This window comes from Kluyvera intermedia (genome assembly GCF_034424175.1).
Taxonomy (GTDB): Bacteria; Pseudomonadota; Gammaproteobacteria; order Enterobacterales; family Enterobacteriaceae; genus Kluyvera; species Kluyvera intermedia.
The window spans coordinates 1957914-2015584 of the sequence record NZ_CP139986.1; the positions used below are offsets into that span (position 1 = coordinate 1957914).

The 57671-nt window shown below is 51.7% G+C and carries 53 protein-coding genes and 3 tRNA genes (2 of these 56 cut by a window edge); 42 read left to right on the forward strand and 14 right to left on the reverse strand.

Annotated features, from left to right (window positions below):
• Nucleotides 1–157, forward strand: partial view of a transcriptional regulator SdiA gene (gene sdiA / locus U0026_RS09405; RefSeq protein ID WP_062778557.1) — the final stretch only. The gene continues 566 nt to the left of window position 1, outside the view; 157 of the gene's 723 nt are visible here — the last part of the coding sequence; its start codon lies off the left edge, out of view; it ends in the stop codon at nucleotides 155–157.
• Between the two features lie 70 nt (nucleotides 158–227).
• Here the strand turns inward: sdiA and U0026_RS09410 are convergent, their stop codons facing one another.
• A complete protein-coding gene (locus tag U0026_RS09410; protein ID WP_052283513.1) occupies nucleotides 228–452 on the reverse strand; it encodes a DUF2594 family protein in 225 nt (74 codons plus the stop codon).
• A gap of 456 nt (nucleotides 453–908) precedes the next feature.
• Here U0026_RS09410 and uvrY point away from each other — a divergent pair, with 456 nt between their 5' ends.
• The 6 genes from uvrY to U0026_RS09440 all read left to right on the forward strand — a co-directional run bounded on the left by uvrY (nucleotide 909) and on the right by U0026_RS09440 (nucleotide 4435).
• Nucleotides 909–1565 carry a UvrY/SirA/GacA family response regulator transcription factor gene (gene uvrY / locus U0026_RS09415; protein WP_062778555.1) on the forward strand — a complete coding sequence of 219 codons (657 nt, stop codon included), beginning with the start codon at nucleotides 909–911 and terminating at the stop codon, nucleotides 1563–1565.
• Complete coding sequence (gene uvrC, locus U0026_RS09420; RefSeq protein ID WP_062778553.1) at nucleotides 1562–3394, forward strand: excinuclease ABC subunit UvrC; 1833 nt, start codon at nucleotides 1562–1564, stop codon at nucleotides 3392–3394. Before uvrY ends, uvrC begins: the two co-directional genes overlap by 4 nt.
• 55 nt (nucleotides 3395–3449) lie before the next feature.
• On the forward strand, nucleotides 3450–3998 hold the full coding sequence (gene pgsA / locus U0026_RS09425) for a CDP-diacylglycerol--glycerol-3-phosphate 3-phosphatidyltransferase (protein ID WP_062778551.1): 549 nt from the start codon (nucleotides 3450–3452) through the stop codon (nucleotides 3996–3998).
• Nucleotides 3999–4149: 151 nt separating this feature from the next.
• Nucleotides 4150–4225, forward strand: a tRNA-Gly gene (locus tag U0026_RS09430).
• A gap of 39 nt (nucleotides 4226–4264) precedes the next feature.
• A tRNA-Cys gene (locus U0026_RS09435) sits at nucleotides 4265–4338 on the forward strand.
• A gap of 11 nt (nucleotides 4339–4349) precedes the next feature.
• A tRNA-Leu gene (locus U0026_RS09440) sits at nucleotides 4350–4435 on the forward strand.
• Between the two features lie 161 nt (nucleotides 4436–4596).
• Here U0026_RS09440 and U0026_RS09445 read toward each other — a convergent pair.
• Nucleotides 4597–5274 (reverse strand): HAD family hydrolase, encoded by a 678-nt coding sequence (locus U0026_RS09445; protein WP_062778549.1) that lies wholly within the window; start codon nucleotides 5272–5274, stop codon nucleotides 4597–4599.
• A gap of 579 nt (nucleotides 5275–5853) precedes the next feature.
• Here U0026_RS09445 and U0026_RS09450 point away from each other — a divergent pair.
• From U0026_RS09450 to U0026_RS09475, 6 genes are all read left to right on the forward strand, one after another.
• The gene (locus U0026_RS09450) at nucleotides 5854–6975 is read left to right on the forward strand and encodes a branched-chain amino acid ABC transporter substrate-binding protein (protein WP_062778547.1); all 1122 of its coding nucleotides are present in this window, start codon (nucleotides 5854–5856) and stop codon (nucleotides 6973–6975) included.
• 66 nt (nucleotides 6976–7041) lie between these two features.
• Nucleotides 7042–7956 (forward strand): ABC transporter permease subunit, encoded by a 915-nt coding sequence (locus tag U0026_RS09455; RefSeq protein WP_062778570.1) that lies wholly within the window; start codon nucleotides 7042–7044, stop codon nucleotides 7954–7956.
• A gap of 9 nt (nucleotides 7957–7965) precedes the next feature.
• A complete protein-coding gene (gene livM / locus U0026_RS09460) occupies nucleotides 7966–9255 on the forward strand; it encodes a high-affinity branched-chain amino acid ABC transporter permease LivM (RefSeq protein ID WP_062778545.1) in 1290 nt (429 codons plus the stop codon).
• The gene (locus tag U0026_RS09465) at nucleotides 9252–10130 is read left to right on the forward strand and encodes an ABC transporter ATP-binding protein (RefSeq protein WP_062778543.1); all 879 of its coding nucleotides are present in this window, start codon (nucleotides 9252–9254) and stop codon (nucleotides 10128–10130) included. The genes livM and U0026_RS09465 overlap by 4 nt, the downstream gene beginning before the upstream one ends.
• Nucleotides 10127–10843, forward strand: coding sequence for an ABC transporter ATP-binding protein (locus U0026_RS09470; protein ID WP_062778541.1), 717 nt, complete (start codon nucleotides 10127–10129; stop codon nucleotides 10841–10843). Before U0026_RS09465 ends, U0026_RS09470 begins: the two co-directional genes overlap by 4 nt.
• Nucleotides 10844–10937: 94 nt before the next feature.
• Entirely contained in the window at nucleotides 10938–11603 is a 666-nt protein-coding gene (locus tag U0026_RS09475) for a YecA/YgfB family protein (protein ID WP_062778568.1), read from the forward strand.
• Nucleotides 11604–11766: 163 nt separating this feature from the next.
• Here U0026_RS09475 and tyrP read toward each other — a convergent pair whose 3' ends face one another.
• Entirely contained in the window at nucleotides 11767–12978 is a 1212-nt protein-coding gene (gene tyrP / locus U0026_RS09480; RefSeq protein ID WP_062778540.1) for a tyrosine transporter TyrP, read from the reverse strand.
• Nucleotides 12979–13172: 194 nt separating this feature from the next.
• On the opposite strand from tyrP, the gene U0026_RS09485 reads away from it, so the two are divergent.
• Nucleotides 13173–13412, forward strand: coding sequence for a YecH family metal-binding protein (locus tag U0026_RS09485; RefSeq protein WP_062778538.1), 240 nt, complete (start codon nucleotides 13173–13175; stop codon nucleotides 13410–13412).
• Between the two features lie 34 nt (nucleotides 13413–13446).
• Here the strand turns inward: U0026_RS09485 and ftnA are convergent, their stop codons facing one another.
• The 3 genes from ftnA to U0026_RS09500 form a co-directional block, all read right to left on the reverse strand.
• Nucleotides 13447–13944, reverse strand: coding sequence for a non-heme ferritin (gene ftnA, locus U0026_RS09490; RefSeq protein ID WP_062778536.1), 498 nt, complete (start codon nucleotides 13942–13944; stop codon nucleotides 13447–13449).
• A 188-nt stretch (nucleotides 13945–14132) separates the two neighbouring features.
• Nucleotides 14133–14468, reverse strand: coding sequence for a YecR family lipoprotein (gene yecR / locus U0026_RS09495; RefSeq protein WP_062778566.1), 336 nt, complete (start codon nucleotides 14466–14468; stop codon nucleotides 14133–14135).
• Between the two features lie 85 nt (nucleotides 14469–14553).
• Nucleotides 14554–16611 carry an HD domain-containing phosphohydrolase gene (locus U0026_RS09500; RefSeq protein WP_255265584.1) on the reverse strand — a complete coding sequence of 686 codons (2058 nt, stop codon included), beginning with the start codon at nucleotides 16609–16611 and terminating at the stop codon, nucleotides 14554–14556.
• A 418-nt stretch (nucleotides 16612–17029) separates the two neighbouring features.
• Between U0026_RS09500 and U0026_RS09505 the strand changes: the two genes are divergently transcribed.
• Complete coding sequence (locus U0026_RS09505) at nucleotides 17030–17668, forward strand: RpiB/LacA/LacB family sugar-phosphate isomerase (RefSeq protein WP_062778532.1); 639 nt, start codon at nucleotides 17030–17032, stop codon at nucleotides 17666–17668.
• Between the two features lie 62 nt (nucleotides 17669–17730).
• On the opposite strand, the gene U0026_RS09510 is transcribed toward U0026_RS09505, so the two are convergent.
• Entirely contained in the window at nucleotides 17731–19155 is a 1425-nt protein-coding gene (locus tag U0026_RS09510; protein ID WP_062778530.1) for an MFS transporter, read from the reverse strand.
• A gap of 208 nt (nucleotides 19156–19363) precedes the next feature.
• Here U0026_RS09510 and azuC point away from each other — a divergent pair, with 208 nt between their 5' ends.
• Together azuC and U0026_RS09520 are read left to right on the forward strand one after the other, a co-directional pair.
• Nucleotides 19364–19453, forward strand: coding sequence for a stress response protein AzuC (gene azuC / locus U0026_RS09515; RefSeq protein ID WP_126440703.1), 90 nt, complete (start codon nucleotides 19364–19366; stop codon nucleotides 19451–19453).
• A gap of 81 nt (nucleotides 19454–19534) precedes the next feature.
• Complete coding sequence (locus U0026_RS09520) at nucleotides 19535–19786, forward strand: DUF2766 family protein (protein WP_062778528.1); 252 nt, start codon at nucleotides 19535–19537, stop codon at nucleotides 19784–19786.
• A gap of 72 nt (nucleotides 19787–19858) precedes the next feature.
• Here the strand turns inward: U0026_RS09520 and U0026_RS09525 are convergent, their stop codons facing one another.
• Nucleotides 19859–20362: a non-heme ferritin-like protein gene (locus U0026_RS09525; protein ID WP_062778526.1), complete on the reverse strand. Its 504-nt coding sequence runs from the start codon at nucleotides 20360–20362 to the stop codon at nucleotides 19859–19861.
• A 628-nt stretch (nucleotides 20363–20990) separates the two neighbouring features.
• Here U0026_RS09525 and U0026_RS09530 point away from each other — a divergent pair.
• The 4 genes from U0026_RS09530 (at nucleotide 20991) to araH (ending at nucleotide 25351) form a co-directional block, all read left to right on the forward strand.
• On the forward strand, nucleotides 20991–21548 hold the full coding sequence (locus U0026_RS09530; protein ID WP_062778524.1) for a DJ-1/PfpI family protein: 558 nt from the start codon (nucleotides 20991–20993) through the stop codon (nucleotides 21546–21548).
• A gap of 250 nt (nucleotides 21549–21798) precedes the next feature.
• Nucleotides 21799–22779 carry an arabinose ABC transporter substrate-binding protein gene (locus tag U0026_RS09535; protein ID WP_062778522.1) on the forward strand — a complete coding sequence of 327 codons (981 nt, stop codon included), beginning with the start codon at nucleotides 21799–21801 and terminating at the stop codon, nucleotides 22777–22779.
• 62 nt (nucleotides 22780–22841) lie between these two features.
• Entirely contained in the window at nucleotides 22842–24356 is a 1515-nt protein-coding gene (araG, locus tag U0026_RS09540) for an L-arabinose ABC transporter ATP-binding protein AraG (RefSeq protein ID WP_062778520.1), read from the forward strand.
• Nucleotides 24357–24370: 14 nt separating this feature from the next.
• Nucleotides 24371–25351, forward strand: coding sequence for an arabinose ABC transporter permease AraH (araH, locus tag U0026_RS09545; protein WP_062778519.1), 981 nt, complete (start codon nucleotides 24371–24373; stop codon nucleotides 25349–25351).
• Between the two features lie 106 nt (nucleotides 25352–25457).
• On the opposite strand, the gene uspC is transcribed toward araH, so the two are convergent.
• A complete protein-coding gene (gene uspC, locus U0026_RS09550; RefSeq protein WP_062778517.1) occupies nucleotides 25458–25877 on the reverse strand; it encodes a universal stress protein UspC in 420 nt (139 codons plus the stop codon).
• A gap of 791 nt (nucleotides 25878–26668) precedes the next feature.
• Between uspC and flhD the strand changes: the two genes are divergently transcribed.
• The 7 genes from flhD to U0026_RS09585 all read left to right on the forward strand — a co-directional run bounded on the left by flhD (nucleotide 26669) and on the right by U0026_RS09585 (nucleotide 34025).
• Complete coding sequence (gene flhD, locus U0026_RS09555) at nucleotides 26669–27019, forward strand: flagellar transcriptional regulator FlhD (RefSeq protein WP_062778515.1); 351 nt, start codon at nucleotides 26669–26671, stop codon at nucleotides 27017–27019.
• A gap of 2 nt (nucleotides 27020–27021) precedes the next feature.
• Nucleotides 27022–27600 carry a flagellar transcriptional regulator FlhC gene (gene flhC / locus U0026_RS09560; RefSeq protein WP_062778514.1) on the forward strand — a complete coding sequence of 193 codons (579 nt, stop codon included), beginning with the start codon at nucleotides 27022–27024 and terminating at the stop codon, nucleotides 27598–27600.
• Between the two features lie 124 nt (nucleotides 27601–27724).
• Nucleotides 27725–28615, forward strand: coding sequence for a flagellar motor stator protein MotA (gene motA, locus U0026_RS09565; RefSeq protein ID WP_062778512.1), 891 nt, complete (start codon nucleotides 27725–27727; stop codon nucleotides 28613–28615).
• Nucleotides 28612–29535: a flagellar motor protein MotB gene (motB, locus tag U0026_RS09570; RefSeq protein WP_062778510.1), complete on the forward strand. Its 924-nt coding sequence runs from the start codon at nucleotides 28612–28614 to the stop codon at nucleotides 29533–29535. Before motA ends, motB begins: the two co-directional genes overlap by 4 nt.
• 4 nt (nucleotides 29536–29539) lie before the next feature.
• Nucleotides 29540–31555, forward strand: coding sequence for a chemotaxis protein CheA (gene cheA, locus U0026_RS09575; RefSeq protein ID WP_062778508.1), 2016 nt, complete (start codon nucleotides 29540–29542; stop codon nucleotides 31553–31555).
• Between the two features lie 23 nt (nucleotides 31556–31578).
• The gene (cheW, locus tag U0026_RS09580; RefSeq protein WP_052283483.1) at nucleotides 31579–32082 is read left to right on the forward strand and encodes a chemotaxis protein CheW; all 504 of its coding nucleotides are present in this window, start codon (nucleotides 31579–31581) and stop codon (nucleotides 32080–32082) included.
• A gap of 668 nt (nucleotides 32083–32750) precedes the next feature.
• Nucleotides 32751–34025, forward strand: a complete 1275-nt coding sequence (locus tag U0026_RS09585) for a porin (RefSeq protein ID WP_062778507.1) — start codon at nucleotides 32751–32753, stop codon at nucleotides 34023–34025.
• A gap of 177 nt (nucleotides 34026–34202) precedes the next feature.
• Here U0026_RS09585 and U0026_RS09590 read toward each other — a convergent pair whose 3' ends face one another.
• Complete coding sequence (locus tag U0026_RS09590) at nucleotides 34203–35465, reverse strand: dicarboxylate/amino acid:cation symporter (RefSeq protein WP_062778505.1); 1263 nt, start codon at nucleotides 35463–35465, stop codon at nucleotides 34203–34205.
• Between the two features lie 272 nt (nucleotides 35466–35737).
• On the opposite strand from U0026_RS09590, the gene tar reads away from it, so the two are divergent.
• The 12 genes from tar to U0026_RS09650 all read left to right on the forward strand — a co-directional run bounded on the left by tar (nucleotide 35738) and on the right by U0026_RS09650 (nucleotide 50664).
• Nucleotides 35738–37384: a methyl-accepting chemotaxis protein II gene (gene tar / locus U0026_RS09595; RefSeq protein WP_062778503.1), complete on the forward strand. Its 1647-nt coding sequence runs from the start codon at nucleotides 35738–35740 to the stop codon at nucleotides 37382–37384.
• 39 nt (nucleotides 37385–37423) lie between these two features.
• Complete coding sequence (locus tag U0026_RS09600) at nucleotides 37424–39031, forward strand: methyl-accepting chemotaxis protein (protein ID WP_062778501.1); 1608 nt, start codon at nucleotides 37424–37426, stop codon at nucleotides 39029–39031.
• A gap of 24 nt (nucleotides 39032–39055) precedes the next feature.
• On the forward strand, nucleotides 39056–39922 hold the full coding sequence (gene cheR / locus U0026_RS09605; protein WP_062778498.1) for a protein-glutamate O-methyltransferase CheR: 867 nt from the start codon (nucleotides 39056–39058) through the stop codon (nucleotides 39920–39922).
• Nucleotides 39919–40968, forward strand: coding sequence for a protein-glutamate methylesterase/protein-glutamine glutaminase (locus tag U0026_RS09610; protein ID WP_062778496.1), 1050 nt, complete (start codon nucleotides 39919–39921; stop codon nucleotides 40966–40968). Before cheR ends, U0026_RS09610 begins: the two co-directional genes overlap by 4 nt.
• Nucleotides 40969–40985: 17 nt before the next feature.
• The gene (cheY, locus tag U0026_RS09615; protein WP_062778495.1) at nucleotides 40986–41375 is read left to right on the forward strand and encodes a chemotaxis response regulator CheY; all 390 of its coding nucleotides are present in this window, start codon (nucleotides 40986–40988) and stop codon (nucleotides 41373–41375) included.
• A 10-nt stretch (nucleotides 41376–41385) separates the two neighbouring features.
• Entirely contained in the window at nucleotides 41386–42030 is a 645-nt protein-coding gene (cheZ, locus tag U0026_RS09620) for a protein phosphatase CheZ (protein ID WP_062778493.1), read from the forward strand.
• Nucleotides 42031–42246: 216 nt separating this feature from the next.
• Nucleotides 42247–43398 (forward strand): flagellar biosynthesis protein FlhB, encoded by a 1152-nt coding sequence (flhB, locus tag U0026_RS09625; RefSeq protein WP_062778491.1) that lies wholly within the window; start codon nucleotides 42247–42249, stop codon nucleotides 43396–43398.
• Nucleotides 43391–45472 (forward strand): flagellar biosynthesis protein FlhA, encoded by a 2082-nt coding sequence (gene flhA / locus U0026_RS09630; protein ID WP_062778490.1) that lies wholly within the window; start codon nucleotides 43391–43393, stop codon nucleotides 45470–45472. The genes flhB and flhA overlap by 8 nt, the downstream gene beginning before the upstream one ends.
• Nucleotides 45472–45864 carry a flagellar protein FlhE gene (gene flhE / locus U0026_RS09635; protein WP_062778488.1) on the forward strand — a complete coding sequence of 131 codons (393 nt, stop codon included), beginning with the start codon at nucleotides 45472–45474 and terminating at the stop codon, nucleotides 45862–45864. Before flhA ends, flhE begins: the two co-directional genes overlap by 1 nt.
• Nucleotides 45865–46134: 270 nt before the next feature.
• Nucleotides 46135–47721, forward strand: coding sequence for an MFS transporter (locus U0026_RS09640; protein WP_062778486.1), 1587 nt, complete (start codon nucleotides 46135–46137; stop codon nucleotides 47719–47721).
• Between the two features lie 4 nt (nucleotides 47722–47725).
• Nucleotides 47726–48865: a beta-galactosidase BglB gene (gene bglB / locus U0026_RS09645; protein WP_062778484.1), complete on the forward strand. Its 1140-nt coding sequence runs from the start codon at nucleotides 47726–47728 to the stop codon at nucleotides 48863–48865.
• Between the two features lie 230 nt (nucleotides 48866–49095).
• The gene (locus U0026_RS09650; RefSeq protein WP_062778482.1) at nucleotides 49096–50664 is read left to right on the forward strand and encodes an MFS transporter; all 1569 of its coding nucleotides are present in this window, start codon (nucleotides 49096–49098) and stop codon (nucleotides 50662–50664) included.
• A 19-nt stretch (nucleotides 50665–50683) separates the two neighbouring features.
• On the opposite strand, the gene mrdA is transcribed toward U0026_RS09650, so the two are convergent.
• On the reverse strand, nucleotides 50684–52555 hold the full coding sequence (mrdA, locus tag U0026_RS09655) for a penicillin-binding protein 2 (RefSeq protein WP_062778480.1): 1872 nt from the start codon (nucleotides 52553–52555) through the stop codon (nucleotides 50684–50686).
• Nucleotides 52556–52884: 329 nt separating this feature from the next.
• On the reverse strand, nucleotides 52885–54618 hold the full coding sequence (gene argS, locus U0026_RS09660; protein WP_062778478.1) for an arginine--tRNA ligase: 1734 nt from the start codon (nucleotides 54616–54618) through the stop codon (nucleotides 52885–52887).
• Between the two features lie 229 nt (nucleotides 54619–54847).
• Between argS and U0026_RS09665 the strand changes: the two genes are divergently transcribed.
• Both U0026_RS09665 and cutC read left to right on the forward strand, forming a co-directional pair.
• Complete coding sequence (locus U0026_RS09665) at nucleotides 54848–55414, forward strand: VOC family protein (RefSeq protein ID WP_062778476.1); 567 nt, start codon at nucleotides 54848–54850, stop codon at nucleotides 55412–55414.
• A gap of 74 nt (nucleotides 55415–55488) precedes the next feature.
• Nucleotides 55489–56229 (forward strand): copper homeostasis protein CutC, encoded by a 741-nt coding sequence (gene cutC / locus U0026_RS09670; protein WP_062778565.1) that lies wholly within the window; start codon nucleotides 55489–55491, stop codon nucleotides 56227–56229.
• 252 nt (nucleotides 56230–56481) lie between these two features.
• On the opposite strand, the gene cmoB is transcribed toward cutC, so the two are convergent.
• Entirely contained in the window at nucleotides 56482–57450 is a 969-nt protein-coding gene (gene cmoB, locus U0026_RS09675; protein ID WP_062778474.1) for a tRNA 5-methoxyuridine(34)/uridine 5-oxyacetic acid(34) synthase CmoB, read from the reverse strand.
• Nucleotides 57447–57671: the 3' end of a carboxy-S-adenosyl-L-methionine synthase CmoA gene (cmoA, locus tag U0026_RS09680; RefSeq protein ID WP_062778472.1), read on the reverse strand. Its footprint extends 519 nt past the window's final position; 225 of the gene's 744 nt are visible here — the last part of the coding sequence; its start codon lies off the right edge, out of view — the gene reads right to left on this strand; the stop codon is at nucleotides 57447–57449. Before cmoA ends, cmoB begins: the two co-directional genes overlap by 4 nt.

The following is a 57671-nucleotide window of genomic DNA, read 5'->3' on the forward strand; positions in this document are numbered from 1 at the left end:
ATGGACTGCGGAAGGAAAAACATCAGCAGAAATTTCAATAATTCTGTCTATTTCCGAAAATACGGTGAATTTCCATCAGAAAAACATGCAGAAGAAATTCGATGCGCCCAATAAAACGCAGATAGCCTGCTATGCGGCGGCGATTGGTGTGATCTGATCTGTATTGATGTTCTGCGTGCCAGACCGCAAATCGGCTGTCAGCAACGATGCTGACAGCCGATTTATTATTACTGGCGGTAAGCTTGTTTAATTTGCTTAACGGTGCTGGAAAATACGGCAGCCTGAGCGTCATCTTCTAACTGCGCAATTTGCTTTTCCATCTTAATAATCACACGACCTGCGTCTGCCTGGCCCATGGCTTGCAGCATCAGGGTCAGCAGTGACTTCAGGCAGGAGACTTCCTGTGCCAGGTTTTGATTATTTTCAGCGGTGGAAAAATCAGGTGTGCTCATTTATAGCCTCGTACGATTTCTGCGCAATATGCGCAATGCGGATTGTGAAAGCGGCGCAGTATACCACAAGGTGGGGGAAAAAAAGGAGTGCCTGTTTTTTGCGCGCTACCCGCCTTGCTATTCGTTATTATTTAACGATGCAAACACAGAGAGTTAGCCGCGAAATGTTTAATTACGGTTCTTACTGCGTTAATTATTGTTACATATTCTAAGTCCTATTTATCAAATATACGACATAGGGCGTGTATAACCAGATTATGTCCGTATACGGACTAATCCTTATCTTATGCATCCTACTGTTTTTTAGTGATTTCCAGTAGTTGTACACCTTTATTTCCAAAAACGAGATCGAAATCGAGGCTCTGGCATTTTTAGACTTTCACAGTTGATATAAAACCCGGTAGTATGGGGAAATTAAGATGTAGTAGCGTTATCCCTATTCTGGAGATTATTCCTTTGATCAACGTTCTTCTTGTTGATGACCATGAACTGGTGCGCGCAGGGATACGACGCATTCTCGAAGATATAAAAGGTATTAGAGTCACAGGCGAAGCTAACTGTGGAGAAGATGCGGTAAAATGGTGCCGTGCTAACCCGGTTGATGTTGTGCTCATGGATATGAACATGCCTGGAATCGGTGGTCTCGAAGCAACACGTAAAATTGCGCGTTCAGCGGTTGATACCAAAGTCATCATGTTAACCGTGCATACGGAAAACCCACTTCCAGCAAAAGTGATGCAAGCTGGCGCTGCGGGTTATCTGAGCAAAGGCGCTGCGCCACAAGAGGTTGTAAACGCCATTCGCTCAGTATTCTCCGGTCAGCGCTATATTGCTTCAGATATTGCTCAACAGATGGCGCTGAGCCAGATTGAACCGGAAAAGACAGAATCCCCATTCTCCAGTTTGTCTGAACGTGAATTGCAGATTATGCTGATGATCACTAAAGGTCAGAAGGTGAATGAGATTTCAGAACAGTTGAGTCTGAGTCCTAAGACGGTGAACAGTTACCGCTATCGTATGTTCAGCAAACTGAATATACACGGTGATGTTGAACTGACTCACCTGGCAATTCGCCATGGCCTGTGCAATGCGGAGTCGTTAGCAAGTCAGTGAGTGATGTTTTTGATTCGAAAGCCTTTCTGAACACTGTAACCAGCCAGCCCGGCGTTTATCGTATGTATGACGCCGGCGGTACGGTTATTTATGTTGGCAAAGCTAAAGACCTGAAGAAACGCCTTTCCAGCTATTTTCGCGCTAATGTTGCTTCCCGCAAAACGGAAGCGCTTGTCGCGCAAATCGCGCAGATTGATGTCACCGTTACCCATACCGAAACCGAAGCGCTGCTGCTTGAGCACAATTATATCAAGCTGTATCAGCCGCGTTACAACGTGCTGTTGCGTGATGATAAATCGTATCCGTTTATTTTCCTGAGCTCCGATACCCATCCTCGTTTGGCCACCCATCGCGGGGCCAAGCATGCAAAGGGGGAGTATTTCGGGCCCTTCCCAAACGGTTATGCGGTGCGGGAAACGTTGGCACTACTGCAAAAGATTTTCCCCATTCGCCAGTGCGAGAATAGCGTTTATCGCAACCGTTCTCGGCCTTGCCTGCAATATCAAATAGGTCGCTGCCTGGGGCCGTGCGTCTCCGGGCTGGTTAGTGACGACGAATATGCCCAGCAGGTTGAGTACGTACGATTGTTCTTGTCTGGAAAAGACGACCAGGTGTTGACGCAGCTTATCGCCCGGATGGAAAAAGCCAGCCAGTCGTTAGCCTTTGAGGAGGCAGCGCGTATTCGCGATCAGATCCAGGCCGTACGCCGTGTGACTGAAAAGCAGTTCGTTTCCAATAACGGCGACGATCTTGATGTTATCGGCGTGGCGTTTGAAGCGGGTATGGCCTGTGTTCACGTCTTGTTTATCCGACAAGGTAAGGTGCTGGGTAGCCGTAGCTACTTCCCTAAGGTGCCGATCGATACGGAACTGGGTGAGGTTGTTGAGACATTTGTGGGGCAGTTCTATTTTCAGGGCAGCCAGATGCGCACGTTGCCAGGGGAGATCCTGCTCGACTTTACGTTAAGTGATAAAACGCTGCTCGCCGACTCTTTATCAGAGATGGCGGGCCGACGTGTTCAGGTTCAGACCCGGCCGCGTGGCGATCGTGCGCGTTATCTGAAACTGGCGCGAACCAATGCGGTGACGGCGTTATCGACCAAACTTTCGCAGCAATCCACCGTTCACCAGCGTTTACGAGCATTGGCCGATGAATTGAAATTACCGGCCATCAAAAGGATGGAGTGCTTCGATATAAGCCATACAATGGGCGAGCAGACCGTCGCATCATGCGTGGTGTTTGATGCCAATGGCCCATTACGTGCCGAATATCGCCGCTACAATATTACTGGCATCACACCCGGTGATGATTACGCTGCGATGAACCAGGTTTTACGCCGACGCTATGGTAAGGCTATCGACGAAAGTAAAATCCCGGATGTGATTTTAATCGATGGCGGAAAAGGGCAGTTAGGACAGGCGAAGACCGTGTTTGCTGAACTTAACGTGCCCTGGGATAAACATCATCCGCTGTTATTGGGTGTCGCAAAAGGCACCGATCGTAAAGCGGGGCTTGAAACGTTGTTCTTTGAGCCGGAAGGTGAGGGCTTTAGCCTGCCGCCAGATTCGCCAGCGCTGCACGTTATTCAGCATATTCGCGACGAATCGCACGATCATGCCATCTCCGGGCATCGTAAGAAACGGGCGAAAGTGAAAAGTACCAGTACGCTTGAGACAATCGAAGGGGTTGGGCCAAAGCGGCGTCAGATGCTGCTTAAGTACATGGGTGGACTGCAAGGATTGCAGCAGGCGACCATCGATGATATCGCTAAAGTACCCGGAATATCGCAGGGTTTAGCAGAAAAGATCTTCTACTCGTTGAAACATTAGGGGCTCTGTAGCAACATAGGGCTAATATTTACTAACAACAGATAGTTACCACGCCATGCAATATAATATCCCTACATTGCTTACGCTTTTCCGCGTCATCCTGATTCCGTTTTTCGTGCTGGCGTTCTACCTTCCCGTTGTCTGGGCGTCGTTTGCCTGCGCGCTGATTTTCTTTATTGCCGCCATAACCGACTGGTTTGACGGTTATCTGGCCCGTCGCTGGAACCAAAGTACCCGTTTTGGGGCGTTCCTTGATCCGGTTGCCGATAAAGTCATGGTGGCCATTGCGATGGTACTGGTGGCTGAACACTATCATACCTGGTGGGTCACGTTGCCCGCCGCCACGATGATCGCACGTGAGATCATCATCTCCGCACTGCGTGAGTGGATGGCTGAACTGGGTAAGCGCAGCAGCGTTGCCGTGTCGTGGATTGGCAAAGTGAAAACGACCGCGCAGATGACCGCGCTGGTGTGGATGCTGTGGCGCCCTAATATGTGGGTGGAGTGGGCCGGTATTGCTCTGTTCCTCGTCGCAGCGGTGCTGACGCTGTGGTCAATGCTGCAATATTTGAATGCGGCACGTGGCGATTTGCTTCAAGAGTGATCGTTTCGGCGTTATTTTCAGCAAACGATACCAAGTTGCGAAAAATACCGTTGACTCACCGCGTCAGATAAGTAGAATGCAACGCATCGAACGGCAGCACTGGTTGCCAGACGATAGCAAAATCAAGTGGTTATCAAATCAACTTGATAATGCGGGAATAGCTCAGTTGGTAGAGCACGACCTTGCCAAGGTCGGGGTCGCGAGTTCGAGTCTCGTTTCCCGCTCCAAATTAAAACATCGGCAGTTGCGGGTGTTAAAGATTTAAAGGCGCGTTAGCAAAGCGGTTATGTAGCGGATTGCAAATCCGTCTAGTCCGGTTCGACTCCGGAACGCGCCTCCAATTTTCCCTGAGCCCGGATGGTGGAATCGGTAGACACAAGGGATTTAAAATCCCTCGGCCATAGGCTGTACGAGTTCAAGTCTCGTTCCGGGTACCATGGGAAATAAACAGAATAATCAAAGCAATAAGCAGTGTCGTGAGACCACCTACGGGTGGTTTTTTTGTGTCTGAAAATCACGTTCCGAAGATGGTTTTCTCAGAACGCATAAAATTCACGTATCCTGACTTTCTATAAAGAACGCCCCTAAGGGCGTGCCCTCAGGTCAAATCCTTCATAAACTCATTACGAAACTGCGTAATAGGATTCTTTTTACGTGCCCATTCCGGATGGAAATGGCGCCAGTGCGCATCGCTCGCGGTAGCCAGCATCTCATAATCTCCCCGCGTGTCGCCCCAGGCGCGAATATGATACTGCCCGAGTGGGCCATAAACCTCTTCCAGTCGCTTAATTTTCTGAATACAGCGGCAGTTATGACCAATAATACGTCCGGTTAGCACGCCATCTTTGCTTTCAAGCTGGGTGCCAATCAATTTCACTCCCAGTCTTTGAGCAAAAGGGGCAAGTACCAGCATCGGAGAAGCAGAACATAAGGTGACCTCAGCTGCGGAGGATAATTCTGCCGCAACCGCCAGCAGACCGGCGGGGCGCATCAACTTGTTCCAGTACTTTTGACAATAAGCTTCTGCACGCGCTTGTAGCCATTTTTCTTCGGTCCCAGCAAGGAAGGTAGTGATTAAAACTTCCTTTAATTCGTCGCGGGTTAACTTACGACGAAAGCACTGCAGGGAGGGAATGGCGAGTCGCAGCATTTTCTGACTGAACCGGCGGCGGCCAAACGCAAATCTTAAAAAGGGAATGAAACTATCGTGGCGGGTTAATGTACCGTCAAAGTCAAAAACAGAAAGGATCTTTTTATCCTGGTCACTACCCGTCATAACATGTCTCTCGCCAGCGTCATTAAAACCGTACTTTAACATTAGTGAGGGGGCTGGGGTATCTTTGAAAGCCTTTCGTCCGGTCTCGTTGCACGCAATTAATCCTGCAATGCACCATCAGCTACCATAACCGCCACAATTTACTGCAAAAATGCGCAAAGCGTGACTATTGCATTATTTATGTACTTTATTGTTAACCAGATGTGATCCCCTCCGTAATTTCACTTCATGGTGCCGGAAGCCTGAAAACGGCGCTCTATACTCAAAATTGTCGAAATCTGAGCAAGGTTGCGCAAAGTTGGCAACCATTTTGCTTAATGATTTGGCCTGAAAAGCGTAAGGAAACCTCGCCGTTATCAGCAGGATATTGTCAGGGTGTCGTTTGTTTGGTGAACGTGGCAGTCGTTCGGCTTCACACCGCTTTACACTTCGCCCTTCAAGTTGCCTCGGCGTTGGCTGCGCTCACTCACCCCAGTCACGTACTTATATACGCTCCTGGGGGGTCGCTCCCTTGCCGCCTTGATCCAACTCGAATGACTTTGTGTATATGCATAAACCTCTTTGCTAAGGTAGATAATAATGTCGCTGAAATTGATTAGAAGTCCGCTTTCTCTTGTGTTGGCAGGTTGTCTGGTGACGGCGTTCTCCGCCCAGGCGGATATCGTTATTGGTGTTGCCGGACCTTTTACCGGGCCTAATGCAACCTATGGCGATCAGTACTGGCATGGGGCGACTCAGGCTGCTGAAGATATTAATGCCGCTGGGGGGATAAACGGCGAAAAAATTAAATTAGTGCAGGGCGACGATGCCTGTGAACCGAAACAGGCCGTGTCGGTGGCTAACCGCTTGGTCGACCAGGATAAAGTCCAGGCCGTTGTCGGTCACTTCTGCTCCTCCTCAACGATGCCAGCGTCAGAAGTTTATAACGACGCCGGGATCCTCGCGATTACCCCAGGCTCAACGAACCCGCTGATTACCGAACGTGGTATGAACGATATGTTCCGCATGTGCGGGCGTGATGACCAGCAGGGCGGTGTTGCCAGTGATTTCATCATCGATAAGCTAAAAGCTAAGCGGGTGGTGATCATTCACGATAAAGATACTTACGGCCAGGGATTAGCAGATGCTACCCGCGCGGCGCTAGCCAAGCGTGGGGTCAAAGATGTGATGTATGAAGGGCTGTCGCGTGGTGAGAAAGACTTTAACGCACTGGTGACCAAAATTGGTGCACAGAAACCGGATGTGGTGTTCTTCGGTGGCTGCCACCCGGAAGCCGGCCCACTGGTGCGTCAAATGCGTGAACAGGGCGTACAGGCCAAATTCTTCTCTGGCGACTGTATCGTTAATGAAGAAATGGTGACGGCAGCCGGTGGCCCGCAGTATACCAACGGTATCTACATGACATTTGGTAAGGACCCGCGTTTGATTGCCGATGGTAAGTCTGTTATCGACAAGTTCCGTACCAACAAGTTTGAGCCGGAAGGCTACACCCTCTACTCCTACGCCTCTATTCAGGCCATAGCGGCAGCGTTTAAAGCCACGGGCGGCACAGACTCGGCCAAAGCCAGCGCCTGGCTGAAAGCCAATCCGGTTGAAACGGTGATGGGCAAAAAAGCCTGGGACAGCAAAGGCGATTTGAAAGTGTCGGACTACGTTGTTTATCAGTGGGATGACAAAGGCAAATACAAAGAAGTCGAGTAATGCTCAGCGCCGGTGTGGTGACGCACCGGCGCTAAATAAAATAGCTTGTAACAAGAGCGCGCGATGATGGAAACATTCTTTCTGCAACAGTTAGTCAACGGCTTGACGCTGGGTTCTGTCTACGGATTGATAGCCATTGGTTACACCATGGTGTACGGCATTATTGGTATGATTAACTTCGCTCATGGCGAAGTGTATATGATCTCCGCTTACCTCTGCGCCATCGGCCTGGCGCTCCTTTCCTTCTTTGGCCTGCACTCATTTCCCCTGCTGATCCTTGGCACCCTCGTCTTCACCATTGTGGTCACCGGCGTTTATGGCTGGACGATTGAACGCATCGCCTATAAGCCGCTGCGCAACTCAACGCGCCTGGCTCCGCTTATCTCCGCCATCGGCATGTCATTGATCTTGCAGAACTACGCGCAAATCAGTCAGGGGCCTCGCCAGCAGGGGGTTCCGACGATGCTTGATGGCGTACTGCGCCTGCATATTGGCGAGGGGTTTGTGCAGATTACGTATACCAAAATCTTTATCCTGCTGGCCTCGTTTGCTGGGATGCTACTGCTGACCTGGATAATTGGTCACACGCGCCTGGGGCGGATGTGTCGTGCGGTGCAACAGGATCGAAAAATGGCGTCAATTCTGGGGATCAATACTGACCGGGTTATCTCGCTGGTGTTTATGATCGGTGCGGCGATGGCCGGTTTAGCAGGCGTTTTGATTACCATGAATTACGGGACTTTTGATTTCTACGCCGGGTTTATTATCGGGATTAAAGCCTTTACCGCGGCGGTACTCGGCGGGATCGGCTCGCTGCCGGGGGCCATGCTTGGTGGCCTGCTTTTGGGTATTGCGGAAGCACAGTTTTCCGGAATGGTGAATTCCGACTATAAAGATGTGTTCTCTTTTGGGCTGCTGGTGGTGATCCTGATTTTCCGTCCACAAGGGCTGCTGGGCCGCCCGATAGTCGCCAAAGTGTAGGAGCTGAACATGACACACATAACGGCTTCACACGACGGTTTTTCGCTCAAACGCTGTATTCTTGACACCATCTTCTCAGGACTCGTGGCACTCATTCTCTTTGGTCCAATTGTAGGCGTGGTGTTGGATGGTTACAGCTTCAACTTCGAAGGCCAGCGCCTGGTATGGATTATTGCTGCAGTGATGGTGGGGCGATTTATCCTGAGCGCCTTCCTGATGACCTCTGCCGGTCGGCGCATTGCCGCACGTTTTGAGGGCGATAGTGCCGGGGTCTACGTGCGCCCCGTGGGCTATAAAAGCCGGATGCGCTGGATAATTCCGCTGGCGCTGGCCTTGGCAATCTGCTTCCCCTTTGTGGCAACCAAATATGTGCTCACGGTGGCTATTCTCGGGCTTATCTATGTGCTACTGGGGCTTGGGCTCAATATCGTGGTTGGCCTTGCTGGATTACTGGATCTTGGCTACGTTGCGTTCTATGCCATTGGTGCCTATGGTCTGGCGCTGGGGTATCAATATCTGGGGCTAGGCTTCTGGTCAATGCTGCCGCTGGCGGCACTGATGGCCGCCGCCGCAGGGGCGTTGCTCGGTTTTCCGGTGTTGCGGATGCATGGCGATTATCTGGCTATCGTCACGCTCGGGTTCGGTGAAATCATCCGTCTGGTTCTCAATAACTGGCTGAGCTTCACCGGCGGCCCGAACGGTATTTCTGCACCGCCACCGACCTTCTTTGGCCTTGAGTTCGGCAGGCGTGCCAAAGACGGGGGAGTACCGTTCCACGAATTTTTCCACCTGACCTATAACCCCAACTTGAAATTTATCTTTATTTACGCGGTGCTGGTCTTAGTCGTGCTGTTGGTGTTGTACATCAAACATCGGCTGACGCGAATGCCGATTGGACGCGCGTGGGAGGCGCTGCGTGAAGATGAGATTGCCTGTCGCTCGATGGGGCTTAACCATGTACTGGTCAAGTTGTCGGCCTTTACGCTGGGGGCTTCGACGGCGGGGATTGCCGGGGTCTTCTTCGCGACCTATCAGGGATTTGTTAACCCGACATCATTCACTTTCTTTGAATCGGCGTTGATCCTCGCCATCGTGGTGTTGGGCGGCATGGGCTCAACCGTCGGGGTGGTGCTGGCGGCGTTTGTACTCACCGTGACACCTGAACTGCTCAGAAGCTTTGCGGAGTATCGCGTATTGCTGTTTGGTGTACTGATGGTGGTGATGATGATTTGGCGGCCGCGCGGTTTGATTCGGATCAACCGCAGCGCGTTCGCCGAGCGTAAAGGGGTTGCGCCATGAGCCGGGATGTCATTTTAAGCGTTGAGCATCTGATGATGCATTTTGGTGGCATTAAAGCGTTAAACGACGTCAATCTGGAGGTTGAACGTGGTTCCATTACCGCACTCATTGGGCCTAATGGCGCCGGGAAAACGACGGTATTCAACTGTCTGACCGGTTTCTATAAAGCCTCCGGTGGACATATCTTTTTTAATGCGCGCGGCAAATCTACCAATGTCATTCAGATCCTTGGGCAAAAATTTCAGCCCGGTGATTGGTTGAATCCGGCGCAGTTGGGCTCACGTATTTTCTACAAAATGTTTGGTGGTACTCATTTAGTCAACCGGGCGGGGCTTGCCCGAACCTTTCAGAATATCCGCTTATTCCGGGAAATGTCGGTGGTGGAAAATCTGCTGGTTGCCCAACATATGCAGGTTAACCGCAATCTGATTGCAGGTGTGTTGAATACTCCTGCCTATCGACGGGCAGAAAGTGACGCATTGGATCGCGCATTTTATTGGCTGGAAGTGGTGGGGCTGGTGGAGTGCGCTAACCGATTGGCAGGGGAAATGTCCTACGGTCAGCAGCGTCGGCTGGAGATTGCACGTGCCATGTGTACCGGGCCTGAGATCCTCTGTCTCGACGAACCCGCCGCTGGGCTTAATCCGGTGGAGACTCAGGCATTGAGCAAAATTATCCGTTTTCTACGTGAACATCATGCGATAACCGTTTTGCTCATTGAGCATGACATGGGAATGGTGATGGAGATTTCCGACGATATTATCGTGCTCGATCACGGTGACGTTATCGCGCAGGGTAAAGCGGAACAGATTCAGCACGATGAAAAGGTGATTGCCGCCTATTTGGGGACTAGCGAAGATGAGGTCAGCCTATGAGTGAACCGATACTGGAATTCCGGGAGGTTGACGTTTATTACGGCGTGATTCAGGGGCTAAAACAGGTCTCTTTACAGGTGAATACAGGAGAAACCGTGTCGCTAATCGGTGCTAACGGCGCCGGAAAATCGACCCTGTTAATGTCGATTTTCGGACAGCCGCGGGTGCGAAGCGGTCAGATCCTGTTTGCTGGCGGGGATATCAGCCATACATCAACGCATTTTGTCGCCTCCGCCGGTATCGCCCAGGCACCGGAGGGAAGGCGCATCTTCCCCGACATGACCGTTGAAGAAAACCTGCTGATGGGCACGATTCCCATTGGTAATCGATACGCTGTGGAGGATCTACAAAGTATGTTTGATCTCTTCCCGCGTTTGAAAGAACGTCGCAAACAGCGGGCGATGACGATGTCTGGCGGTGAACAACAGATGCTGGCGATAGCGCGTGCATTGATGAGTCGACCTAAACTCCTGTTGCTTGATGAACCCAGTCTGGGGCTGGCACCCATAGTGGTAAAGCAGATCTTCCAGACTTTGCGTGAGCTAGCACGTAACGGCATGACTATCTTCCTGGTTGAACAAAATGCCCATCATGCGCTTAAACTCTCGGACAGGGGATACGTCATGGTAAACGGACAGATACGTCTTAGCGGCAGCGGCGAGGAGCTGTTGGGCAATGAAGATGTACGTAAGGCTTATCTGGGGGGCGTTTAGCACGATAGGGCAATGATGCTGGAGTTCAGTGGCAAACTCCTGCATCATTGCCGCCTTGATTCTGATAGACCCACCAACAACGGTAGAGAAAAGTATGAAAACGGGACCATTAACCGAAAGCGAACTGGAATGGCTGGACGAGATTATTGCTAAGTATGCCACCGATGCGTCAATTATCGACGTTTCTGAGCTTGACGGTATGCTGACAGCAATCCTTTCATCACCGCTGGAAATTGAACCCGCCGAGTGGATGTACGCCGTTTGGGGTGGGGCCGATAATGTGCCGCGTTGGGCGAGCGATCGCGAACGCGACCGTTTTGTGAACCTGACCTTACAGCACATGAGCGATGTGTCTGACCGCCTCAATGATTACCCTGATCAGTTCGAACCGCTATTTGGTACCCGCGAAGAAGAAGATCAGGAGCTGACCATCGTTGAGGAGTGGTGCTACGGCTACCTGCGCGGTGTTGCAATGAGCGACTGGAGCGGGCTACCAGCGGAATTGCAGGCTGAGCTTGATAACATTGCCCTGCACGGCGACGAAGAGAAAACCACCGAGCTGGGTAAATTCACCGCTGAAGAGTATGTCGCGAGTATCGACAGCATCCGCCCTGCGGCGCTGGCTTTATATGACTACTGGATGGATAACCCAAAAGAAGCACCGGTAAAACAGCCGATTGTTAATGCCCCTAAAATTGGCCGTAACGATCCATGCCCATGCGGCAGCGGCAAAAAATATAAGCAGTGCTGCGGTAAATAATCACCCATCCACGTAGCCCGGGCAAGCAACATGCGACCCCGGGATTTGCTCGATACAGGATTTTGCGATACTCCCGGCGGCGCTGCGCTTGGCCGGGCTACAGATCTGTGCAAGTTAGCAGGAAATAATCATCTCTCCAACGTAGCCGGGGCGAGCAGAATGCTTATCCAACCGACGGCAATAATCCCGTAGCAATCCCCGCCTGAATCAGTATCACCGCAATTCCGCAAGCAAAGACCAGCCACAGCATCGGCGTTCCGCCAGCCACCCGATAACCACCTTCAGGGTGATGTTTACGGCTTTGCAGCGTCAGCATTGAGGGAATAATCAGTGCCAGAACCGCCAGCGCGACACCAGCATAGCCCAGCGCCATCACAAATCCGCGCGGATAGAAGAGCGCAAAAGCCAGCGGCGGCAGGAAGGTAATCGCGCCGGTTTGTAGACGACCCCGGACGCTGTTTTGGCGTTGGAACAGATCGGCCAGGTAATCAAACAACCCTAATGCCACGCCGAGGAATGAGGTGGCAAGCGCCAGGTCAGCAAACAGATGCACCGCGAGCTCAACGTGTGGAGAGGCCACGACTTCGCGGATAGCCATCAGCAGGCCGTTCAATCCGCTGTGTTCTGCCATCAGTGCGCTAAATACCGGAGAGTCGATGCTACCCAGAGTGGCGAGCTGCCAGAACAGATAAGCCACCAATGGAATGGCGCTGCCGATAATAAATATCTGGCGAAGCTTGCGGATATCGCCGCTCATATAGCTGACAATACTCGGTACGCTGCCGTGGAAACCAAATGAGGTAAAGATGACCGGGATTGCGGAAAGCGCCAGGCCTTGTTCCAGCGGTAGCGTTAGCAAATTAATTTTATGAATATGCGGCAATAACAGGATCAGCATCACCACGAGGAAAATAATTTTAGCGCTGAACAAGAAGCGGTTAAAGAGATCGACCAGTGAAGTGCCGATGCAAATAACCAGGCCGCCAATTGCGGTAAACAGCAGTACGCCAAGAGAAGGGGGCATATCGATACTGAACCATTGGCTCAGGCTTGAGGCCAGCAATTCGCCTGCGCCACTGATGTAGGCCGCCGTTAGCGCGTACATCAGGAACATCATGCTAAATCCGGTGATCCATTGCCCGTAACGGCCGAGGTAGCGCAGCGCCAGTGACCCCAACCCGGTATCGGCGGGCACGTGCTGATACACTTCCAGCAGCAGCAAGGCGGTATAGCACATCAGCGCCCACAGGCTGACCAGTAGCACTACCGTCACGCCAAAGCCCACGCCCGCAGAGGCTAGCGGCATCGCCAACATTCCTGCGCCGATGGTGGTGCCAGCCACGATTAAAATACTCCCCAGGGTACGGTTTCTCACGCTTTCCTCTACTTCTGAATGCAATCACAACGAAAGATGTCGCGCAGAGTATGTGAAACCGACGATTTCGTCAAATCTGAATTACAGTGGGTGTACTGTTTTATTTACACAATGTTGGGTGAGAGAAAACTGCGTTAGCGCAAAACATGCAATACAAATACCGTTTATCGTAGCGCTTTATTTGAGGAGGATTAATGGACTCTATTCACGGTCATGAAGTTTTAAATATGATGCTGGAATCAGGCGAACAATACAGCATTGAAAGTCTGGAAAAGGCTATTCAGACACGTTTTGGCGAGCAGGCTCGTTTTCATACTTGTTCAGCTGAAAATATGAGTGCGGCAGAGTTAGTGGCGTTCTTGCATAAAAAAGGAAAGTTTATTCCTACGGAGTCAGGTTTTAATACGGCTGAAAGTAAAATTTGCCGTCATTAATCGGCAGCGGCGTGGATACGCCGCTGCTCGAAAATTAATTTTGGGTATCGAGTGTTGCCAGCTCTTTATCAATAAAGTACAACCCTTCACCGCTTTTACCTGCCAGCGTCAGCTTATCAATCACTGATTTAAACAGTTTCTCTTCTTCATGCTGCTCAGAAACATACCATTGCAGGAAATTAAAGGTTGGATAATCCTGGTTGGTCATCGCGGCGTGCGCCAGCTCATTGATTTTGCTTGTAATGAGTTGCTCATGTTCATAGGTTACGCGGAACAGCTCATCCAGTGATGCATATTCAGCTACCGGCGTTGGCACGGTATTGATGCGCGGCAGGCTGCCTGTATCGGTGAGATAATCGAACAGACGTTGCATGTGGGTCATCTCTTCCTGGGCGTGACGGCGTAAGAATGCGGCGGCCCCTTCAAAACTGTTGAAGCTGCACCAGGCGCTCATCTGTTGATACAGTAAAGAAGAATAGAGCTCGAGATTCATCTGCTCGTTTAATTTCTCGATCATTGGCGCTTTAAGCATGGTTTCGCTCCAGAAAAATACGTTACAAGTTAATTACAGCGAAACTATAAGTTGTTATTAAGTTATTTGCAAAAGGTAAATATAAAATCATTTATTTAATAATGAGAATGGGAATAAAACGCATTGGCATAAATAATATGATGGAAATATGTGAATAATAAATTACGCCGGCAAACCGGCGTGATGGATTAATAATATGCGGTGCTAACCGGAGTATTGGCAATACCACGGCACTGGTACTGAAGGGTGACCTGTTGATTGAGACACAGCGAGCCGCTAGTGGTGGTACAGGTTGTTATGGGCTGCCCAAAAGAAAATGCGTTCGCGTAGCCCATTTGCTGACACGCTTTGTTGGCCTCGGACTGGGCAAGATAGTCATCGGTTTTGGCATTCTGCAAAATGGCCTGACCATAGGTTAATCGCACGATGCCGCTGGTGCTATCCACTCCGCTTACGCTCGCCGCACGGGGAACTGAACACGCGGAAAGTGTCAGGAGGACGGGGATAAGAATGAGGCTTTTCATCAATTCGCTCTGTGCAATCTGTCGTAACCTCATTGTAGCCTTCGCAGTCGGAGGCAATCCTGTGAATAGTCGCCATATCCTGAGGTTAATCCATTCGTGACTCATAAATAGCCTGAAACTGAAGATGCAATTGACTAAATAAAGTCACCAGCGTGGGATCGAAATGGCTGCCCGAACTGGTGACAATAATTTCACAGGCCTGCTCATGCGAGAAACTGGGTTTATAGACCCGTTTTTGTCGCAGAGCATCATAGACATCGGCAATCGCCAGAATACGTGCTTCCACTGGAATAGCTTCCCCAACCAGCCCTTCTGGGTAGCCGCTGCCATCCCATTTTTCATGGTGATAATGAATTAGATTTTCTGCCACTGACCCCAATACTAACCCTTGAACAATGCGCCAGCCTTTCGTGGTGTGCTGCTGAATCTGCTTGAACTCGTCTTCCGTAAGCTTGTCTTTTTTACGCAGAATATGTTCGGGTACGGCAATTTTGCCTATATCGTGCAGTGAAGCATAGGTTTCAATGGCGCGAATCTTTTTGAGCGGCAGCTTTAGGCTACGGGCGAGAAGACTACAGTAGGCGGCAACGCGCCGAATATGGCAGCCGGTTTCATCGTCGTGGACATGATTTATTTTTTCCATCGCTTCGACGATGCTGTGGTTTATGGCGCGATTTTTATTCATATGCCGCCACATCATCAACATCATGCTGAGAATAAAGACCAGTAGGGCTAATAGCCCCGCGCTGATGATCTGCAGGGCGTTTTTACTCAGAGACATGGGGGCGGCGATACTGGTGGGCGGCGTCAATTGGTGACGGTAGTTTGAGATAAGGTGCACCTGGGCTAACAGCGCGTGTAGGGGATGATCGACATTTATCCAGGTACCAATCTGGTAGCTGGAGTTTGTTAGCCCGGCGACCTTCAGCGCGCCCCGGAACAGATCGCTACCCCGCAATGCCTGCTCGAGCGAAGTGAGGTCACCGAGGATAAAGTCAATTTGGTTGTTATCAATCGAATCCAGCAGTTCATCAAGTGAAGCGCGTGATACCAGCGTAACTTCGGTACCAAATCGTTGACGTAGATAATAAGCTGCAAACGAACCGCGAATCACGCCGACTCGCTGATGTCGTACCTGCTCTTCATCAAGAATAAACGGTTGGCCAATCTTGTTGTAGTAAGCGTTGTGGCCGTTCACCAGCGTCCCGACCAGGCCTTCCATTTGTGCACCATTGCGGACATCAATAATATCAGCGAGGTGGATAGGCCATGCTTCATTTTGCATACGAATCATATAGCTATCAACGAATTGCACATTGACATTAATGTTAAGGAGATCGCGAAGGTCGTTGATCATACTAATAGCGCTACCGTGATAGCCTTGCTCATCCTTCCAGATAATGGGCGCAAAATTCTCATTTTTGGGGAGCAAGAGCGTAAGACTGTTTTCGGCAAGCCAGCTTTTTTCTTCGTCGGTAATAGTTAACTGATGACGAAGATATTCAGTCTGACTTTGTTGCTCCAGCGCCTGTAATTTTCCGCTTTGCTGCCACTCACTAATCAGTTGATTAATGTTCGTTCGCATGGCGATTAATTCCGGACTGAGCCCGAAGGATGAGGTAATGCGTAGCGAGTTGAAGGGGCGGGAGATCGTGTAGTAATACTGTGGGCCACCGATTTCGCGGTCCTCATTGATATAGAAGTCAGCACCACCGCTGCGCAAAATTTGCAGGGCTTCGTTACTGCTTTCGACCTCGATAACTTGCTGGAATCGTAGTGAGGGGTAAACCTGTCTGACCAGGTTTTGCGTCTGGTCACTACGCCGGAAGATAACCCGTGTGTTGTTCAGATCGCTGATGGATGCTGCCGGGCGAGTAATGCTGGCGGCGACGATGGTACTCTCCAGCAAACGTGTCGATAGAATACTGTTGTGCAGATACTCTCGCGTCTGCAACACGCTGGCATAAAGCCCGTAATCGTGATGGGTAAATCGCTGATCGAAGGTGGTGCCATCAATGGGCTGAAGCGCTAGGTTATAGCCATAGCGTGAATTAAGTGCGTGCAGAAGCTCGGGATAGAAGCCATGGTATTGCCCGTTGCCATCACGCCAGAATTCAAAGCTGTCGGCATCTAGTATCCACACGGGGATAGTCGACGCGGTTTTGTTTTTTTGTGGCGGTGCGGCGAAAGCATAAGTTGTACATACGAGTATCAGGGTCAGTAGAACAAGGAGACCCAGCCCGTGTCGAAAACGTCGGCAGTCCTGTGTCACAAGTCAGTTCCTTTGCGAAAACTATTCAATCCATTTAATAGCGTACAAAAAGCAAGGACTCTTCCAGTCCGTTTTCAGTCTAATCGAGTGGTTGACCGATGGACAGTAAAAATATCAAGGGTTATGTAATGTTATTTTAAATCCTGCGAACAACAAAAGTGTGACCGCATTAGTAAAAATCAAAACGTTTTTTCATAAAATTTGAAAGTGTGTTTGTCTGATAGTAAGGTTACTACAATGTAATCGAACGACTGCGGGCGAGCCCGCGTAGCTTTCAGGAGAGGAAAGAATGAAAATTGCACTGATGATGGAAAATAGCCAGGCCAGCAAAAACGCGACAATTCATCATGAGTTAAAAGCCGTGGCCGATGAAAAAGGCTTCCCGGTCTATAACGTGGGCATGTCTGATGAAAACGATCATCACCTGACCTACATCCACCTGGGTATCATGGCCAGCATCCTGCTGAACGCTAAAGCGGTCGACTTCGTAGTCACCGGTTGTGGCACCGGTCAGGGCGCATTGATGTCTCTGAATATTCACCCTGGCGTGGTGTGCGGCTACTGCCTGGATCCTGCTGATGCCTTCCTGTTTGCGCAGATCAACAACGGTAACGCACTGTCTCTGGCCTTCGCAAAAGGCTACGGTTGGGGCGCTGAGCTGAATGTACGCTACATGTTCGAAAAAGCATTTACCGGACGTAACGGCGAAGGTTATCCGCCAGAGCGTAAAGAGCCGCAGGTCCGTAACGCGGGTATCCTGAACCAGGTGAAAGCGGCAGTAGTGAAAGAAAACTATCTGGATACGCTGCGCGCTATCGACCCGGAACTGGTGAAAACCGCCGTTTCTGGCAAGCGTTTCCAAGAATGCTTCTTTGAAAACTGCCAGAACAAAGAGATTGAAGCCTTTGTTCGCGAGATTCTGGCGTAAGTCGCAGGCCGCAGGCAGTCAACGAAAACCCACGCATACGTGGGTTTTTTTACGTATAGGGTTTATGCTTTTACCTTCTTCGACACTGCACTACCGGCATCTCGCGTCAGATGCAGCGTATCGAACATCCCCACCAGACAAATCAGGGCAATAAAGATAAAGGCAAGACGGAAACTGATGCCCGGCACCGCGCCTAAATCCAACACGGTACTGATCTTCTCACCAATGCGGATACCAATCGCCCCTAACGTGATACCCAGCCCAATGGCTAATTGGCTGGCGGTACTGAATAAGGTATTGGCGTAGCTCATCTGTGGCGACGGGACGTCTGCGAACGCCAGCGTACTGACCCCGGTGAACTGTATCGAGCGGAATACGCCACCAAGATAAAGCACCAGCATAATCATCCATACGGGCGTCTGGGGCGTCAGGAAGGCGCAGGCAACCAGCGCCAGCACGTTCAGCACACCGTTTACTAACAACAGACGTCGGAAGCCGAGCCAACGGATAAGCGGGGTGGTGGCGGGTTTTATCGTCAGGTTACCGACGAATACCGCCAGCACCAGCAGACCAGAGTGGAAAGGGTCCATGCCGAAACCGACCTGGAAAAGCAGCGGTAGCAGGAACGGAACGGCGCTGATAGAGGCGCGGAAAAGCGATCCTCCATACATCGTGACTTTGAAGGTCGGAACCTTCAGTGCGTCCAGACGAATCATGGGCCATTGTGTGGCACGAAAATGACGCAGCGCGTAGTAGAAGGTGAACGCACCAATGATAAGCAGGAAAGCTACCAGTCCACCGTTCATTTTCTCGGCACCCAGCAATTCCATGGCATACACCAGACTGACCATCGATATCGAGGTCGCCAGGAAACCAGGCAGGTCGAAAGGACGCCGCTCGTCGTCGCGGATATTAGGGATAATCCGCAGCGCCAGAATAATGGCGATAATGCCCAGCGGGACGTTAATAAAGAAGATCCAACGCCAATCGGCCACGGTGGTAATAAAGCCGCCCAGCGGAGGCCCGATAATGGGGGCGATAAGTGCCGGCCAGGTCAGGGTCGCAATCGCGGTGATGAGCAGATGCTTTGGCGTGGTGCGCAGGACGGCAAGACGCCCAACCGGCACCATCAACGCGCCACCAACGCCCTGGAATATTCGCATAGCTACGAATTCATGGGCGCTGGTGGCCAGGCCACAAAATACGGAGGCAACGGTAAAGATAGCCAGCGCCAGGCTAAAAATGGTTCGCGCGCCGAAGCGGTCGGCTATCCAGCCACTGGCGGGGATCAGTACTGCGAGGGTGATAAGATATGCGCTGATGCCGATGTTCAGGTCAACGGCTTCAACGCCAAAGGTTTTCGCCATATCTGGCAAGGCGGTGGCTATCACCGTCCCATCAAGGAACTCCATAAAGAACGCACCGGCCACCAGTAGGGCGGCAGGGGATACCCCGCGACTTGCCTGGTTCTGGAGAGGTTCACTCATTTTTTTACCCTATCAAAAAAATACGTAATTTTTATAAGATTTGTAGGTGTAGTAAGTTGAAGATTTCTATAACTATTTTTATATGATTTTAACGAAACTGATAAATACTGTGTGATTCACATCCCAAAACGATTGATTTTTGTGATGTAGGTCATATTATGTACGCAAAGACAATAACATCTGCATAACAAGAAACGGGAAGAACACCATGAAGCAGCGCATTCGTAAAATCCTAAAAAGCATGTTTGAGAACTACTGCAAAACTTTCAAAGACGTACCGCCAGGCGCTATGTTCTGATAAAAAAAACCTGCCACGGCAGGTTTTTTTATCTTCGGCGAAAGTAGGTTACTATTACGCTCCGCAAAATAGGAGCAAAAAATGTCTCAGAACCTTACCCCTAACGATGAACTGGTTTCCGATGTGGTGGCCTGTCAACTGGTGATCAAACAGATTCTTGATGTCATCGACATTATCGCTCCGGTTGAAGTGCGCGATAAGATGGCATCACAGCTAAAATCCATCGATTTTACCACCCATCCAGCAGGTGCCGACCCGGTGACTCAGCGGGCGATTCAGAAAGCGGTTGCTTTGATTGAGCTGAAATTTACGCCGCAGGACACCGCGCATTAATTACAGCCAGAGAGCCAGGTTTTATCCTGAACCCAGGAAGGCAAGGGCGGCGTTACCGCCCTTGTGACAGCATTAGTGTTTTTGGTGCGACACAATATTGAGCAGATGCTGATCGGTTTGCTGAATACACAAACCTGCTTTGCGCGCGCTGCGAATCTCATCCAGAATGGTCTTCAGCAAGATACCATCCTGTTCCTGTTCTTCTTCAAGCGTGTTCAGGAAACTCAAGGTGCTATCGTCTTGAAGCACTTTCGCTTCTTGAGTCAGTTGTGACAGCGTGGAAGAGCGTTGTGCATGGTCTTCAATGGTTTGAAGGAAAAGATCTTCGAGGGTTACGCATCCCTCTTCCTGGGCTTCAAAGGCCTTCACCACCGGATAAGCGCCCGATTTCTTCATATAGTCAAATACGCGCATCATTTGCGTGACGCTCGACTGAGCCCGTGAACGAAGAAATGTTGCGGTACCATTGAGTCGATGTTCAGAACACCACTCGCTCAAACGCAAATAATGATTAGATGCATAAAATTCAAGATTCATCTGGGCATTAAGTTTTTGAGCCATTCCTGAAACTGCCATGTGAATATCCTTATTACCAGGTCGGAACGATACGCGTGACACCGCACAGTTCGAAATAGCCGCTAACCATGCACTATTTACGCGTTAGAGTGTGACTACCTATTACACGTAGTCCTTACATATGGCTGGGGAATATAATTAATTTCCAGCATAGAAAAATAATACGCTTAGAGCGCATATAAGAAAACTCTCATAGTGGGCTTTTTACGTTTCGTTACAACAGAAATGATGGTCGACGAATTTGAATATAGGGTAACTATATAACGCATTGAAATATATAGCATATAAATTTAATGCATCTTAGTCGTAAGGCGTTGTTAACAGTTGAAGCGATGTTTCACTATTGCTCGATAAAGTGTGATCCGCATCTGATATTTTCTGTAAAAATGAAACGTGTATTAGGCGTAATAAGTATTGTTTGTTATGAATATAGCATCGAGAACAATAATTCTTGGCTATATGTCATATTTTAAGGCTGCATAGTTAATATCGGAATGACGGTAAAATTGTTTTGGATCATTTTGGATTAAAGCCGGTAAGAGGATTATGTTCGCGGTAATTAAGGGTACATAACGTCCGACCCAGATTGATGGGGGGGCGATATTGATATGAATTGACAGGAGTTAAAATGAAACAGGTTGCAGTTTTGCTCGCCCCTGGCTTTGAAGAAGGGGAAGCGATTGTCACTATCGATATTCTGCGTCGCCTGCACATCGGTGTAGAACTGGTGTCATGCGCAGAATCACGTGCAGTGGTGAGTTATCACGATATTCCGATGGTGGCGGATGCGACGCTGGCCGAACGTATGGACACGCTATATGACGCCGTCGTCCTGCCGGGTGGCCCTCAGGGAAGTGTGAATCTGGCAGCAAACCAGGATGTGATTAAATTTGTTGCTGCACACGATGTGGCCGGTAAATTTATCTGCCCAATTTGTTCTGCCGCCGCGCGCGTGCTGGCAGGCAACGATCTGCTCAAAGGCCGCCGTTATGTCTGTTCTGGCGATTTATGGCAGGACGTGAAGAATGGCGAGTTCGTTGATGCGCCAGTGGTTGAGGATGGCAATCTGATAAGCGGTAAAGGTTTTGGTTATGTCTTCGATTTTGCCTTTACCGTTGCCGCACGTCTATTAGGTGATGAAGCGCCGGTGCGCGACCACGCCGATCATATCTATTACCGCTGGTAATCCCTCCAATAGCGCGAATTGTCTGACAATTCGCGCTTCTTTATATGTAATTATCTGCTGAATCTATGCATCGGTTTACTGTAATTCAGCGGTGTGATGTTGCTCTCGACTGAAAAGTTAATTCCGGGCTATTAATGTTTCAACAACGTTAACGCTGTATGCGAAACAGCTAATACTTTGTTTTATGTCCACTTTAAATCGGTCATCTGATTTACCCCTACATAAAAGAACATTTAGGCTGGAGTTAACCATGCACAAGTTTACTAAAGCGCTGGCGGCCATTGGGCTGGCAGCGGTTATGTCACAATCAGCTATGGCTGAAAATCTTAAACTCGGTTTTTTGGTCAAACAACCGGAAGAGCCGTGGTTCCAGACAGAATGGAAATTTGCGGATAAGGCGGGTAAAGACCTCGGCTTTGACGTAATCAAAATTGCCGTTCCTGATGGCGAAAAAACGCTGAATGCTATCGACAGCCTGGCAGCAAGCGGTGCCAAAGGCTTTGTCATCTGTACGCCTGACCCGAAACTGGGGCCTGCTATTGTGGCGAAAGCGCGCAGCTACGACATGAAAGTCATCACCGTCGACGATCAGTTTGTGAATGCCAAAGGCAAACCCATGGACACCGTGCCGCTGGTGATGATGGCGGCCAGCGAAATTGGCGCACGTCAGGGCCAGGAGCTTTATAAAGAGATGCAAAAACGCGGTTGGGATGTGAAAACCACCGGCGTAATGGCTATCACCGCTAATGAACTGGATACCGCGCGTCGCCGTACTACCGGTTCGATGGATGCTATCAAAGCAGCGGGCTTCCCTGAAAAACAGATCTATCAGATCCCAACCAAATCCAACGATATCCCTGGCGCGTTTGATGCCGGTAACTCCCTGCTGGTTCAGCACCCTGAAGTGAAACAATGGCTGATTATCGGCATGAACGATAACACCGTGCTCGGTGGCGTACGTGCAACGGAAGGTCAGGGCTTTAAAGCGGCTAACGTGATCGGCATCGGCATTAACGGTGTCGATGCAGTCAACGAATTATCGAAAACCCAGGCCACCGGTTTCTTCGGTTCGCTGTTACCTAGCCCGGACATCCACGGCTATAAAACCAGTGAACTGCTGTACAACTGGGTCGAAAAAGGGGTTGAACCACAGAAATTCACCGCCGTCACCGACGTGGTGCTCATCACGCGTGACAACTTTAAAGAAGAACTGGCGAAAAAAGGCCTCTGAGTCCTGATAGTTCTCCCCCCACACCGATGGGGGGAGAAGGATAGCTTATTGTGGAGGTCGCTATGCAACAGTCTGTCCCTTATCTCTCTTTCCACGGTATTGGCAAAACGTTCCCCGGCGTGAAGGCGCTGTCAGACATTAGCTTCGACTGCTATAGCGGTCAGGTGCATGCGCTGATGGGTGAAAACGGTGCCGGGAAGTCAACGCTGCTGAAGATCCTCAGCGGTAACTATGCACCGACTTCCGGCACGCTGTCTTTGCGTGGAGAAGAGATTTCTTTTGCCGACACCACCGCGGCGCTTAACGCGGGTGTCGCCATTATTTACCAGGAACTGCATCTCGTCCCGGAGATGACAGTCGCGGAAAATATCTATCTCGGACAACTTCCGAGCCGTGCCGGGATAGTAAACCGCTCTTTACTCAATTATGAAGCCCGCCTGCAACTTGAGCATCTGGGGCTGGATATTGACCCGGATACGCCGCTGAAATATCTCTCCATTGGCCAATGGCAGATGGTGGAAATTGCCAAAGCGCTGGCGCGTAACGCGAAGGTTATCGCCTTTGACGAACCGACCAGTTCACTTTCCGCCCGTGAGATTGAAAACCTGTTTCGGGTGATCCGCGAGTTGCGTAAAGAAGGCAGGGTGATCATTTATGTCTCTCATCGCATGGAAGAGATCTTTGCTCTCAGCGATGCCATTACCGTGTTTAAAGATGGTCGCTATGTTTGCACCTTTGACGACATGCAGTCGGTCAGCCACGACAGTCTGGTGCAGGCGATGGTCGGGCGAAATATTGGTGATATCTATGGCTGGCAGCCGCGTGAGTATGGCGAAGAGCGCCTGCGTCTTGATAACGTCAAAGCCCCCGGCGTCCGTACGCCGATTTCTTTATCGGTACGTAGCGGGGAAATTGTCGGCCTGTTTGGGCTAGTGGGTGCCGGGCGAAGTGAACTGATGAAAGGGATCTTCGGTGGGACCAAAATCACCGCCGGTGACATCGCTATTGACGGCAAACGGGTCACTATCGACAAACCAGCACAGGCGATTCGCGCAGGCATGATGTTGTGTCCAGAAGACCGTAAGGCTGAGGGGATTATTCCGGTGCACTCGGTACGCGACAATATCAACATCAGTGCTCGTCGCAAACATATCCGCGCTGGGTGCCTTATTAATAACGACTGGGAGGCGACCAATGCCGACCATCATATTCAATCCCTCAATATTAAAACGCCGGGTGCGCAACAGCTGATCATGAACCTGTCTGGGGGAAATCAGCAAAAGGCCATTCTGGGCCGTTGGTTGTCGGAAGAGATGAAGGTCATCTTGCTCGATGAGCCGACGCGCGGTATCGATGTGGGTGCGAAACATGAAATCTACAACGTGATTTACGCGCTGGCGGCGTCGGGGGTTGCGGTGCTGTTTGCGTCAAGCGACCTGCCGGAGGTGCTGGGCGTTGCCGATCGCATCGTGGTGATGCGCGAAGGTGAAATTTCCGGCGAGCTGTTCCATGAGAGCGCCAATGAACAACAGGCGTTAAGCCTGGCTATGCCTAAAGTCAGTCAGGCCGTCGCCTGAGTAAGGAGATTATGATGTCATCTGTTACTACACCTGGCGCGCGCGGCTCGTCGATGAGCTTTGGTCGTATCTGGGATCAATATGGCATGCTCGTGGTGTTTGCCGTGTTGTTTATCTGCTGTGCTATTTTTGTGCCGAACTTCGCTTCGTTCATCAATATGAAAGGGCTGGGGCTGGCGATTTCCATGTCGGGGATGGTGGCCTGCGGGATGCTATTTTGTCTGGCTTCCGGTGATTTTGACCTGTCCGTAGCGTCGGTTATCGCCTGCGCAGGGGTGACCACGGCGGTGGTGATTAACGCCACTGAAAGCCTGTGGATAGGCGTCTTTGCCGGTCTGCTGCTGGGAGCGTTAAGCGGTCTGGTGAATGGTTTCGTGATTGCGAGGCTAAAAATCAACGCGCTGATCACCACACTTGCCACGATGCAGATTGTCCGTGGTCTGGCGTATATCATCTCTGACGGTAAAGCGGTCGGGATTGAAGATGAGCGCTTCTTCGCCCTTGGCTACGCCAACTGGCTGGGGCTGCCAGCGCCAATCTGGTTGACGGTAGGCTGTTTAATTATTTTTGGCCTGCTGCTCAATAAAACCACCTTTGGCCGCAACACGCTGGCTATTGGCGGCAATGAGGAAGCGGCGCGATTAGCCGGGGTACCGGTCGTTCGCACCAAGATTATCATCTTTGTGCTCTCGGGGCTGGTGTCAGCTGCGGCGGGAATTATCCTGGCCTCGCGTATGACCAGCGGTCAGCCGATGACCTCAATTGGCTATGAGCTTATCGTTATCTCTGCCTGCGTATTGGGTGGCGTATCGCTGAAAGGGGGGATTGGCAAAATCTCTTACGTGGTGGCTGGGATCTTGATTCTCGGTACCGTTGAGAATGCCATGAACCTGCTGAACATTTCGCCGTTCTCGCAGTATGTGGTACGCGGGTTGATTTTGTTAGCGGCGGTGATTTTCGATCGCTACAAACAAAAAGCGAAACGCACGGTTTAACGAGTATTCCGACGCCGGTTCCCCCGGCGTCGCTGCGCTCGACCTGTAGCCCGCGCGAGGCATTTATGCCGACCCCGGGGTCTCACCAACCGCATAAACCGACTTGTTACAACGTCACCAATAACACATCCACACCGCTTTCCTTGACGATGTTTTTCGCCGAGCAGGTCGCTCGCGAAAAGAAACTTTGGTTATGGTTGCCGCAGATAACCAGATCAACCTGATACTTCTGGCAAAACGTCTTCACGTGTTCGCAGAGTTCACCCGATGCTATTTGACGCTTCCAGATAGGGTAGTCGGTACTATCGGCCAGACTTTGCAGAAATTGCTGGGTCTCTTCTTGCATCAACTCACGCAGGTTTTCCATCATTGGGGCGGCGAGTTGGTTGTACATCTCGGGGTCAGTTGAAAGGGTCATCAGACTGATGCGGGCATTAGCAGGACGCGCTATTGCTACCGCTTTTTTGAGTAAGGCATGGCTCTCAGGCGTTGGCGCCACCGCCACTAAAAGATGTGAGTACGACATCAGACCTCCTTGCTAAAAATTCGCACGCTAACCTTAATCTCATACTCTTTTTATAACCGTCCCGCAAGCGCTGGACGGAATATTGCTGTCTATAACTTAACCTAATACATAAGCAAGTTTTATGCGAACCATTGGATAAAACCCATACAACTTGCATAAGCGTGTCTTGATATATGATGTAATCAAAACATATCTTCAATATTTAATTTATGCTGAATATTTGTTAATTAAAAGTAATTAATGTGCGAATGAATTTAGTGTCAATGGTTTGAAGTTACAATATGTTGAATTTACGATGAATTTTAGTTGCCGCTAAAAAGTATGATCTGTAGCAAATTTCTCGTAAATAGTGCTCACAAAGATCGCCCGATCTAAATGGTCGTTAAATAGTTTCGTTGAATGAATATCCGTTGGGGAGGAATAAAATAGCGTTTTGACTGTTCGTTATTTAGTCAAAATACAACGGGGGCTGATAGATTGGCGTGTAAAAGACGGTTTGATTTTGTGACGAAGATCACATAAATTTCAAATTAACAGTGAGGCAACATTGTATGTGTCACATCTGGCGAGTAAAGTTGCGTCGAATTAGGAAAAATCTTAGTAAATTGTAAGAAATGTTTAGATTCATCGGGGTAGAAAGTGAAATCTTTACCCGACAATCGACACAGGATTTACCTGATTGGCCATGCATTTCGACCGATTCATTTTTTTATCGGGCCTTGCCCGACGACATCACGGGGTATGCGGTTTGACCGCATAGAGTACTAAATTGGTTATTCGGGATGGGGAAAATGCATACATCCGAGTTGCTAAAGCATATCTATGACATCAATTTGTCTTATCTGCTTCTTGCACAGCGTTTGATTGGTCAGGATAAGGCTTCTGCTATGTTCCGCCTTGGTATCAACGAGGATATGGCAAAAGTTCTTGGGGAACTGACGCTCCCACAGATGGTGAAATTGGCGGAAACCAACCAACTGGTTTGCCAGTTCCGTTTTGATAACGCCCAAACCATAACCCGTCTTACGCAAGAATCACGTGTGGACGACCTACAGCAGATCCACACCGGTATTCTGCTCTCAACCGCACTGCTGAATGAAGCCAGTCACTCAGGCGCTCCTGCACGTAAGAAAAGGGCCTAATGATGGTTGAAAAAAGCATTGTTCAGGAGGCGCGTGACATTCAGCTGGCTATGGAGTTGATTACTCTCGGTGCGCGGTTGCAGATGCTGGAAAGTGAAACCCAGCTCAGCCGTGGTCGTTTGATTAAACTCTACAAAGAGCTGCGTGGTAGCCCGCCGCCCAAGGGAATGCTGCCGTTTTCCACGGACTGGTTTATGACATGGGAACAAAATATTCACTCTTCCATGTTCTGTAATGCCTGGCAATTCTTACTGAAAAGCGGCCAATGCTCCGGCGTTGATGCTGTGATAAAAGCCTACCGTTTGTATCTAGAACAGTGTCCCGAGCAGGATGCAGGGCCGTTGTTCGCCTTGACTCGCGCCTGGACTTTGGTTCGTTTTGTTGAAAGCGGACTGCTTGAACTTTCCAGCTGCCATTCCTGTGGCGGTAATTTTGTGACTCATGCACACCAGCCAGCAGGCAGCTTTGTTTGCAGCCTATGCCAGCCACCATCACGTGCCGTAAAAAGACGTAAACTTTCCAGTGATCCTGCCGATAGTAATCCACAACTGCTGGATGAACAGATAGGGCAAGCTGTTTAACCCCACACTTGTGGATTAAACACTCCAGCAGCGGTCTTGACGACCGCTGCTTTTTTTTACCCCTTGCCGGGTGAAATACCTCAATTCTGTCTCCTCTCTTAGTCAACAGTGGAAGGATGATAGCGTGCTTATCTTAATAGGTTACCTGGTTGTTTTGGGGACAGTTTTCGGCGGTTACATGATGACCGGCGGACACCTTGGAGCACTGTATCAACCGGCTGAGCTGATTATTATCGGCGGAGCGGGGGTCGGCGCATTTATCGTGGGGAACAACGGTAAAGCCATCAAGGGAACGCTCAAGGCGCTGCCCTTGCTGTTTCGTCGCTCGAAATACACTAAAAGTATGTATATGGATCTGCTGGCGTTGCTGTATCGCCTGATGGCGAAATCACGCCAACAGGGGATGTTCTCGCTGGAACGCGATATTGAAAACCCGCAAGAAAGTGAAATTTTTGCCAGCTATCCGCGCATTCTGGCCGATGCGGTGATGCTCGAATTTATCGTCGATTATTTGCGTCTGATAATCAGCGGTAACATGAACACCTTCGAAATTGAAGCGCTGATGGATGAAGAAATTGAAACTCATGAAAGCGAATGTGAGGTTCCGGCTAACAGTCTTGCGCTGGTAGGGGACTCGCTTCCGGCATTCGGTATCGTGGCAGCAGTCATGGGCGTGGTGCATGCGCTGGGTTCAGCGGATCGCCCGGCGGCAGAGTTGGGCGCGCTGATTGCCCATGCCATGGTGGGGACTTTCCTCGGTATTCTGCTGGCCTATGGATTTGTCTCTCCACTGGCGAGCGTCCTGCGACAGAAAAGTGCCGAAACCACCAAAATGATGCAATGCGTCAAAATTACGCTGCTGTCGAATCTCAACGGCTATGCGCCACCGATTGCCGTCGAATTTGGCCGTAAAACGCTCTACAGCAGCGAACGCCCTTCCTTTATCGAACTGGAAGAACATGTACGCGCGGTGCGTAATCCGTCAGGCCAGCAGACGACCACCGAGGACGCATGAAAAACCAATCGCATCCTATTGTCGTCGTCAAACGGCGTAAGCATAAATCACACGGTAGCGCGCATGGCTCGTGGAAGATTGCTTACGCCGATTTTATGACGGCGATGATGGCGTTCTTCCTGGTGATGTGGCTTATCTCCATCTCCAGCCCAAAAGAGCTTATTCAGATAGCGGAATACTTCCGTACACCGTTGGCGACCGCGATTTCCGGCGGTCCCCGGATGGCGAACAGTGATAGCCCGATTCCCGGCGGTGGCGATGACGTCACCCAACAGCAGGGCGAAGTCCATAAACAGCCCAATGTTGAGGAGCTGAGAAAACGCATGGAGACGAATCGTCTTAAGCGTATTCGCGGTGAACTGGATCAACTGATTGAAGCCGACCCGAAGCTGCGGGCGCTGCGTCCCCATCTGAAAATCGACTTAGTACAAGAAGGGCTGCGCATTCAGATTATTGATAGTCAGAATCGCCCGATGTTTAAAACCGGTAGCGCCGAGGTGGAACCGTATATGCGCGATATTCTGCGCGGCATTGCCCCGGTATTAAACGAGATCCCCAACAAAATTAGCCTTTCCGGCCATACTGATGATTACCCGTACGCCAATGGTGATCGAGGGTATAGCAACTGGGAGCTGTCGGCAGACCGCGCCAATGCCTCGCGCCGTGAACTGGTTGCAGGCGGGATTAGCGACGGCAAAGTTTTACGCGTCATTGGGATGTCAAACTCGATGCGCCTCTCAGCGCGTGGCGGCGATGCGATTAACCGTCGTATCAGTCTGCTGGTGCTGAATAACCAGGCTGAACAGGCCATTCTCCACGAGAATGCCGAGAGCCAGAATGAACCTTTAAGCGTATTACAGTCGCCGACGTATTCAACATCTGCGGCCGGTACTACGCCGCCACAACCCGACTCGAGGTGATTGCGTGAGCATGGATATCAGCGATTTTTATCAGACGTTTTTTGATGAGGCCGACGAACTATTGGCCGATATGGAACAGCATCTGCTGAACCTAGTGGTGGATGACCCTGATGCTGAACAGATGAATGCGATTTTCCGCGCGGCGCACTCCATTAAGGGCGGGGCGGGCACGTTTGGCTTCACCATCTTGCAGGAAACGACCCACTTGATGGAGAACCTGCTGGATGAGGCCCGGCGCGGGGAAATGCAGCTCAACACCGACATTATCAACCTGTTTTTGGAAACCAAAGATATTATGCAGGAACAGCTCGACGCCTATAAAAGCTCCAGCGAACCGGATGCTGCTAGCTTTGAATATATCTGCAATGCGCTGCGCCAACTTGCGCTGGAAGCAAAGGGTGAAAGCGCTCCATCGGCTACCGGCAATGCCCGATTAAGCGTGGTGGATAATGACCCGCAGGAAGACGCTGACGATCTCTCATCTGCCGAAGTTCCCGGTCAAACGCAGATCATGTTGTCGCGCCTGAAGCCCGGTGAGCCAGAGATGCTCGAAGAAGAGCTGGGGAATCTCGCCACGTTAAGCCAGGTCAGTAAAACCGCAGATTCCCTAACGGCGATTATTGACGGTGAGGTCAACCAGGACGATATCGTGGCGGTGCTGTGCTTTGTGATTGAGGCTGACCAGATTGAGTTCACCACCACGGCGACGGTTGAAGAAAATGCCGTTGTTGTCGAGGAAGTGATAGCCGCTCCGGTGGAGGTTCCAGTCGCGGTGAACGCGCCTGCACCGTCCCCACGCGTTGAGCGAGAAAAACCGGCGGCGCGTACCAGCGAATCCAGCAGCATTCGCGTGGCGGTGGAAAAGGTCGATCAACTGATTAACCTGGTGGGTGAACTGGTGATCACGCAGTCGATGCTGGCTCAGCGTTCTAACGCCCTGGATCCGGTGTCGCACGGTGATTTGATTACCAGCATGGGCCAGTTGCAACGCAACGCGCGCGACCTGCAGGAATCGGTTATGTCGATCCGCATGATGCCGATGGAATACGTCTTTAGCCGTTTCCCACGTCTGGTGCGAGATCTGGCGAGTAAACTTGGCAAACAGGTTGAACTGACGCAAATCGGTAGCTCAACGGAGCTGGATAAAAGTCTGATTGAACGCATTATCGACCCACTCACGCACTTGGTGCGCAACAGTCTTGACCACGGGATTGAGTCGCCGGAGGCTCGTCTGGCGGCGGGGAAATCGGCGGTGGGTAATTTAACCCTGTCCGCTGAGCATCAGGGCGGCAACATCTGTATTGAAGTGACCGACGATGGCGCCGGATTAAACCGTGAGCGCATCCTGGCCAAAGCCCTGTCACAAGGGATGTCGGTCAGCGAAAGCATGACCGATGAAGAGGTCGGTATGCTGATCTTTGCGCCTGGTTTTTCGACTGCGGAGCAGGTGACCGATGTTTCAGGGCGCGGCGTGGGTATGGACGTGGTGAAGCGAAACATCCAGGAGATGGGCGGCCACGTTGAGATTAAATCCCGGCAGGGTGCGGGAACAACCATTCGTATCCTGCTCCCGCTGACGCTGGCGATTCTTGACGGCATGTCGGTGAAAGTGAGTGAAGAGGTCTTTATCCTGCCGCTCAATGCGGTGATGGAATCCCTACAGCCGCGTGAAGAGGATCTGCATCCTCTGGCGGGCGGCGAGCGTGTGCTGGAAGTGCGTGGAGAGTACCTGCCACTGGTGGAACTGTGGAAAGCGTTCGAGGTGCAGGGGGCGAAGACTGAAGCGACGCAGGGCATTGTGGTTATTCTGCAAAGTGCTGGTCGCCGCTACGCGCTACTGGTTGATCAACTGATTGGCCAGCATCAGGTGGTGGTGAAAAACCTGGAGAGCAACTATCGCAAGGTGCCGGGTATTTCGGCCGCGACTATTCTCGGCGATGGTAGCGTTGCGCTGATTGTCGATGTCTCCGCCCTACAGGGATTGAATCGTGAAAAACGTCTGGCGAACACAGCCGCCTGAAACGCTTAAGAAAAGGTAAAAACATGACCGGAATGACGAATGTAACAAAGCTGGCGGGCGAACCGACAGGGCAGGAATTTTTAGTCTTTACGTTGGGTAATGAAGAGTACGGCATCGATATCCTGAAAGTGCAGGAGATCCGCGGCTACGATCAGGTGACGCGCATTGCCAATACCCCAGCCTTTATTAAAGGCGTCACCAACCTGCGTGGCGTGATTGTGCCGATTGTCGATCTGCGTGTGAAGTTCAGCCAGGAAGACGTTGAGTACAATGATAATACGGTGGTGATTGTGCTTAACCTGGGACAGCGGGTCGTGGGAATTGTCGTTGACGGCGTTTCTGACGTGCTGTCATTGGCCTCTGAGCAGATTCGCCCGGCGCCGGAATTTGCAGTGACCTTGTCGACTGAATACCTGACCGGACTGGGAGCCCTGGGCGACCGTATGTTGATTCTGGTTAACATTGAGAAGTTACTCAATAGCGAAGAGATGGCGCTGCTGGATAGCGCTGCCAGTCACGCGGCCTGATAATTATAAGGCTCATCGTCATTACACGATGAGCCTTATTTAAAATGTGAGTCAACGCAATATTCATCACAGGGAAAAGATAATTTAAAAACTGTGCGCTTGAGACATACCCGGTTATCATTTTTACACTCTTCATTGTTGTTTATTCTTTCTTCCTCGTTCTTCCGCTCATTTTTATATTCATGAAAATTATTTTTCCCGTAAATTGATTTTTGTTATGAATCTTTCATTCGAAAGTCGCATTAAACCCGTTATTGAAAACTCATCCCATATTCCCCTGGTGTAATCTGAATTGCTGATGGATTAGTCTGCTATGATATTTTTATGTTAATTTTTAATGTGTTATTTGTCTATATTGTCTGGTTTTATTGTTTGCGCGATGTTGTTATTTGGTTTTGAATTAATGTTTAGACATATTTTTAAATCAAAATGAGTAAACTCTGAATGGTAATTCATAAATAAATTAATTATTTGTAAATTAATCTTCATTTTATGAGTTCGAGAAAGAAAATAATTCTTAGTGATAGCGATCTTATTTCTAATTTATGCGCATGGAAAAGAGATTCAGACTGCAATTATTATCGACGACGTGGAAAACAATGTTTCTTTCCCATTATTAAATTCGATAGTAACTAAAAATAATCTTAAATATTGATTAAGGGATTTCTATGCGCGTAAAAAATGTAATGCTTAAACCTTCTATTATTGCTCTGGCTATTACGGCTGCCGTTGGTGTGCCAACCTATGCGCTGGCGAGCAGCGGTGAGCAGGCTTCTCCGGCCTATACTGCCACGCAGACCAAAGGCGAGATGGTTTACCAAAATGACGATACGGCGATTGCTATTATGGGCTCCGTGCGTCTTATGGCGAAAGACGATTCGGCGCATAGTGTCGAACATAATATCCAGAACAATGACTCGCGTCTGGGGGTGGCACTGCGACAGAAAATTAATGACAACGGCTTTTATGCTGCAGGCTATTACGAGACAGGGATGCATGGTCTGGATTCGGCAACCGATGATCAGGGCAACGATGTTTATACTCGTCAGGCTTATGCGGGTGTCGGTAACGATAACTACGGCGTGGCGACCTTCGGTAAACAATATGCGCCAACTGACTGGGGACTGGGGATTGATACCACCTACGCTTATGGCGGTAAGGCAAAACATGACACAGCCGGGATGTCGACCGATATTATTAACTCTGCGGCCATTTATTATTACAACACCAAAGCATTCACCGTGGGTGTCATGGGGCAAGGGAATGATGATGTTGATAAGATTGGCTTCGGTAGCGGCTATGGCGACGGCCCGGATATGCATGATGCTTACCATGATGGTTCTGCCTCTGTGCACGGTGGTGCGGCACTGGCGGCGCAATATCGCTTTGAAAATGGCTTCTCTGTTTCTGGTTCCGCGGCTTATAACAACTACACGGTGAATCAGGGTTCTGTAACCACTGATGTTCCAATCGGCCCGAACGGCGGCACCGTACCTATGACGATGGTAACCGGCCCATCCTATGACGGTAATACCTATTCGATGGGGATGAACGCCAAATACACCGCTAACTTTGATGGCTTCACCTGGTATAACGGTGCGCAGGCCACCTATTACATCAACAAAGTTGATGATGTTCAGGCGGCAACCAGCAACACCAGCAATCAAACCAACGACCAGGAAACCATTCTGGGTCTGGAATACGCCTCGCAATTTAAAATTACTCCGGAGTGGAGCGTTTACGCCAACTTTGACTGGACGGAAGGGGGTGATGCTATGAATGGTCAGCATTTCCAGTCCACGACGCTGGGTACCGATTACTGGTTAGGCAAAAACGCGGTGACCTATATCGAATACGGCTATGAAAAAGCCAGCGGTAATACCGATGAGTCTTATAACGTTTCCGATCACCTGGCCGCGGTGGGAATGCGTATCTTTATCTAGCCGTCGTTTGACTCCGTCCTATGCCAGTGGGGTGGGTGCCATGCTTTTCATTGTTTCGCCGTGGATGTTTGGGCGCAAGTGGTGGGTTTATGTTGTATTTAGCCAGACCCTGGAGTCTGGCTTTTGTTTTGGTGTCAATCCCGGCCAAGCGCAGCGCCGCCGGGACAGGCTCAACGATCACATATTCTGCTGCACAACCTCAGGCTCAACTTCACTGAGCTGGCCTTCGTTTTGCGACAACATCGCCGTGGCGACGCCGTTACCCAGCACATTGATGGCTGAACGTCCCATGTCGAGGAAGTGGTCGATACCCATCAGCAGCAAAATCCCGGCCACCGGAATGTTAAAGCTTGGGATGGTCGCTGCCAGTACGACCAGCGCAGAACGCGGTACACCGGCAATCCCTTTTGACGCCAGCATCAACGTCAGCATCAGCACAGCAATCTCTGAGAAACTCAGGTGAATGTTGTACGCCTGAGCGATAAACATTGAGGCGAAGGAGCAATACACCATCGACCCCACCAGGTTAAACGAATAACCGATAGGCAGTACGAAAGAGACGATATTACGAGAGCAGCCGAATTTGGTCAGTTGTTCCAGCGTTTTCGGATAAGCCGCTTCAGAGCTGCTGGTGGTGAAAGCCACCAGTACCGGGTCTTTCAGCATCCCGAGCAGGCGGAAAACTTCTTTCTTGAGCACCATATAGCCAATCGCCACCAGTGCGCAGCAGGTCAGCAAAATCGCTACGTAGTAGCCACCGATAAATGAGGCATAGTTCAGTAAAATACCCAGACCTTCCGTGGCAATCACCGACGAGATGGCGGCAAAAATCGCCAGCGGCGCAACGTACATCACGTAACCCGTCACCTTGAGCATAATGTGGGAAACCACATCCAGTGCGGCAACCAACGGCGCATTGAACTTCTGGCCCAATGACGCGCCACCGATACCAAAGAACATCGAGAAGACGACGATTTGCAGGATTTCGTTATCGGCCATCGCCCCAACAATGCTGGTTGGAATGGTATGAGACAGAAACCCCTTCAGACTCATGCCACTGACCGCAAGGCCAGTATCCACGGTATCTTTCGGAATCGTCAGATTCAGACCGCTGCCTGGATGTTGCAGGGTGACGATAAACAGCCCAACCAGAATCGACAGCACCGACGAGCTGATAAACCAGACCATCGCTTTACCACCAACGCGGCCAATCGTTGAGGTCTCGCCGAGTTTCATGATACCCACGGTCAAGGTGCTAAAGACCAAAGGCGCAATCACCATTTTGATGAGTCGCAGGAAGATATCGGTGAAGAGGGTGATGTTGCCAGACCAGGCCTGAATGGTGTTTGCTGATGCGTAAGAATGGATCATTGCGCCGGTGAGAATCCCCGCCAGCATGAAAATCACGATGAAAATCGTGAGTTTATTCGCGTTTGCCACAAAAAATACTCCGTCAGATTACGAAATTGCCCCGCGATGAAATAATGATTTTTATTATGTAATGCCATCAATTCATTCATTACATAAATTGTATGAAACTAGGGTTATTTACAACTTTTTTTTATGATTTATAAAAATCGTTGTGATTCAGTCACTCGCAATCCTGCTGCCCCGTACCCCTTCTCCTGCCCACGATTTTTACCCTGAGCGCACATAAAGTTTCTTTTTAGGATGCCGATAACAGCGATAACTGAATATAGAGAAGGTGTTGTATGTTAAACCGTATCCGCGTTGTCACACTGCTGATGGTGGTGCTGGTCGTCTTCGCACTTCTGCAGTTAGTCTCCGGGAGCTTTCTGTTCTCCTCGTTGCATCAAAACCAACAAAGTTTTGCACTCTCCAATACGCTTCGTACCCAACAAACGGAACTCACCAAAGCGTGGGATCTGATGCTGCAAACCCGTATCAACCTCAGCCGTTCCTCGGCGCGGATGATGATGGACACTAATAACCAACAAAGCAGTGCTAAAACAGAACTGCTGAAAAACGCCAAAGCCACGCTCACGCAGGCGGCAGGCCACTTTGAACGCTTTAGCCAACTTCCTCCGCAACCCGCGATGAGTGAGGCTAATGCCCAGGTGTTGAAGACCTATAAGAATTATTTCAATGCCCTACAGGAGCTGTTGGGTTTCCTTGAGGGCGGCAATATGGACGCCTACTTTGCTCAGCCAACGCAAGGCATGCAAAACGCGTTAGGCGAGGCGATGACCCAATATTCCAGCCAGAGTGAAGCGCTCTACCAGCACGCGTTTACCACCAGCAGCAACGATTACCAGTTTGCCCGCTGGCAACTGGTGATTCTGGCGATAGTCCTCGTGGTGGTGATGGTTGCCGCCTGGTTCGGCATTCGTGCCATTTTGCTTAAACCGCTGTCGGCAGTGATGGGACATATTCGCCACATTGCGGCAGGCGATCTGACTCAGCGCCTGGCTCTGCGTGGGCGCAACGAAATCACCGAACTGGCTGATACCGTGAGCCATATGCAGACTTCGCTTATCGATACCGTCACCCACGTGCGGGAAGGGGCTGAAGCCATTTATCACGGTACCAGCGAGATCGCGGCGGGGAACAATGACCTTTCCGCTCGCACCGAGCAGCAGTCCGCGTCGCTTGAAGAAACCGCAGCCAGCATGGAACAGCTGACGGCGACGGTAAAACAGAATGCGGAAAATGCGCGCCAGGCTTCACATCTCGCGCTCAGCGCCTCAGAAACAGCACAGCGCGGCGGCAACGTGGTGAACGGCGTGGTCAATACCATGCATGAGATCGCCGCCAGTTCGCAGAAAATCTCCGACATTACTGGCGTTATCGACGGTATTGCTTTCCAGACCAATATTCTGGCGCTGAATGCGGCAGTAGAAGCGGCACGTGCCGGCGAGCAGGGTCGTGGCTTTGCGGTGGTTGCAGGAGAAGTGCGTAACCTTGCCAGCCGTAGCGCGCAGGCGGCAAAAGAGATCAAAGCATTAATTGAAGATTCTGTCTCGCGGGTCGATACCGGTTCTGTACTGGTTGAAAGTGCGGGCGAAACCATGACTGACATTGTCAACGCCGTGACCCGCGTCACCGACATTATGGGCGAAATTGCCTCGGCATCCGATGAACAAAGCCGGGGAATCGACCAGGTGGCTATCGCGGTGGCGGAAATGGACAGCGTGACACAGCAAAATGCCTCGTTGGTGGAAGAATCTGCCACCGCTGCCGCCGCCCTTGAAGAGCAAGCTGAACGCCTGAATCAGGCGGTTTCTGCATTTCGTCTTACCGCCATGTCTTCGCGCCAGGGGGCGAAAACCTCACCACCACCGTCACTTCAGGCGTTGAAGGTGAGCAGTCGGACCGACAACAACTGGGAAACCTTTTAATTTTATCTGCGGTTAATGGCCGTCTTTAGGAGTGTGGTGATGCTTTATCGTCTTCGAATCTCTACCACGTTGTTTCTGATTTTGATCCTCTGCGGCTTTTTGCAGATTGGCAGTAACGGACTCTCTTTCTGGGCTTTTCGCGATGGGCAGAACAATATTGACCAGGTTGACCAGAGCAGCCAGCAGTTGAATGCCTTAACCGAGTCGCGTGCATCAATGCTGCAAGCCAGCAACATGCTCAACAAAGCGGGCACCTTGACGGCGCTAAGCTATCCGCCCAATGAGGTGCGCGGGATGATTGATGAGGTGAAGCAGGAACTCTCGCAGGCTGATGCGCTGTTTAAAGGCTTTCAGGCTTTACCGCTGATGAACGGGCGTGACGCCGAGTTGCAAAATCAGACGGCAAAGACCTTTGCCGCCTGGCATGAGATGCTGGCGCACCAGACTGCCTGGCTTGAGAACAATCAGCTGGCGGAATTTGTCGCCGCACCGGTACAGAAGACACAGGACCAGTTCGACAATGACTACGAGAACTGGCGCAAAAATATTGAGAACTATGTCGGCTCCGCGAAACAGGAAAGCCGGAGTGATTACTACCGCTCGACCCTGATGTTTATTGCCATGGTGGTGATTTCCGTGGTGATCATGGTGGGTGCGCTGTGGTGGGTGCGCCGGATGGTGGTGCAGCCGCTGGCGATTATCAGCAGCCATTTTGAGAGTATCGCAAAAGGCAACCTTGCGCGTCCTATTGCCGTATATGGCAAGAACGAAATCAGCGCCATCTTTGCCGGTCTGAAAGCGATGCAGAAATCCCTGCGTGAGACCGTGGGCCATGTGCGCCAGGGCAGCTACGCCATGCATACCGGCATTTCCGAAATTGCCGCCGGGAATAACGATCTCTCTGCCCGTACTGAACAGCAGGCGGCCTCGTTGGCTGAAACTGCCGCCAGCATGGAGCAGTTGACGGCCACCGTCAGCCAGAACGCCGAAAACGCCCGTCAGGCTTCTGACCTTGCCCACGGCGCTGCTGATACCGCTAAACGCGGCGGCGAACAGGCCAGCCATGTGGCGCAGACAATGCAGAATATCGCCACCAGTTCGAAGAAAATCAGCGACATTATCAGCGTTATCGACGGCATAGCCTTCCAGACAAACATTCTGGCGTTAAACGCAGCGGTGGAAGCCGCACGTGCTGGTGAACAAGGCCGTGGCTTTGCGGTCGTCGCCGGAGAAGTTCGCAACCTCGCCAGCCGTAGCGCCCAGGCTGCCAAAGAGATCAAGGTACTGATTGAAGAGTCTGTTTCCCGCGTCCAGCAAGGTTCAGCGCTGGTGGAAACCTCTGCCCACACCATGACGGAAATCGTCCAGTCGGTGACCCGAGTTAACGACATCATGGGCGAGATAGCCTCTGCGTCGGACGAACAGCGCCGCGGGATTGAGCAAGTGGCGCTGGCGGTCAGCCAGATGGATCAGGTCACGCAGCAAAACGCCGCGCTGGTGGAGCAGGGGGCGGCGGCAACGCAGCAACTGGCTGACCAGGCCGACAGCTTATCCACCGTCGTGTCCGTGTTTGAACTTGAAGAAGTCGTGAAGGCAGATAAGGAGCATGAAACTGTTCCGCTGTCCGCGATACCCGCAGTTTCCTGAATTGATGTGATGTAAGAAGGCGCTATGACTGTATCTCTGCCAAATGGGCAATCGCAATTACTGAGCCAGCTGACGCAGCGCCTGACGCTCACCGACGCGCAGTTTCGTCGGATATGTCAACTGATCTACCAGCGCGCCGGAATTGTGCTGGCCGATCATAAACGTGACATGGTTTACAACCGTCTGGTTCGGCGTTTACGGACGCTGAATCTGGATGACTTTGGACATTATCTCAGCCTGCTGGAAGCCAACGGTGACAGCGCGGAGTGGCAGGCGTTTATTAACTCGCTGACCACCAACCTGACCGCGTTCTTTCGCGAAGCGCATCACTTCCCGACGCTGGCGGAACATGCCGCGCGTCGGCAGGGGGAATACCGGGTGTGGAGTGCAGCAGCCTCAACGGGCGAGGAGCCATACTCCATCGCCATTACGCTGGCCGATACGCTGGGTACTGCACCGGGGCGCTGGAAAGTTGTCGCCAGTGATATCGACACCGAAGTGTTAGAAAAGGCGCAGAGCGGGATTTATCGACAAGAGGAGCTGAAAACGCTTTCCCAGCAGCAGCTTCAACGTTATTTCATGCGCGGTACCGGGCCGCATGATGGGCTGGTTCGCGTGCGCTCTGAGCTTGCCAACTACGTCGAGTTTAGCGCACTGAATTTACTCAGCGCCAAATATGCGATATCTGGCCCGTTCGATGCCATCTTCTGCCGTAACGTCATGATCTATTTTGATAAGGCGACTCAACAGGAGATCTTAAAACGCTTCGTACCGCTGCTAAAACCGGACGGTCTGCTGTTTGCCGGACATTCGGAAAACTTCAGCCATCTCGCCCGCGAATTCAGCCTGCGCGGACAAACGGTCTACGCGTTAAGTAAGGGAAGAGCATGAGTAAAATCAGGGTCTTGTCTGTTGATGATTCGGCGCTGATGCGGCAAATCATGACGGAAATTATTAACGAACATGACGATATGGAAATGGTCGCTACGGCGCCCGATCCGCTAGTCGCCCGCGATCTGATTAAAAAATACAACCCGGACGTGCTGACGCTGGACGTTGAAATGCCGCGGATGGATGGTCTGGATTTTCTGGAGAAGCTGATGCGATTGCGACCGATGCCGGTTGTCATGGTGTCATCGCTGACCGGAAAGGGGTCTGAGGTCACTTTGCGGGCGCTTGAGCTGGGCGCGGTGGATTTTGTCACCAAACCTCAGTTGGGCATTCGTGAAGGAATGCTGGCTTACAGCGAAACCATTGCTGAAAAAGTGCGTGCCGCTTCTCGGGCACGTATCTCTGCGCATAAATCGCAGCCGGTTCCCGCGACGTTGAAAGCTGTTCCGCTTCTGAGCTCCGAAAAGCTGATTGCGATTGGGGCATCCACCGGCGGTACGGAGGCCATTCGCCACGTATTACAGCCGTTGCCGCTCTCCAGCCCCGCGCTGCTGATTACCCAGCATATGCCGCCAGGATTCACCCGTTCTTTTGCGGAACGTCTTAATAAGCTGTGCCAGATAACGGTGAAAGAGGCGGAAGACGGCGAGCGCGTACTGCCTGGTCACGCCTACATTGCGCCGGGGGACAAGCATATGGAGCTGTCGCGTAGCGGGGCGAACTATCAAATTAAAATTCACGACGGGCCGCCGGTTAATCGCCATCGCCCGTCGGTTGATGTGCTGTTTCATTCGGTCGCGAAGTACGCGGGGCGCAATGCTGTGGGAGTCATCCTTACCGGCATGGGCAACGACGGTGCGGCCGGGATGCATGCGATGTACCAGGCCGGTGCCTGGACCATCGCGCAGAATGAAGCCAGTTGTGTGGTGTTCGGCATGCCGCGTGAGGCCATCAATACCGGTGGTGTCAGCGAAGTGGTCGATCTTAGCCAGGTAAGCCAGCAGATGCTGGCGAAAATCAGTGCCGGACAGGCAATACGTATTTGAATCAGGAGAATTATTTTATGGCGGATAAAGAGCTTAAGTTTTTGGTTGTGGATGACTTTTCCACCATGCGTCGCATTGTGCGCAACCTGCTTAAAGAACTGGGGTTTAACAACGTTGAAGAGGCCGAGGATGGCGTCGATGCGCTGAATAAGCTCAATTCTGGCGGGTTTGGTTTTGTTATCTCTGACTGGAATATGCCGAATATGGACGGTCTGGAACTGCTGAAAACCATCCGTGCCAGCGGGACGATGGCGGCGATGCCGGTGCTGATGGTCACGGCGGAAGCCAAAAAAGAGAACATCATCGCCGCTGCACAAGCTGGCGCCAGCGGTTATGTGGTGAAACCGTTCACTGCCGCAACCCTGGAAGAAAAGCTGAACAAAATCTTCGAGAAACTGGGCATGTAAGGTGACTATGATGATGCAATCTTTCATTAAGCCCGGCGAAGAACACTCCGCCGCGGACATTATCAGCCGCATTGGTAATCTGACCCGTATGTTGCGCGACAGCCTGCGCGAACTGGGGCTGGATCAGGCCATTGCGGAAGCGGCGGAGGCTATCCCTGACGCCCGCGATCGTCTGGACTACGTGGTGCAGATGACCGCACAGGCGGCAGAGCGTGCGCTCAACAGCGTTGAGGCCTCACAGCCACATCAGGACGAAATGGAAAAAGGGGCCAAAGCGCTTTCCACCCGCTGGGATGCCTGGTTTGAAAACCCGATTGAGCTTGCAGACGCCCGCGAACTGGTGAGCGACACCCGGCAATATCTAGGTGAAGTCCCTGGGCACACCAGCTTTACCAACGCTCAGTTGCTCGACATCATGATGGCGCAGGATTTCCAGGACCTCACGGGTCAGGTTATCAAGCGCATGATGGATGTGATTCAGGAGATTGAACGCCAGCTGCTGATGGTACTGCTGGAGAATATTCCTGAGCAGGGTGCGCGACAAAAACGTGAGAACGAAAGTCTTCTCAATGGCCCGCAGGTGGATACCTCAAAAGCAGGCGTGGTCGCAAGCCAGGATCAGGTTGACGATCTGCTGGACAGTTTAGGGTTTTAACCTCCTTTCCTTATTGCCAGGTGGCGATAGCGCGCAGGTAGGCTCTGGACACTATCGTTTAATCTGGCAACGTTAATCTCATCATTCTCACGGCGGCAATCCAGGCCGCCGTATTCACCTAACGGTTGAATTCATCTGTTTTCGTTCCGCTATTCTGCGCATTGGTCAATGTCTGCGCCGGGATAATACCTTGACCAAATCTGCGAGAGTGATGCCGTGGCAGAAGAAAGCGACGACGATAAAACAGAAGACCCCACACCCCAAAAACTCGAAAAAGCACGAGAGGAAGGGCAGATCCCGCGATCCCGCGAGCTAACGTCACTATTGATGTTGCTGGTGGGCGTTTGCGTGCTCTGGCTGGGGGGAGAATCGCTAGCCCGCCGGTTAGCCAATCTTTTATCGGGCGGTCTGCGCTTCGACCACAGTATTGTCAGCGACCCGAATTTGATACTCGGGCAAATTATCCTGCTGTTAAAAGAAGCCATGCTGGCGCTATTACCGCTGATTGTCGGCGTGATGACGGTGGCGCTGGTGGCGCCGGTCATGCTGGGTGGTCTGGTGTTCAGTGGGAAATCCATCGCCTTTAAGCTCGATAAACTCAACCCTTTGCCCGGAATCAAACGGATGTTCTCCGCGCAGACGGCGGCGGAGTTGGTCAAAGCCATTATGAAAGCGGTGCTGATGGGTAGCGTGGCGGGCTTTTTCATGTGGTTTCACTGGCCGCAAATGATGCGTCTGGTCAGCGAATCGCCGATGGCGGCAATGGGTAATGCGTTGAATATGGTTGGGCTGTGTGCCTTATTGGTGGTGCTCGGCATTATCCCGATGGTGGGATTTGACGTGTTCTGGCAAATCCACAGCCACCTGAAAAAACTGCGCATGTCGCGTCAGGATATCCGCGATGAATTTAAGCAGAGCGAAGGCGACCCGCACGTTAAAGGTCGTATTCGTCAGATGCAACGTGCCGCCGCGCGACAGCGCATGATGGCGGACGTGCCAAAAGCGGATGTCATCGTCAATAACCCTACCCACTATTCCGTGGCGTTGCAGTACGACGAAAACAAAATGAGTGCGCCTAAAGTGGTGGCGAAAGGCGCGGGGCTGGTGGCGCTGCGTATTCGTGAGATTGGTGAAGAGAACCGTATTCCCATGCTCGAAGCACCGCCACTGGCGCGTGCTCTGTACCGTCATGCCGATATCGGCCAGCAGATCCCCGGCGCGCTGTATGCCGCGGTAGCAGAAGTGCTGGCATGGGTGTGGCAGCTCAAACGCTGGAAACTGGCAGGCGGCGCACAGCCGAAAAAACCGGATAACTTACCGGTGCCTGAGGCACTGGATTTTTTGAACGAGAAGGACTCTGATGGCTAATCTAGTCGCAATGCTGCGTCTCCCCGACAACTTTAAATCCACCCAATGGCAGGTGCTTGCCGGGCCGGTGCTGATCCTGCTTATCTTGTCGATGATGGTGCTGCCGCTTCCGGCGTTCGTCCTCGACTTGCTATTCACCTTCAATATTGCGCTGTCGATTATGGTACTGCTGGTGGCGATGTTTACCCAGCGTACTCTGGAGTTTGCCGCTTTCCCGACCATCTTACTTTTCACCACATTATTGCGCCTGGCGCTAAACGTGGCCTCAACCCGTATTATCCTGATGGACGGTCATACTGGCGGGGCGGCAGCAGGTAAGGTGGTTGAAGCGTTTGGCCACTTCCTGGTCGGCGGTAACTTCGCCATCGGTATCGTGGTGTTTATCATCCTCGTTATCATCAACTTTATGGTTATCACCAAAGGTGCGGGACGAATTGCCGAAGTGGGGGCGCGTTTTGTCCTCGACGGGATGCCGGGTAAACAGATGGCGATTGATGCCGATCTTAATGCCGGGATTATTGGCGAAGAAGAGGCGAAAAAACGTCGCTCGGAAGTCACGCAGGAAGCCGACTTTTACGGTTCGATGGACGGTGCGAGTAAGTTTGTGCGCGGAGATGCTGTCGCGGGCATTCTGATTATGGTGATTAACGTCATCGGCGGTCTGTTGGTCGGCGTACTGCAACACGGTCTGGAACTGGGTAAGGCGGCGGAGTCATATACGCTGTTAACGATTGGTGACGGCCTGGTCGCCCAGATCCCAGCACTGGTCATCTCCACGGCAGCGGGCGTGATTGTGACCCGTGTGAGTACCGATCAGGATGTCGGCGAGCAGATGGTCGGCCAGTTGTTCAGCAATCCGCGCGTCATGTTACTGAGTGCCGGGGTACTGGGCTTGTTGGGCCTGGTGCCGGGCATGCCAAACCTGGTGTTCTTACTGTTTACCGCCGCCTTGCTGGCGCTGGCCTGGTGGATCCGTGGACGTGAAATGAAAGCCCCGGAGCCATCTCAGCCAACGAAAGCGGTGGAAACCACCACCCAGGCGGTTGAGGCAACGTGGAGCGATGTTCAGCTCGAAGATACGCTGGGGATGGAGGTGGGATATCGACTGATTCCGATGGTCGATTTCCAGCAGGATGGGGAACTGCTTGGCCGTATCCGCAGTATTCGTAAGAAATTTGCCCAAGAGATGGGGTTCCTACCGCCGGTGGTGCATATTCGCGACAATATGGACTTGCCGCCCGCGCGCTATCGCATCTTATTAAAAGGGGTCGAAATCGGCAGCGGTGAAGCCTATCCGGGCCGCTGGCTGGCGATAAACCCTGGCACGGCGGCGGGGACGCTGCCCGGTGAGATGACCACCGATCCAGCATTTGGTCTGGATGCTATCTGGATTGAAAATGCGCTCAAAGAGCAGGCGCAAATTCAGGGATTCACCGTGGTGGAAGCCAGTACCGTGGTGGCGACGCATCTTAACCATCTGATAAGCCAGCATTCGTCCGAACTGTTTGGTCGTCAGGAAGCACAGCAACTGTTGGATCGCGTGACCCAGGAGATGCCGAAGCTGACAGAAGATCTGGTGCCGGGCGTGGTAACGCTAACCACGCTGCATAAAGTGCTGCAAAATCTGCTGGATGAAAAAGTGCCGATTCGCGATATGCGAACCATCCTTGAAACCCTCGCCGAGCATGCGCCGATTCAAGCTGACCCGGGTGAACTGACCTCGGTAGTGCGCGTGGCGCTGGGACGGGCGATTACCCAACGCTGGTTCCCGGGCAATGATGAAGTGCAGGTGATTGGCCTTGATACGCCGCTGGAACGTCTGTTGCTGCAGGCATTACAGGGCGGCGGTGGTCTGGAGCCTGGGCTGGCCGATCGTCTGCTGGCCCAGTCGCAGGAAGCGTTGTCTCGCCAGGAGATGCTGGGCGCACCGCCGGTATTACTGGTCAATCATGCGCTGCGTCCACTGTTGTCACGTTTCTTGCGCCGCAGCCTGCCGCAACTGGTGGTGCTATCGAACCTGGAACTGTCTGACAACCGCAATATCCGCATGACGGCGACCATTGGAGGCAAATAATGCGTCACGTTCTGTGGTTACTGTTACTGCCTTTTATGGCGCAAGCGGCGGGTGAGGGGGCCTGGCAGGACAGTCGGATGGGAATCACCTTGAACCATCGTGGTGAGGCGGCGTCTTCACAGCCTCTGGCACCTTCACAGCCGGTGCAGGGTTCGACGACGCGGGTGTCCTGGAATATTCAGCTTAACGGTCCGAGCCCCGCTGGCTTGGTGACCCGACTGTGCTCGCTTTCCCGCTGTACTGAACTCGATGGGCTGAGTGGCAGCACTATGGCATTCAGTCAGGTTTCCGCCGCAGAACCCTTCCGCTTTATATGGGAAATCCCGGGTGGCGGCAGATTAATCCCTGCACTAAAGGTGCAAAGCATACAAATCATCGTGAATTACCGCTAGCTGACGTACATTTCACCAACTGCCATCAGATTCTGGTGGCAGCCTCGCATTTTTGACCCTCTCTTTTGAAAGTATAGAAACGTTGTTTTATAAATCAGTGACGCTTGTGCCACGACTCTTTGCATTTTTGCCAATCCCGAGCCCGTTTTGGCAGAAATAGGAAGGTATCCCTTTACGCATACTTCTACTGTAGCCGTGTCAGTGCTCCTTTTGGCTTAGCCTTTGTGTGCCGGGGGAGTTTCATAATAAAAGACACAGGATTGACGGCTAATGACTAGAACGCGAAAAATTGGATTGGCGAACTACTTCGCATACGGCTCGGGAGATTTCCTCGGTGCAGGGACAACCGCGCTGACCGCCGCATGGCTTCTCTACTTCTACACCACCTTTTGTGGCTTATCCCCCATTGAAGCAACCTTCATCTTTGCAACGGCCAGGGTTCTGGATGCGGTCGTCAGCCCGCTGATGGGATTCCTGACCGATAACTTTGGCTCCACCTGGTTTGGTAAACGTTTCGGTCGTCGTAAGTTCTTTATACTGCTTGGTATTCCTTGTGTGTTCAGCTATTCCTTCATGTGGATAGGGGACATGAGCTTCTGGTATTACCTGGTGACCTATCTGATTTTTGATGTGGTCTACACCATGATTCTGGTGCCGTACGAAACGCTGGTGCCGGAAATGACCGATGATTTTAAACAGAAAACCAAATTCTCCGGGGCGCGTATCGGCATGGCGCAGATGTCCGCCATTCTGGCCTCTTTCCTGCCGGGTATCTTGTTAAGCCACTTCGGTAAAGACAACGCGATTTCTTTCTTCTACGCAAGCCTGGTGTTCTCCGTACTGTGCGCGATCATGCTGACCTTCGTTTGGTTCTTCACCTGGGAGCGTCCACGTGAAGAGTGGACCGTTGCGGCGCTGAAGGCGGAAGAAGAGAAGAAACACCTGACTTTTAGTCAGAGCATGAGCCGTCTGTTCACGGAGCTGAGTTCTACGCTGCGGATTAAAATTTTCCGTCAGCACCTTGGCATGTATCTCGGCGGCTATATCGCCCAGGACGTGTTTAACGCCGTATTCACCTACTACGTGGTGTTTGTCCTGATGCAGGAAGCCTCTATGGCATCCAACCTGCTTGGTACGATGGCAATCTTCCAGTTCATCGCCGTGATCGCCATGATCCCGCTGTGTATCCGCTTCGGACCGGCACCGTCTTATCGCATGGTTGTGGTGCTGTTTGGTCTGGGCTCATTCTCCTATGCCGCACTGTATTACGCAGGGATGAGCGACATATACGCTCTGCTGTTGCTGATCTCTGCTATCGCCGGTCTGGGGCGTGGTGGTATCAACTATGTTCCATGGAACACCTATACCTATATTGCTGATGTGGATGAGGTCATTACCGGGCAGCGTCGTGAAGGGATCTTTGCCGGGATTATGACCCTGACCCGTAAAGCGTCTCAGGCAGGTGCGGTGATGCTGGTGGGGATCATCATGCAGATGTCCGGGTTTGTTTCTGGCCAGAAAATCCAGCCGCCGGAAGTGAGCCATACCATCCTGATGGTCCTCAGCATGGGCACCATTGCGGTGCTGATCTGCGGCTTCCTGGTTTCCCTGCGCTTTAAGCTCGACCTCAAAACCCACGGCGTACTGCGCGAAGAGACTGCCAAAATGCGCGAGTCTGGTCATGCAGTTCCTGAAATGGTGACACCGCAGGCACGTGCGACCGTCGAAATGCTGGCGGGGATGCCGTATGAATCCCTGTGGGGCAATAACAATATTGGTTATCTGAATCGTAATAAACCTGCTGCACCTTCTTTGAAGCAGGCTGCAACATTGAATTCGACTTACAACAGAGGTTAAAGATATGAAAGTTTGGCCCGTCAAACATAGCCCATTACTGCGTCAACCGGAGTATTTTATCTCCCGGGAAGAGCTGAAATCATTGATTCAGACCGTGACGAACAATCTGGTGAATATCAAGGATGAGACAGGCCAATTTCTGCTGCGTCTCGACGATGGCCGAGTGATTGACACTAAAGGTTGGGCTGGTTGGGAATGGACGCACGGCGTCGGTCTGTACGGTATTCATCAGTATTATCAGCAGACCGGCGATGTCGCGATGCGCGATATCATCGACAACTGGTTTGCTGACCGGTTTGCTGAAGGTGCTACCACCAAAAACGTCAATACCATGGCACCGTTCCTGACGCTGGCCTATCGCTATGAAGAGACGGGCAATCCCGCTTACCTGCCGTGGCTTGATTCATGGGCGGAATGGGCAATGAACGAGATGCCGCGGACCAACCATGGTGGGATGCAGCACATCACGCTGGCGGAAGAGAATCATCAACAGATGTGGGATGACACGTTGATGATGACCGTTTTACCGCTGGCGAAAATCGGTAAGCTGCTAAATCGCCCGGAGTATGTTGAAGAGGCGGTGTATCAGTTCCTGCTGCATGTGCAGAATCTGATGGATAGGGAAACCGGTCTGTGGTTCCACGGCTGGAATTACGACGGCAATCACAATTTCGCGAATGCCCGCTGGGCGCGCGGTAATAGCTGGCTGACGATCGTCATTCCTGACTTCCTCGAGCTTGTGGATTTGCCTGAAAACAATGCGGTGCGTCGTTATCTGGTGCAGGTATTGAATGCGCAAATCGCTGCGCTGGCAAAATGTCAGGATGAGAGTGGCCTGTGGCATACGCTGCTCGACGATCCGGACTCCTATCTGGAGGCATCCGCGACCGCCGGTTTTGCTTACGGTATTCTAAAAGCCGTTCGTAAACGTTATGTCGGGCCGGAGTATGCAGACGTGGCTGAGAAAGCCATTAAAGGCATCGTCAAACATGTCTCTCCACAAGGGGAACTGCTGCAAACTTCCTTTGGTACCGGTATGGGATCAAACCTTGATTTCTATCGTGAAATTCCACTGACCTCCATGCCGTATGGTCAGGCCATGGCCATTCTTTGTCTGACGGAATATTTGCGTAAGTTCTTCTAAGTCTGTCTTTATGGAAAACCCGGCTACGTGGGGAGCCGGGTTTTTTATTGCTTATTACATCAATAAAATTTTAATTTTTTACTTTTGGTTATAAAAAAATTTTAACTGGATCGCATAACGACTTATTACTAATAGCCGCAGTAACAATAGTGATTTGGTTCACATTTTGAGCGAGCCCATAAGAATATAAAAACAGTGTTTCAAAATTATAAAACACGAGGTTTATTTTTATGGCAAGAAATGCGGCTTCAGTCCCTAACGGGCTGCAGGGAAGACCTGTCAATCTGCGCCATCAACTGGCATATGGAGGGGGAAACCTCTTGGGAAGCGGCGCGCTGGCAATCAGCGGAGCATGGCTGCTTTACTTCTATACCACATTTTGCGGGCTCACACTGATTGAGGCTGCTTTTATTTTCTCCGTTGCCAGCGTCATTGACGCTATCAGTAACCCGCTGATGGGTTACCTCACCGATAACTTTGGTAAAACCCGCCTCGGCAAACGCTTTGGTCGTCGCCGTTTCTTCTTGCTTATCGGCATTCCGCTGATGATGTTCTATCCCATGCTGTGGGTTGAAGGGCTGAGTTTCTGGTACTACCTGTGTACCTATGTGGTATTTGAAATTATCTATACCTCGGTGATGGTACCCTACGAAACGCTGGCGACCGAGATGACCGATGATTTCGCGCTGCGTTCCAAATTGACCGGCTATAAAGCCATTTTCGGTAAGCTCGCTAACTTCCTCGCCGCCTTTATTCCTGGGCAATTTATTTTGCTGTACGGTAAGGAATCGGCCACGCCATTCTTCCTGACCGGGCTGACTTACGGCGCGATCCTTATCTGCGCGGTTGCCTGTCTTTGGTACAACAGCTGGGAGCGCCCACGGGAAGAAGAGCCTGAAGTGCAGGTTAAAAAGGGATTGCTGAACACGCTCGTTTCGCTGGCGAAAGATATGCGGTCGACCTTCTATCTGCGCGTCTTCCGTAAGCATCTTGGTATGTATCTGTGTGGCTTTGGTGCGGAATGGTTGTTTGCGTCCATCTTCACCTACTTCGTGATTTTTGTTTTGCAGCACGATCCGGCGATGGTGGCTGGATTAAACAGCCTGAACTCTATTTTGCAGCTAATCTCCACGGCGCTGTTCATCGGTTTCTGCGTGAAAAAAGGCTTTAGTAAACCGTACATCATGGCGTTAAGCGTGGTTGTTTTTGCGGTGCTGCTTTACACCTCGCTGTGGTTCTTCCATCTGCCAGCGCATCTGGCGACCATTTTGATGTTCGGGATTACGGTACTGTTCGGCCTGGGTACGGGCGGCGTTTACTATATTCCCTGGACGGTTTACACCTTCCTTGCTGACGTCGATGAAATCTATACCGGCCGCCGTCGCGAAGGAATCTATGCGGGTGCCATGACCTTCTCCGGGAAAATCCTGCGTTCGATTATTGTCTTTGTGATGGGAGCAGTGCTGAGCTATTACGGCTTCCAGTCCAAGGCGCACGTTCAGCCGGAGAGTGCAGTTAACGCTATTGCGGTGGTGTTCTGTGCCGGTGTTGCACTGCTGGCGCTGGCAGCAATGGTCTTTAGTAAGCAAATGAAGCTCGATCGCGAAACTCACCAGATTGTATTGCAGGAAGTGGCGCGCATTAAAGCGGGCGGCAAGCTGGAAGATATCACCCCGGAAGTGCGTGTGGTGGTGGAAGACCTGGTGGGTCACCGTTATGAAGAGTGCTGGGGCAATAGCCCGCTGTTTAAAACCGCAGAAACACCGATTGTTGTCGAGGCGGTCTCCGCCGGGCGCTAAACGCCCGACGTTTCACGACTCACCCCTGGGAGGGCAGCTGCGGCTGGCCTTCTTCGGGGGCAAACAGATGGTCAAGAATCTTACGCATTACCGGTGCGGCGACCACGCCGTCACTTCCCCCGTTTTCAAGTACCAAAGCAACCGCGACCTTCGGGTTTTTATACGGCGCAAAAGCGGTATAAAAAATATGGTCACGCAGTCGGGTAGGGATCATTTTCGCGTTATAAGTCTGGTTCTCTTTCAGGCTGAAGACCTGCGAGGTACCACTTTTTGCCGCAATGCCATAAGCGGCGGTGTGGAAAAACTTATAGCCGGTGCCGTTAGAGGCGTTAGCCATTCCAAACATCGCCTGGCGAACCAGACCCCAGTAAGGTGATGCCGCATCAGCAATTTGCGTCTCATGTTCCGGTTCGCGGTATGGGATCACCGTCTTGCCAGACTCTTCATCTTTTAACAGGTGAGGAGCGATAACTCGACCGTTGTTGATCAACGCAACCATGGCTTTGACCATCTGGATCGGTGTGGCAATCCAGTAACCCTGACCGATACCGACGGAAATCGTGTCGCCCTGATACCAGCCTTTCTTATGCACCCGCTGTTTCCAGTCACGACTGGGGAGCAGGCCGTTGTACTCTTCGTCGAGGTCAATACCGGTCGGTTTACCGTAACCAAACTGACTCAGCATGTCATGGATACGGTCGATACCCATCATAAAGGCCACCTGATAGAAGAAGGTATCGGCGGATTCTTCAATCGCTTTGGTGACGTTGAGCATACCGTGACCGGTTTTCTTCCAGTCGCGATAGTGGCGCTGGGTGCCGGGCAGCGTCCAGGTTGGTGCGCCAAAGAAGCTGGTCTGCGGGGTGATGACACCATCCAGTAGCGCTGACATCGCCATATACGGTTTCACCGTAGAAGCGGGTGGATAAAGGCCTTGGGTCACGCGGTTAATCAGCGGCAGATCTTTATCCTGCAACAAGGTGTTGTAGTCCTGGTAGCTGATGCCTTTCACAAACGGATTGGGGTCATAACTGGGATTTGACACCATCGCCAGCACGGAGCCGTCGTGGGGATCTTCAACCAGTACCGCCGCGCGCTGCCCCACGAGCTGGCTTTCAATGTACTCCTGCAGATGCAGATCCAGCGTCAGATGAATATCCTTTCCGGCAACCGGCGGGACATCTTTGAGCAGGCGAACGATGCGACCATGGTTATCAACTTCCACTTCCTGATAGCCAGTTTTACCGTGCAGCTCATTTTCGTAGTAGCGCTCAATACCTTGTTTCCCAATGTTGTGGTCGGCAGCATAGTTCTCAGATAATCCCTTTTTATCCAGAGCTTTGAGATCGCTATCGTTGATTTTGGAGACATAGCCGAGAACATGTGCCAGTTCTGCACCGTAGGGATATTCACGATCCTCGTAGCTATCGATGGTCACACCATTAAAGTGGAACTGATCTACCGAGAAACGGGCAATTTCCACATCGGTGAGGGCATTTTTCAGTACCACAGGACGGTATCGGCTGCTGGATTTCAGCGCTTTATGGAACTGCTCAATATCATCAGGCGTGAGGTCAACAAGCGGCGTGAGCTGGCGCAGCAGCGCATCCATATCGCTGATTTTATAGGGGGTGATCGTAATATCGTACCAGGTGACATTTTTGACCAGCGGGATGCCGTTACGATCATAGATGATACCGCGCGTCGGGGCGACTGGCAGCATTTTGATGTCGTTGGCGTCTGAACGCGTGGTGTAGTAGCTATGCTCATCAATCTGCAAACGGTAGAGGTTGAAAATCAGTATGCTAAAGCAGATGACAACCAGGCCGAAGGCGACCAGCACGCGGCGAATGAAGAGTTTCCTCTCCGCTTCATAATCTCTAAAAGTCATTAAGGCACCCAGTGTTTAAGCCGCCTAATCATACGGAGCGGTCACGGGCATGACAGACAAAAAATGTACCATCCCTTAGGGAAATGTGTCATTCCTTGTGATTTGTAACAAATTGCGGCGGGTTTACCCGGGGGCGGCGTTACACGCCTTGCCCGGGCTACAATTTGGTGCCGGCATTACGCACCTCGCGCGCGCAACAATTTTGTGCCGGGATAAATTTTTTGTGTGGGCTACCATTGTAGCCCGGCCAAGCGAAGCGCCGCCGGGAATAACTGCATGCCAAAAAAAAGCCCGCGACACAACGCGGGCTCTCACATCCAGAGGGGGAGTTACATCCGTTCTACAGTTTCGATACCCAGCGTATCCAGACCCAGTTTCAGCGTTTTCGCCGTCAGCAGCGCCAGCTTCAGGCGGCTGTTACGCACGGCTTCGCTTTCGGCGGACAGAATAGGGCAGTGCTCGTAGAAGCCTGAGAACAGACCCGCTAAATCGTACAGGTAAGAGCACATCACGTGCGGCGTACCTTCGCGAGCCACCACGTTCAGAGTTTCTTCAAACTGCAGCAGGCGCGCGGCCAACTGGGCTTCACGATCTTCGGTAATGGTGACGGCGGCATTGATGATGGCGCTTTCTTCCAGCTCCGCTTTACGGAATACGGACAGCACGCGGGTATAGGCATATTGCATATACGGCGCGGTATTGCCCTCGAAGGCCAGCATGTTGTCCCAGTCAAACACGTAATCAGTGGTACGGTTTTTTGACAGGTCTGCGTATTTCACCGCACCGATACCGACGACGTTTGCCAGTTTTTCCAGCTCGTCTGCGGCCATGTCTGGGTTCTTCTCGGATACCAGACGACGTGCACGTTCCAGCGCTTCATCCAGCAGATCAGCCAGTTTCACGGTACCGCCCGCGCGGGTTTTGAATGGCTTGCCGTCTTTACCCAGCATCATGCCGAACATATGGTGTTCCAGCGGCACAGAGTCTGGCACGTAGCCTGCTTTACGCACGATGGTCCATGCCTGCATCAGGTGCTGGTGCTGACGTGAGTCGATGTAGTACAGCACGCGGTCGGCATGCAGGGTTTCATAACGATATTTTGCGCAGGCGATATCGGTGGTGGTGTACAGGTAGCCGCCATCCTTTTTCTGGACGATGACACCCATAGGCTCACCTTCTTTATTCTTATATTCATCAAGGAATACAACGGTCGCGCCTTCGCTTTCAACGGCCAGGCCTTTGGCTTTCAGATCGGCGACGATTCCCGGCAGCATTGGGTTATACAGGCTTTCACCCATCACGTCGTCACGGGTCAGAGTCACGTTCAGACGATCATAGGCCAGCTGGTTTTGCGTCATGGTGATGTCGACCAGTTGACGCCACATTTTGCGGAAGTACTCGTCACCACCCTGCAGTTTCACCACGTAGCTACGCGCGCGTTCAGCGAAAGCTTCATCTTCATCGTAATGTTTTTTCGCATCACGATAGAAACCTTCAAGATCGGCCAGCGCCATTTCACCCGCGTTATCCTGCTGCTGTTTTTCCAGCCAGGCAATCAGCATACCGAACTGCGTTCCCCAGTCACCGACGTGGTTTGCACGGATGACTTTATGGCCCATCAGTTCCAGCGTACGTACCGCCGCATCACCGATAATGGTCGAGCGCAGGTGACCAACGTGCATTTCTTTGGCCACGTTTGGCGCAGAGTAATCTACCACAACCGTCTGCGGTTCAGGCTGTGCGATACCCAGACGGTCGCTTGAAAGCGCCTGAGAAACGTGTTCTGCCAGGAACGCGGGTTCAAGGAAAATGTTGATAAAGCCAGGGCCGGCGATTTCGACTTTTTTGGCAATGCCGTTCAGATCAAGATGAGACAGGACCTGCTCTGCCAGTTGTCGTGGTGCCATGCCCAGTTTCTTAGCAACAGCCATCATGCCATTGGCCTGATAGTCGCCGAACTGGACTTTTGCTGATTGACGAACCTGCGGTTCGCAATCGGCAGGTGCACCTGCCGCAATCATGGCCTGACTGACTTTTTCTGAGAGAAGAGCCTGAATATTCACCGGAATACCTTACGTTTTAGACGCACTCACCTGTGTGGTTGTGCGCCGGGTGTGGATAAATTAAGGCGGGAGTATACTGCATTTGCCGGATGCCGTCAGCATCAGGCCCGCGTCTACACGGGCGAAAAACGTTGCCTGAGCAGGGATTAATCGCCGAACTACGTGATTGTTGGTTCATTGCCAACAACAAGGTAGATTAGCCTCTTCATGTAATAAGAGTAGGGCTGAAATGGCAAACTGGCAGACAATTGACGAACTGCAGGATATTTCCGCAGATCTCCCGCGTTTTACCGACGCATTAACGGCGCTTGCAGAGCGCCTCGGGCTGTATATCGCTGTGCTCAATGCCGACCATATTTCCCTGCGTTGCCATCAGAACACCACCGCTGAGCGCTGGCGTCGCGGGTTTGAACAGTGTGGCACGCTGCTGTCGGAAAATATCATCAATGGTCGTCCCATCTGTTTGTTCAAACTCACGGAGCCCCTATGCGTGGCGCATTGGCAGTTCACGGTTATTGAACTGCCGTGGCCGGGTGAGAAACGTTATCCGCATGAGGGTTGGGAACATATTGAAATCGTCCTGCCTGGTGCGCCGGAAACACTCAATGCCCGTGCGCTGGCATTGCTGTCTGATGACGGATTGAGTCAACCGGGTATTTCGGTAAAAACCAGCTCACCAAAAGGTGAACGCGAGCGATTACCGAATCCCACGATGGCGGTGACAGACGGCAAAATCACGGTGAAATTTCACCCGTGGACGATTGAAGAAATCGTGGCTAGCGAGCAGGTCGTGTAACAATGTGAAGTCACGCCGAGTCTGCATTGAGGAACGGTGGCATGATTTGTCGCTGGATTGAAACGGAGAGAAACATGGCATTGCTTGAAGTCTGCTGTTACAGCACGGAGTGCGCGGTTATCGCGCAGCAGAATGGGGCCGACCGTATTGAACTGTGCGCCGCGCCGCTAGAGGGAGGGCTTACGCCATCGTATGGCGTGCTCAGAGCAACGCGTCAGCGGGTATCCATTCCCGTTCATCCGATTATCCGCCCGCGCGGTGGTGATTTTTGTTATACCGACGGCGAGTTTGCCGCCATGCTGGAAGACGTTCGTCAGGTGCGCTCGTTGGGTTACCCTGGATTGGTCATCGGGGTGCTAAATCCTGAGGGGCAAATAGACATGTCGCGGATGCGGCAAGTCATGGTGGCGGCCGGGCCGCTGGCGGTGACTTTTCATCGTGCCTTTGATATGTGCGTCGACCCAGTTCAAGCCATTGAACAACTTGCAGAATTAGGCGTAGCAAGGGTGCTGACATCTGGTCAGCAGCCGACGGCTGAAAAAGGTATTTTATTAATTCGGGAACTTATTGAACGAGGCAATAGTCCAATCATTATGGCGGGTGCAGGGGTCAGGGCGAGCAATCTTTCCCTCTTCCTTCAAGCCGACGTCAAAGAAGTTCACAGCTCAGCCGGGCAATGGGTGCCCTCCGAAATGCGTTATCGCAACCCCGGACTTTCAATGTCAACGGATCCTGACGCTGATGAGTATTCGCGTTATGCGGTTGACGGTGCGGCAGTAGCCGCCATGAAAGAAATTATTGAGTGCCATGTGTAGCTAAAAGTTTTTTACCGCGTGTCATATTCGCCCAATATGATGCTTGCTTGTACCAGGCCCCTGCCCATTAAACAGGGGCCTTTTTTTATCCGTCATATTTCAATCTGCCACTGCGTTGGCTTTCCTCGCTCACCCCAATCACGTGCTTATGTACGCTCCTGAGGGCCCCCGGCGGCGCTGCGCTTGGCCGGGCTACATTCGAGCACATTTGTAGCCCGGCCAAGCGTAGCGCCGCCGGGAACGGCACAACCGTTACGGTTTACGCGCTACGAGCACAGCGCGCAGCGGAGCCGGATAACCTTCAATCGTTTTACTCGGATCGTTCGGGTCGAGGAAGTCAGCCAGCGACTCGGTGACCATCCACTCGGTACGGCGCTGTTCTTCGGTCGAGGTGACGTTCATATCCACGATGCGTACATCGACAAAACCGCACTTCTCCAGCCAGTTTTTCAGCGCAGGTGCTGATGGAATAAAGTAGACGTTACGCATCTGCGCATAGCGATCGCCTGGCACCAGAACGGTGTTTTCATCCCCTTCGACAACCAGCGTTTCCAGCACCAGCTCGCCGTCATTGACCAACTGATCTTTCAACTGCCAGATATGCTCCAGCGGGGAACGACGGTGATAGAGCACGCCCATGGAAAAGACGGTATCAAAAGCCTTCAGCGCAGGAAGTTGCTCAATACCCAACGGCAGCAGGTGCGCACGCTGATCGTTGCCCAGCAACTTACGAACCGCTTCAAACTGGCACAAGAACAGCTGGGTAGGATCGATGCCCACCGCCAGATGCGCCCCTGCGCCAATCATCCGCCACATGTGGTAGCCGCTGCCACAGCCGACATCCAGAATGGTACGTCCGGTCAAATCGGAAAGGTGTGGCAGAACGCGATCCCATTTCCAGTCGGAACGCCATTCGGTGTCAATATCTACGCCATACAGCGAGAATGGCCCCTTGCGCCAGGGCATCAGGTGACGCAGTAAAGTATCAATACGTTTGATCTGACCTTCGCTGAGCGGCGTTTCGTTTTCGGCGGTAACGCTGTGTAACAGATCCAACTTCCACGGCTGAATTTCCGGCAAAAACTCCACCGCATTCGACCACTGCTTAAACAGGCCGTGCTGATCGCGCTGCCAGGTGGCAATTTGCGCCGGGAGCGTTTCCAGCCAGTGAGAAAGCGGGCTTTTGGCGATTTGCTGATAAAAATTACCGAACTCGATCATGCGGCCGTACCTTCCTTGAGTGCCACCAGAGAACCAAAATTAAAACACTGAAACCACAGTTCGCTGTGTTCAAAACCGGCCTCATGGAGGCGGGCTTTATGCACTTCTACCGAATCGGTCAGCATCACGTTTTCCAGCATGCTGCGCTTCTGGCTAATTTCCAGTTCGCTATAGCCGTTAGCACGCTTGAAGTCGTGGTGCATGTTAAACAGCAACTCACC

Excerpts from the sequence above, each read along its gene's own strand:
- U0026_RS09410 (WP_052283513.1), bottom strand. The coding sequence starts at position 452 with ATGAGCACACCTGATTTTTCCACCGCTGAAAATAATCAAAACCTGGCA.
- pgsA (WP_062778551.1), top strand. The coding sequence starts at position 3,450 with ATGCAATATAATATCCCTACATTGCTTACGCTTTTCCGCGTCATCCTG.
- U0026_RS09445 (WP_062778549.1), bottom strand. The coding sequence starts at position 5,274 with ATGACGGGTAGTGACCAGGATAAAAAGATCCTTTCTGTTTTTGACTTT.
- U0026_RS09450 (WP_062778547.1), top strand. The coding sequence starts at position 5,854 with ATGTCGCTGAAATTGATTAGAAGTCCGCTTTCTCTTGTGTTGGCAGGT.
- U0026_RS09455 (WP_062778570.1), top strand. The coding sequence starts at position 7,042 with ATGGAAACATTCTTTCTGCAACAGTTAGTCAACGGCTTGACGCTGGGT.
- livM (WP_062778545.1), top strand. The coding sequence starts at position 7,966 with ATGACACACATAACGGCTTCACACGACGGTTTTTCGCTCAAACGCTGT.
- U0026_RS09465 (WP_062778543.1), top strand. The coding sequence starts at position 9,252 with ATGAGCCGGGATGTCATTTTAAGCGTTGAGCATCTGATGATGCATTTT.
- U0026_RS09470 (WP_062778541.1), top strand. The coding sequence starts at position 10,127 with ATGAGTGAACCGATACTGGAATTCCGGGAGGTTGACGTTTATTACGGC.
- U0026_RS09475 (WP_062778568.1), top strand. The coding sequence starts at position 10,938 with ATGAAAACGGGACCATTAACCGAAAGCGAACTGGAATGGCTGGACGAG.
- U0026_RS09485 (WP_062778538.1), top strand. The coding sequence starts at position 13,173 with ATGGACTCTATTCACGGTCATGAAGTTTTAAATATGATGCTGGAATCA.
- ftnA (WP_062778536.1), bottom strand. The coding sequence starts at position 13,944 with ATGCTTAAAGCGCCAATGATCGAGAAATTAAACGAGCAGATGAATCTC.
- yecR (WP_062778566.1), bottom strand. The coding sequence starts at position 14,468 with ATGAAAAGCCTCATTCTTATCCCCGTCCTCCTGACACTTTCCGCGTGT.
- U0026_RS09505 (WP_062778532.1), top strand. The coding sequence starts at position 17,030 with ATGAAAATTGCACTGATGATGGAAAATAGCCAGGCCAGCAAAAACGCG.
- U0026_RS09510 (WP_062778530.1), bottom strand. The coding sequence starts at position 19,155 with ATGAGTGAACCTCTCCAGAACCAGGCAAGTCGCGGGGTATCCCCTGCC.
- azuC (WP_126440703.1), top strand. The coding sequence starts at position 19,364 with ATGAAGCAGCGCATTCGTAAAATCCTAAAAAGCATGTTTGAGAACTAC.
- U0026_RS09520 (WP_062778528.1), top strand. The coding sequence starts at position 19,535 with ATGTCTCAGAACCTTACCCCTAACGATGAACTGGTTTCCGATGTGGTG.
- U0026_RS09525 (WP_062778526.1), bottom strand. The coding sequence starts at position 20,362 with ATGGCAGTTTCAGGAATGGCTCAAAAACTTAATGCCCAGATGAATCTT.
- U0026_RS09530 (WP_062778524.1), top strand. The coding sequence starts at position 20,991 with ATGAAACAGGTTGCAGTTTTGCTCGCCCCTGGCTTTGAAGAAGGGGAA.
- U0026_RS09535 (WP_062778522.1), top strand. The coding sequence starts at position 21,799 with ATGCACAAGTTTACTAAAGCGCTGGCGGCCATTGGGCTGGCAGCGGTT.
- araG (WP_062778520.1), top strand. The coding sequence starts at position 22,842 with ATGCAACAGTCTGTCCCTTATCTCTCTTTCCACGGTATTGGCAAAACG.
- araH (WP_062778519.1), top strand. The coding sequence starts at position 24,371 with ATGTCATCTGTTACTACACCTGGCGCGCGCGGCTCGTCGATGAGCTTT.
- uspC (WP_062778517.1), bottom strand. The coding sequence starts at position 25,877 with ATGTCGTACTCACATCTTTTAGTGGCGGTGGCGCCAACGCCTGAGAGC.
- flhD (WP_062778515.1), top strand. The coding sequence starts at position 26,669 with ATGCATACATCCGAGTTGCTAAAGCATATCTATGACATCAATTTGTCT.
- flhC (WP_062778514.1), top strand. The coding sequence starts at position 27,022 with ATGGTTGAAAAAAGCATTGTTCAGGAGGCGCGTGACATTCAGCTGGCT.
- motB (WP_062778510.1), top strand. The coding sequence starts at position 28,612 with ATGAAAAACCAATCGCATCCTATTGTCGTCGTCAAACGGCGTAAGCAT.
- cheW (WP_052283483.1), top strand. The coding sequence starts at position 31,579 with ATGACCGGAATGACGAATGTAACAAAGCTGGCGGGCGAACCGACAGGG.
- U0026_RS09585 (WP_062778507.1), top strand. The coding sequence starts at position 32,751 with ATGCGCGTAAAAAATGTAATGCTTAAACCTTCTATTATTGCTCTGGCT.
- tar (WP_062778503.1), top strand. The coding sequence starts at position 35,738 with ATGTTAAACCGTATCCGCGTTGTCACACTGCTGATGGTGGTGCTGGTC.
- U0026_RS09600 (WP_062778501.1), top strand. The coding sequence starts at position 37,424 with ATGCTTTATCGTCTTCGAATCTCTACCACGTTGTTTCTGATTTTGATC.
- cheR (WP_062778498.1), top strand. The coding sequence starts at position 39,056 with ATGACTGTATCTCTGCCAAATGGGCAATCGCAATTACTGAGCCAGCTG.
- U0026_RS09610 (WP_062778496.1), top strand. The coding sequence starts at position 39,919 with ATGAGTAAAATCAGGGTCTTGTCTGTTGATGATTCGGCGCTGATGCGG.
- cheY (WP_062778495.1), top strand. The coding sequence starts at position 40,986 with ATGGCGGATAAAGAGCTTAAGTTTTTGGTTGTGGATGACTTTTCCACC.
- cheZ (WP_062778493.1), top strand. The coding sequence starts at position 41,386 with ATGATGCAATCTTTCATTAAGCCCGGCGAAGAACACTCCGCCGCGGAC.
- flhA (WP_062778490.1), top strand. The coding sequence starts at position 43,391 with ATGGCTAATCTAGTCGCAATGCTGCGTCTCCCCGACAACTTTAAATCC.
- flhE (WP_062778488.1), top strand. The coding sequence starts at position 45,472 with ATGCGTCACGTTCTGTGGTTACTGTTACTGCCTTTTATGGCGCAAGCG.
- U0026_RS09640 (WP_062778486.1), top strand. The coding sequence starts at position 46,135 with ATGACTAGAACGCGAAAAATTGGATTGGCGAACTACTTCGCATACGGC.
- bglB (WP_062778484.1), top strand. The coding sequence starts at position 47,726 with ATGAAAGTTTGGCCCGTCAAACATAGCCCATTACTGCGTCAACCGGAG.
- U0026_RS09650 (WP_062778482.1), top strand. The coding sequence starts at position 49,096 with ATGGCAAGAAATGCGGCTTCAGTCCCTAACGGGCTGCAGGGAAGACCT.
- mrdA (WP_062778480.1), bottom strand. The coding sequence starts at position 52,555 with ATGACTTTTAGAGATTATGAAGCGGAGAGGAAACTCTTCATTCGCCGC.
- U0026_RS09665 (WP_062778476.1), top strand. The coding sequence starts at position 54,848 with ATGGCAAACTGGCAGACAATTGACGAACTGCAGGATATTTCCGCAGAT.
- cutC (WP_062778565.1), top strand. The coding sequence starts at position 55,489 with ATGGCATTGCTTGAAGTCTGCTGTTACAGCACGGAGTGCGCGGTTATC.
- cmoB (WP_062778474.1), bottom strand. The coding sequence starts at position 57,450 with ATGATCGAGTTCGGTAATTTTTATCAGCAAATCGCCAAAAGCCCGCTT.